This is a genomic window from Flavobacterium sp. 102 (genome assembly GCF_003634615.1).
Lineage (GTDB): Bacteria > Bacteroidota > Bacteroidia > Flavobacteriales > Flavobacteriaceae > Flavobacterium.
In genome coordinates this window covers 2,248,978-2,306,648 of sequence record NZ_RBKX01000001.1, presented here as the reverse complement: position 1 = coordinate 2,306,648, position 57,671 = coordinate 2,248,978, and the positions used below count along the sequence as shown (strand labels likewise).

46 protein-coding genes (2 of these 46 only partly in view) are annotated in these 57,671 nt (G+C 36.9%); 24 read left to right on the top strand and 22 right to left on the bottom strand.

All coding sequences use genetic code 11. From position 1 onward, the window contains the following. From C8C84_RS10005 to nhaA, 4 genes are all read left to right on the top strand, one after another. On the top strand, positions 1-4,775 hold the 3' portion of the coding sequence (locus tag C8C84_RS10005) for a gliding motility-associated C-terminal domain-containing protein (RefSeq protein WP_147406838.1). 6,973 nt of this gene lie to the left of the window's left edge; 4,775 of the gene's 11,748 nt are visible here — the last part of the coding sequence; its start codon lies beyond the left edge, outside the window; the stop codon is at positions 4,773-4,775. A gap of 50 nt (positions 4,776-4,825) precedes the next feature. Next, the gene (locus C8C84_RS10000) at positions 4,826-5,737 is read left to right on the top strand and encodes a type IX secretion system membrane protein PorP/SprF (RefSeq protein WP_121313510.1); all 912 of its coding nucleotides are present in this window, start codon (positions 4,826-4,828) and stop codon (positions 5,735-5,737) included. A 13-nt stretch (positions 5,738-5,750) separates the two neighbouring features. Further along, positions 5,751-7,697, top strand: coding sequence for an OmpA family protein (locus C8C84_RS09995; protein WP_121313509.1), 1,947 nt, complete (start codon positions 5,751-5,753; stop codon positions 7,695-7,697). A gap of 64 nt (positions 7,698-7,761) precedes the next feature. Further along, the gene (gene nhaA, locus C8C84_RS09990) at positions 7,762-8,910 is read left to right on the top strand and encodes a Na+/H+ antiporter NhaA (protein WP_121313508.1); all 1,149 of its coding nucleotides are present in this window, start codon (positions 7,762-7,764) and stop codon (positions 8,908-8,910) included. Here nhaA and corA read toward each other — a convergent pair. Then, the gene (gene corA, locus C8C84_RS09985; protein ID WP_121313507.1) at positions 8,907-9,977 is read right to left on the bottom strand and encodes a magnesium/cobalt transporter CorA; all 1,071 of its coding nucleotides are present in this window, start codon (positions 9,975-9,977) and stop codon (positions 8,907-8,909) included. The genes nhaA and corA overlap by 4 nt on opposite strands. Positions 9,978-10,045: 68 nt before the next feature. Between corA and hutI the strand changes: the two genes are divergently transcribed. Then, positions 10,046-11,284, top strand: a complete 1,239-nt coding sequence (hutI, locus tag C8C84_RS09980; RefSeq protein ID WP_121313506.1) for an imidazolonepropionase — start codon at positions 10,046-10,048, stop codon at positions 11,282-11,284. A gap of 49 nt (positions 11,285-11,333) precedes the next feature. On the opposite strand, the gene C8C84_RS09975 is transcribed toward hutI, so the two are convergent. Then, positions 11,334-12,218, bottom strand: a complete 885-nt coding sequence (locus C8C84_RS09975) for a hypothetical protein (protein WP_121313505.1) — start codon at positions 12,216-12,218, stop codon at positions 11,334-11,336. A gap of 107 nt (positions 12,219-12,325) precedes the next feature. Here C8C84_RS09975 and C8C84_RS09970 point away from each other — a divergent pair, with 107 nt between their 5' ends. Then, complete coding sequence (locus C8C84_RS09970) at positions 12,326-13,363, top strand: formimidoylglutamase (protein WP_121313504.1); 1,038 nt, start codon at positions 12,326-12,328, stop codon at positions 13,361-13,363. 122 nt (positions 13,364-13,485) lie between these two features. Further along, positions 13,486-14,742 carry a DEAD/DEAH box helicase gene (locus C8C84_RS09965; protein ID WP_121313503.1) on the top strand — a complete coding sequence of 419 codons (1,257 nt, stop codon included), beginning with the start codon at positions 13,486-13,488 and terminating at the stop codon, positions 14,740-14,742. Here C8C84_RS09965 and C8C84_RS09960 read toward each other — a convergent pair. The 5 genes from C8C84_RS09960 to holA all read right to left on the bottom strand — a co-directional run bounded on the left by C8C84_RS09960 (position 14,739) and on the right by holA (position 21,440). Next, the gene (locus tag C8C84_RS09960; protein ID WP_121313502.1) at positions 14,739-16,949 is read right to left on the bottom strand and encodes a response regulator; all 2,211 of its coding nucleotides are present in this window, start codon (positions 16,947-16,949) and stop codon (positions 14,739-14,741) included. The two genes, C8C84_RS09965 and C8C84_RS09960, sit on opposite strands and share 4 nt — an antisense overlap. Before the next feature lie 78 nt (positions 16,950-17,027). Beyond that, positions 17,028-18,722: an energy-dependent translational throttle protein EttA gene (gene ettA / locus C8C84_RS09955; protein WP_121313501.1), complete on the bottom strand. Its 1,695-nt coding sequence runs from the start codon at positions 18,720-18,722 to the stop codon at positions 17,028-17,030. 49 nt (positions 18,723-18,771) lie between these two features. Continuing rightward, positions 18,772-18,954 carry a CAL67264 family membrane protein gene (locus C8C84_RS09950; protein ID WP_121313500.1) on the bottom strand — a complete coding sequence of 61 codons (183 nt, stop codon included), beginning with the start codon at positions 18,952-18,954 and terminating at the stop codon, positions 18,772-18,774. Positions 18,955-19,106: 152 nt separating this feature from the next. Next, complete coding sequence (locus C8C84_RS09945) at positions 19,107-20,387, bottom strand: amidohydrolase family protein (protein ID WP_121313499.1); 1,281 nt, start codon at positions 20,385-20,387, stop codon at positions 19,107-19,109. A gap of 48 nt (positions 20,388-20,435) precedes the next feature. After that, positions 20,436-21,440, bottom strand: coding sequence for a DNA polymerase III subunit delta (gene holA / locus C8C84_RS09940; RefSeq protein WP_121313498.1), 1,005 nt, complete (start codon positions 21,438-21,440; stop codon positions 20,436-20,438). A 116-nt stretch (positions 21,441-21,556) separates the two neighbouring features. On the opposite strand from holA, the gene C8C84_RS09935 reads away from it, so the two are divergent. From C8C84_RS09935 to C8C84_RS09925, 3 genes are all read left to right on the top strand, one after another. Next, positions 21,557-22,000, top strand: coding sequence for a type I restriction enzyme HsdR N-terminal domain-containing protein (locus tag C8C84_RS09935; RefSeq protein ID WP_121313497.1), 444 nt, complete (start codon positions 21,557-21,559; stop codon positions 21,998-22,000). Positions 22,001-22,018: 18 nt separating this feature from the next. Next, entirely contained in the window at positions 22,019-23,014 is a 996-nt protein-coding gene (locus C8C84_RS09930) for a glycosyltransferase family 2 protein (protein ID WP_121313496.1), read from the top strand. 82 nt (positions 23,015-23,096) lie between these two features. Next, complete coding sequence (locus tag C8C84_RS09925; protein ID WP_121313495.1) at positions 23,097-23,933, top strand: OmpA family protein; 837 nt, start codon at positions 23,097-23,099, stop codon at positions 23,931-23,933. 96 nt (positions 23,934-24,029) lie between these two features. On the opposite strand, the gene C8C84_RS09920 is transcribed toward C8C84_RS09925, so the two are convergent. Beyond that, positions 24,030-24,650 (bottom strand): L-threonylcarbamoyladenylate synthase, encoded by a 621-nt coding sequence (locus C8C84_RS09920; protein ID WP_121313494.1) that lies wholly within the window; start codon positions 24,648-24,650, stop codon positions 24,030-24,032. A gap of 88 nt (positions 24,651-24,738) precedes the next feature. After that, the gene (locus C8C84_RS09915; RefSeq protein WP_121313493.1) at positions 24,739-27,069 is read right to left on the bottom strand and encodes an ATP-dependent helicase; all 2,331 of its coding nucleotides are present in this window, start codon (positions 27,067-27,069) and stop codon (positions 24,739-24,741) included. Positions 27,070-27,213: 144 nt separating this feature from the next. Between C8C84_RS09915 and C8C84_RS09910 the strand changes: the two genes are divergently transcribed. Beyond that, complete coding sequence (locus tag C8C84_RS09910; RefSeq protein WP_121313492.1) at positions 27,214-27,738, top strand: hypothetical protein; 525 nt, start codon at positions 27,214-27,216, stop codon at positions 27,736-27,738. 53 nt (positions 27,739-27,791) lie between these two features. Here C8C84_RS09910 and C8C84_RS09905 read toward each other — a convergent pair whose 3' ends face one another. The 5 genes from C8C84_RS09905 to C8C84_RS09885 form a co-directional block, all read right to left on the bottom strand. Next, complete coding sequence (locus C8C84_RS09905) at positions 27,792-29,567, bottom strand: carboxypeptidase-like regulatory domain-containing protein (protein WP_121313491.1); 1,776 nt, start codon at positions 29,565-29,567, stop codon at positions 27,792-27,794. 104 nt (positions 29,568-29,671) lie between these two features. After that, positions 29,672-31,657, bottom strand: a complete 1,986-nt coding sequence (locus C8C84_RS09900; RefSeq protein ID WP_121313490.1) for a cytochrome c biogenesis protein CcdA — start codon at positions 31,655-31,657, stop codon at positions 29,672-29,674. Next, entirely contained in the window at positions 31,657-32,967 is a 1,311-nt protein-coding gene (gene tilS, locus C8C84_RS09895; RefSeq protein WP_121313489.1) for a tRNA lysidine(34) synthetase TilS, read from the bottom strand. Before tilS ends, C8C84_RS09900 begins: the two co-directional genes overlap by 1 nt. A gap of 36 nt (positions 32,968-33,003) precedes the next feature. Further along, complete coding sequence (locus C8C84_RS09890) at positions 33,004-33,357, bottom strand: four helix bundle protein (protein ID WP_121313488.1); 354 nt, start codon at positions 33,355-33,357, stop codon at positions 33,004-33,006. Positions 33,358-33,401: 44 nt separating this feature from the next. After that, a complete protein-coding gene (locus tag C8C84_RS09885) occupies positions 33,402-34,688 on the bottom strand; it encodes an anthranilate synthase component I family protein (RefSeq protein WP_370453654.1) in 1,287 nt (428 codons plus the stop codon). A gap of 193 nt (positions 34,689-34,881) precedes the next feature. Between C8C84_RS09885 and C8C84_RS09880 the strand changes: the two genes are divergently transcribed. Then, positions 34,882-35,256, top strand: a complete 375-nt coding sequence (locus C8C84_RS09880; protein ID WP_121313486.1) for a DoxX family protein — start codon at positions 34,882-34,884, stop codon at positions 35,254-35,256. Between the two features lie 30 nt (positions 35,257-35,286). On the opposite strand, the gene C8C84_RS09875 is transcribed toward C8C84_RS09880, so the two are convergent. The 3 genes from C8C84_RS09875 to C8C84_RS09865 all read right to left on the bottom strand — a co-directional run bounded on the left by C8C84_RS09875 (position 35,287) and on the right by C8C84_RS09865 (position 36,586). Further along, the gene (locus C8C84_RS09875; RefSeq protein WP_121313485.1) at positions 35,287-35,544 is read right to left on the bottom strand and encodes a hypothetical protein; all 258 of its coding nucleotides are present in this window, start codon (positions 35,542-35,544) and stop codon (positions 35,287-35,289) included. Between the two features lie 91 nt (positions 35,545-35,635). Continuing rightward, positions 35,636-35,944: a co-chaperone YbbN gene (locus tag C8C84_RS09870; protein ID WP_121313484.1), complete on the bottom strand. Its 309-nt coding sequence runs from the start codon at positions 35,942-35,944 to the stop codon at positions 35,636-35,638. Between the two features lie 6 nt (positions 35,945-35,950). Next, the gene (locus C8C84_RS09865; RefSeq protein WP_121313483.1) at positions 35,951-36,586 is read right to left on the bottom strand and encodes a peroxiredoxin; all 636 of its coding nucleotides are present in this window, start codon (positions 36,584-36,586) and stop codon (positions 35,951-35,953) included. 216 nt (positions 36,587-36,802) lie between these two features. Here C8C84_RS09865 and C8C84_RS09860 point away from each other — a divergent pair, with 216 nt between their 5' ends. Continuing rightward, entirely contained in the window at positions 36,803-38,479 is a 1,677-nt protein-coding gene (locus tag C8C84_RS09860) for an amino acid permease (RefSeq protein ID WP_121315030.1), read from the top strand. Positions 38,480-38,521: 42 nt separating this feature from the next. Here the strand turns inward: C8C84_RS09860 and C8C84_RS09855 are convergent, their stop codons facing one another. Next, positions 38,522-39,043 carry a helix-turn-helix transcriptional regulator gene (locus C8C84_RS09855; protein WP_147406837.1) on the bottom strand — a complete coding sequence of 174 codons (522 nt, stop codon included), beginning with the start codon at positions 39,041-39,043 and terminating at the stop codon, positions 38,522-38,524. A gap of 427 nt (positions 39,044-39,470) precedes the next feature. Here C8C84_RS09855 and C8C84_RS09850 point away from each other — a divergent pair, with 427 nt between their 5' ends. Beyond that, positions 39,471-42,767 carry an amidohydrolase family protein gene (locus C8C84_RS09850; RefSeq protein ID WP_121315029.1) on the top strand — a complete coding sequence of 1,099 codons (3,297 nt, stop codon included), beginning with the start codon at positions 39,471-39,473 and terminating at the stop codon, positions 42,765-42,767. Positions 42,768-42,852: 85 nt separating this feature from the next. Here C8C84_RS09850 and C8C84_RS09845 read toward each other — a convergent pair whose 3' ends face one another. Then, complete coding sequence (locus C8C84_RS09845) at positions 42,853-43,236, bottom strand: MazG nucleotide pyrophosphohydrolase domain-containing protein (protein WP_121313481.1); 384 nt, start codon at positions 43,234-43,236, stop codon at positions 42,853-42,855. Positions 43,237-43,313: 77 nt separating this feature from the next. Here C8C84_RS09845 and C8C84_RS09840 point away from each other — a divergent pair, with 77 nt between their 5' ends. Further along, complete coding sequence (locus tag C8C84_RS09840; protein ID WP_121313480.1) at positions 43,314-43,502, top strand: hypothetical protein; 189 nt, start codon at positions 43,314-43,316, stop codon at positions 43,500-43,502. On the opposite strand, the gene C8C84_RS09835 is transcribed toward C8C84_RS09840, so the two are convergent. After that, the gene (locus C8C84_RS09835; protein WP_121313479.1) at positions 43,499-45,112 is read right to left on the bottom strand and encodes a class I SAM-dependent methyltransferase; all 1,614 of its coding nucleotides are present in this window, start codon (positions 45,110-45,112) and stop codon (positions 43,499-43,501) included. The two genes, C8C84_RS09840 and C8C84_RS09835, sit on opposite strands and share 4 nt — an antisense overlap. A gap of 94 nt (positions 45,113-45,206) precedes the next feature. Here C8C84_RS09835 and C8C84_RS09830 point away from each other — a divergent pair, with 94 nt between their 5' ends. Genes C8C84_RS09830 through C8C84_RS09815 form a run of 4 tightly spaced genes read left to right on the top strand, consistent with a single transcriptional unit; the run spans position 45,207 to position 47,824 of the window. Next, positions 45,207-46,313 carry a transcriptional regulator gene (locus C8C84_RS09830; RefSeq protein ID WP_121313478.1) on the top strand — a complete coding sequence of 369 codons (1,107 nt, stop codon included), beginning with the start codon at positions 45,207-45,209 and terminating at the stop codon, positions 46,311-46,313. 58 nt (positions 46,314-46,371) lie between these two features. Then, positions 46,372-46,914 (top strand): RNA polymerase sigma factor, encoded by a 543-nt coding sequence (locus C8C84_RS09825; protein ID WP_121313477.1) that lies wholly within the window; start codon positions 46,372-46,374, stop codon positions 46,912-46,914. Between the two features lie 30 nt (positions 46,915-46,944). Beyond that, a complete protein-coding gene (locus tag C8C84_RS09820; protein WP_121313476.1) occupies positions 46,945-47,358 on the top strand; it encodes a hypothetical protein in 414 nt (137 codons plus the stop codon). Between the two features lie 4 nt (positions 47,359-47,362). Then, positions 47,363-47,824, top strand: a complete 462-nt coding sequence (locus C8C84_RS09815; RefSeq protein WP_121313475.1) for a sensor of ECF-type sigma factor — start codon at positions 47,363-47,365, stop codon at positions 47,822-47,824. Between the two features lie 26 nt (positions 47,825-47,850). Here C8C84_RS09815 and C8C84_RS09810 read toward each other — a convergent pair whose 3' ends face one another. After that, positions 47,851-48,894, bottom strand: coding sequence for an oxidoreductase (locus C8C84_RS09810; protein WP_121313474.1), 1,044 nt, complete (start codon positions 48,892-48,894; stop codon positions 47,851-47,853). 135 nt (positions 48,895-49,029) lie between these two features. Here C8C84_RS09810 and C8C84_RS09805 point away from each other — a divergent pair, with 135 nt between their 5' ends. The 5 genes from C8C84_RS09805 to C8C84_RS09785 all read left to right on the top strand — a co-directional run bounded on the left by C8C84_RS09805 (position 49,030) and on the right by C8C84_RS09785 (position 57,318). Then, a complete protein-coding gene (locus C8C84_RS09805; protein WP_121313473.1) occupies positions 49,030-50,310 on the top strand; it encodes a hypothetical protein in 1,281 nt (426 codons plus the stop codon). A 130-nt stretch (positions 50,311-50,440) separates the two neighbouring features. Beyond that, positions 50,441-52,426, top strand: coding sequence for a KUP/HAK/KT family potassium transporter (locus C8C84_RS09800; protein ID WP_199717128.1), 1,986 nt, complete (start codon positions 50,441-50,443; stop codon positions 52,424-52,426). A 123-nt stretch (positions 52,427-52,549) separates the two neighbouring features. Beyond that, complete coding sequence (locus tag C8C84_RS09795) at positions 52,550-53,767, top strand: RsmB/NOP family class I SAM-dependent RNA methyltransferase (RefSeq protein WP_121313471.1); 1,218 nt, start codon at positions 52,550-52,552, stop codon at positions 53,765-53,767. Positions 53,768-53,775: 8 nt separating this feature from the next. Continuing rightward, positions 53,776-54,903: an endonuclease gene (locus C8C84_RS09790; RefSeq protein ID WP_121313470.1), complete on the top strand. Its 1,128-nt coding sequence runs from the start codon at positions 53,776-53,778 to the stop codon at positions 54,901-54,903. Between the two features lie 183 nt (positions 54,904-55,086). Continuing rightward, complete coding sequence (locus tag C8C84_RS09785) at positions 55,087-57,318, top strand: DUF349 domain-containing protein (protein WP_121313469.1); 2,232 nt, start codon at positions 55,087-55,089, stop codon at positions 57,316-57,318. A 30-nt stretch (positions 57,319-57,348) separates the two neighbouring features. Here C8C84_RS09785 and C8C84_RS09780 read toward each other — a convergent pair whose 3' ends face one another. Continuing rightward, positions 57,349-57,671, bottom strand: partial view of an aspartate carbamoyltransferase catalytic subunit gene (locus tag C8C84_RS09780; protein ID WP_121313468.1) — the 3' portion only. It continues 607 nt past the right edge of the window; the window shows 323 of its 930 coding nt (coding positions 608-930); its start codon lies off the right edge, out of view — the gene reads right to left on this strand; it ends in the stop codon at positions 57,349-57,351.

Here is a 57,671-nt window from a genome sequence, read left to right as displayed (position 1 = left end):
GGACTAATAATTTCAATGAAATTTCAGGTGATTGTTCAGCTGCGGTAACTGTTATATTTACTGCAACAGATGCTTGTGGTAATGATTCTACAACTTCAGCTACATTTACTGTAAGTGATACTCAAAATCCAATAGCACCTGAAGCGCCTGTTGCTGTAACTGTAGCTTGTGAGGATGAAATACCTGCAATAATTTCTTTAACTGCCACCGACAATTGTTCTGGAGTTATTACTGCTCAGGGTGTTGATAATGTTGCTCAAGGAGAATGTCCTAACTCGTTTACTGTAACCAGAACTTGGACTTTCACTGATGCTTGTGACAACACTTCATCGGTATCGCAAATTATTACTGTAAATGATACGGTTGCGCCTGTTGCTCCTGAAGCGCCTGCTGCTGTAACTGTAGCTTGTGCGGATGATATTCCTGCAATGATTTCATTAACTGCTACGGATAACTGTAACGATGCAATCACTGCTCAAGGGGTTGATACTGTTGCTCAAGGTGACTGTGCTAACTCGTTTACTGTAACCAGAACTTGGACTTTCACTGATGCTTGTGACAACACTTCATCGGTATCGCAAATTATAACTGTAAATGACACGGTTGCGCCTGTTGCTCCTGAAGCTCCGGCTGCTGTAACGTTAGCTTGTGCGGATGATATTCCTGCAATGATTTCATTAACTGCTACGGATAACTGTAACGATGCAATCACTGCTCAAGGGGTTGATACTGTTGCTCAAGGAGAATGTCCTAACTCGTTTACTGTAACCAGAACTTGGACTTTCACTGATGCTTGTGACAACACTTCATCGGTATCGCAAATTATTACTGTAAATGACACGGTTGCTCCTGTTGCTCCTGAAGCTCCGGCTGCTGTAACTGTAGCTTGTGCGGATGATATTCCTGCAATGATTTCATTAACTGCTACTGATAACTGTAACGATGCAATCACTGCTCAAGGTGTTGATGCTATAACTCAAGGTGACTGTGCTAACTCGTTTACTGTAACCAGAACTTGGACTTTCACTGATGCTTGTGACAATACTTCATCGGTATCGCAAATTATAACTGTAAATGACACGGTTGCGCCTGTTGCTCCTGAAGCTCCGGCTGCTTTAACGTTAGCTTGTGCGGATGATATTCCTGCAATGATTTCATTAACTGCTACGGATAACTGTAACGATGCAATCACTGCTCAAGGGGTTGATACTGTTGCTCAAGGAGAATGTCCTAACTCGTTCACTGTAACCAGAACTTGGACTTTCACTGATGCTTGTGACAATACTTCATCGGTATCGCAAATTATTACTGTAAATGATACGGTTGCGCCTGTTGCTCCTGAAGCGCCTGCTGCTGTAACTGTAGCTTGTGCGGATGATATTCCTGTAATGATTTCATTAACTGCTACGGATAACTGTAACGATGCAATCACTGCTCAAGGGGTTGATACTGTTGCTCAAGGAGAATGTCCTAACTCGTTCACTGTAACCAGAACTTGGACTTTCACTGATGCTTGTGACAATACTTCATCGGTATCGCAAATTATTACTGTAAATGATACGGTTGCGCCTGTTGCTCCTGAAGCGCCTGCTGCTGTAACTGTAGCTTGTGCGGATGATATTCCTGTAATGATTTCATTAACTGCTACTGATAACTGTAACGATGCAATCACTGCTCAAGGTGTTGATGCTATAACTCAAGGTGACTGTGCTAACTCGTTTACTGTAACCAGAACTTGGACTTTCACTGATGCTTGTGACAATACTTCATCGGTATCGCAAATTATAACTGTAAATGACACGGTTGCGCCTGTTGCTCCTGAAGCTCCGGCTGCTTTAACGTTAGCTTGTGCGGATGATATTCCTGCAATGATTTCATTAACTGCTACGGATAACTGTAACGATGCAATCACTGCTCAAGGGGTTGATACTGTTGCTCAAGGAGAATGTCCTAACTCGTTCACTGTAACCAGAACTTGGACTTTCACTGATGCTTGTGACAATACTTCATCGGTATCGCAAATTATTACTGTAAATGATACGGTTGCGCCTGTTGCTCCTGAAGCGCCTGCTGCTGTAACTGTAGCTTGTGCGGATGATATTCCTGTAATGATTTCATTAACTGCTACGGATAACTGTAACGATGCAATCACTGCTCAAGGGGTTGATACTGTTGCTCAAGGAGAATGTCCTAACTCGTTCACTGTAACCAGAACTTGGACTTTCACTGATGCTTGTGACAATACTTCATCGGTATCGCAAATTATTACTGTAAATGATACGGTTGCGCCTGTTGCTCCTGAAGCGCCTGCTGCTGTAACTGTAGCTTGTGCGGATGATATTCCTGTAATGATTTCATTAACTGCTACGGATAACTGTAACGATGCAATCACTGCTCAAGGGGTTGATACTGTTGCTCAAGGAGAATGTCCTAACTCGTTTACTGTAACCAGAACTTGGACTTTCACTGATGCTTGTGACAACACTTCATCGGTATCGCAAATTATTACTGTAAATGACACGGTTGCGCCTGTTGCTCCTGAAGCTCCGGCTGCTGTAACTGTAGCTTGTGCGGATGATATTCCTGTAATGATTTCATTAACTGCTACGGATAACTGTAACGATGCAATCACTGCTCAAGGGGTTGATACTGTTGCTCAAGGAGAATGTCCTAACTCGTTCACTGTAACCAGAACTTGGACTTTCACTGATGCTTGTGACAATACTTCATCGGTATCGCAAATTATTACTGTAAATGATACGGTTGCGCCTGTTGCTCCTGAAGCGCCTGCTGCTGTAACTGTAGCTTGTGCGGATGATATTCCTGTAATGATTTCATTAACTGCTACGGATAACTGTAACGATGCAATCACTGCTCAAGGGGTTGATACTGTTGCTCAAGGAGAATGTCCTAACTCGTTTACTGTAACCAGAACTTGGACTTTCACTGATGCTTGTGAGAACACTTCATCGGTATCGCAAATTATTACTGTAAATGACACGGTTGCGCCTGTTGCGCCTGAAGCTCCGGCTGCTGTAACTGTAGCTTGTGCGGATGATATTCCTGTAATGATTTCATTAACTGCTACTGATAACTGTAACGATGCAATCACTGCTCAAGGTGTTGATGCTATAACTCAAGGTGACTGTGCTAACTCGTTTACTGTAACCAGAACTTGGACTTTCACTGATGCTTGTGAGAACACTTCATCGGTATCTCAAGTGATTACTGTAAATGATACTGTTGCGCCTGTTGCTCCTGAAGCGCCTGCTGCTGTAACTGTAACTTGTACCGAGGATATTCCTGCAATGATTTCGCTTACAGCTACTGATAACTGTAATGATGCAATCACTGTTCAAGGGGTTGATACTGTTGCTCAAGGTGACTGTGCTAACTCGTTTACTGTAACCAGAACTTGGACTTTCACTGATGCTTGTGACAACACTTCATCGGTATCGCAAATTATTACTGTAAATGATACTGTTGCGCCTGTAACTCCTGAAGCTCCGGCTGCTATAACAGTAACTTGTGCGAATGATGTTCCTGCAATGATTACACTTACTGCTACTGATAATTGTGATGTTGCTATCACTGTTCAAGGGGTTGATACAATCACTCAAGGTGACTGTGCTAACTCATTCATGGTAACCAGAACTTGGACTTTCACTGATGCTTGTGACAACACTTCATCAGTATCACAAATTATAACTGTAAATGATACTGTTGATCCTACTTTTGTTGATTTAGCTCCGGCAGACACCACTGCTTCTTGTGACAACATTCCTAGTCCGGCGGTATTGACTGCTATTGATAACTGTAGTGCTGCTACTGTAACTATGAGTCAGACAACTATTCAAGGAAACTGTCCTTCTAACTACCAATTAGTGAGAACATGGACTGCAACGGATGCTTGTGGAAATACAGCTACTGCTGTTCAGACTATAACTGTTTCTGATACTGTTGGTCCTGTATCAAACACTCCATTACTCGTAAAAGCAGATGCTACGTGTGACAATATCCCGGCACCTCAAAATATAGTATTTACTGATAATTGTTCTGAAGTTGGAACACCAGTATTTACTGAAACACAATCAGAGGTTGTTAATGGAGTGTACACCATAACCAGAACATGGGTTGTATCTGATGCTTGTGGTAACTTATCACAAACTTATACTCAAAACGTATATGTATCTCAAATTGCTGAAGTTATCACACTTCCGTCTGTACAATTAAGTAATGGTGATGATGTAAATACATCTTTAAACTCATTATTACCTCAAGGTGTTGAAGGAGGAACTTGGACAAATGTGGATAATGTTGGTGGTTTTGATTCTATCAATAATACATTTAATCCATTGGGAATTGAACCTGGTGAATATCTGTTCAGTTATTCAATAAATGACGGTCCGTGTCCAACAAGATATGAAGTACTAATAATTATTGGAGGTGTTGGACCTTGTGAAGCTATAATCATTCACAATGCCTTTACTCCAAATGGTGACTCATTCAATCAATTTTTTAACATAGAAAATATTGAAGACATCGCTTGTTATCCGACAAATAATGTTCAAATTTACAACCGTTGGGGAGTTTTAGTTTATGAAACAAAAAACTATGACAATAATACCCGAAGATTTGAAGGTATCTCTGAAGGTAGAACTACTATCAGCAGATCTGAAGAATTACCTACCGGAACTTATTTTTATATCATTGAATGGAAAACAAGTGAAGGAAATAGTGTAACTAAAGACGGATATTTATACTTAACCAGATAAACCTACTAACTCCTGAGGGCGTAAAAACCCTCAGGATAAATTAACAAAATATGAAAACAAAAATTTTAATTTTCGCTTTGATGTTAACGTGTTATACTGGTTTTGCTCAGCAAGACGCACAGTATACCCAATACATGTATAACACGATCAATATCAATCCCGCTTATGCTGGATCGAGAGGAGTTATGAGTATTTTCGGATTACATCGTACCCAATGGGTAGGATTAGACGGAGCGCCAACAACTAACGCTTTTTCTATTAATACTCCAATTAACAATAGTAATTTAGGTGTTGGTTTATCGGTGGTAAGTGATAAAATCGGTCCTACCAGAGACAATACAATTTCAGCTGATTTATCTTATTCTATACAAACGTCTGAAACTTACAAATTGTCCTTTGGTATCAAAGCCAGTGGTAATTTATTTAACCTAGACGTAAATGATTTAAATCCAGCTGATGCAGGCGATCCAAATCTTCAAAATTTCAGCAATGAATTTTCTCCGAATTTCGGTGCCGGTGTATATTTACACTCTGATAAATTGTACTTTGGTCTTTCGGTACCTAACTTTTTACAAGACTCAAAATACAATGACAACGAAGTAGCTGTATTTCAAGAGAGAATGAATTTTTATGCTATTGGAGGTTATGTATTCGATATTTCTCCTTCGGTTAAATTTAAACCAGCATTCTTGACGAAATTAGTCACCGGTTCACCGCTTCAGGTTGATGCTTCTGCTAACTTCTTATTCTTTGATAAGTTAATGCTTGGCGCAGCTTACCGTTGGGATGCAGCAATAAGTGCTTTAGCCGGATTTCAAGTAACTGATGGTTTATTCATCGGTTACAGTTACGATAGAGAAACTACTCAATTGAAAAACTATAACTCTGGTTCTCATGAGGTATTCCTTCGTTTTGAGTTGTTCAATAGAGTTAGTAAATTGGTATCACCTAGATTCTTCTAATAACACAACGATTATGAAAAATAAAATTATATATTTAGTACTATTAACTTTCGCTACTGTGAACACTTATTCACAAGTTGGTAAAACAGAAGTAAAAGGTAATAAGGAGTATGATAAATACGCCTACATTGATGCCATTAAGACTTACGAACGCATTTATGAAAAAGGATATAAATCTCCTGATATGTTACTTAAAATTGGTAACGCCTACTATTTCAATGCTGATTTAGAAAAAGCAAACAAATGGTATAGCGAGCTATACGCAACCAATCCTGATCAAGAAGCGGAATTTTATTATCGCTATGCACAAGCTTTAAGAGCAGTTAAAGACTATCCGAAAGCAGATGCTATGATGGCTAAATTCAATGATAAAAGTGGTAATACACTTAGAGGTCAGAAGTTTGCTAAAGGCAGAGATTATTTAGCAGAAATCAAAAAGAATTCAGGTCGCTATAAAATTGAAGATGCCGGAATCAACTCTAAGTATTCTGATTATGGACCTGCTTACATGGGCACAAAGGTAATTTTTACCTCTGCTCGTGATACCGGAAATTTCTCTAAAAGAATCCACACTTGGACCGGGCAGTACTTTACTAATCTATACAGTTCCGCTTTAGGGGAAGACGGTGGATTAACCGGAGTAGATAAATTTGGTAAAAAAATCAACACCAAATACCATGAAGATACTCCAGCTTTTACCAAAGACGGAAAAACAGTTTATTTCACCAGAAATAACTACTTAGACGGAAGAGGTTTTGATGCTAATAAAGTAACTTTATTAAAAATTTATAAAGCCAACCTTGACGATGAAGGAAAATGGATAAACATTACGCCGTTAAATTTCAACAGCGATAGTTATCAGGCGGCGCATCCTACCCTATCTCCGGATGAAAAAACGTTATACTTTGCTTCAGATATGCCGGGAACTTTCGGACAATCAGATCTTTTTAGAGTAAAAATCAACGAAGATGGAAGTTTGGGAACTCCCGAAAATCTAGGTAAATCAATCAATACCGAAGGTAGAGAAACTTATCCTTTTATTTCCGATGACAATGAATTGTACTTTGCTTCTGATGGCCAACCGGGATTGGGTGGTTTAGATGTATTTGTAACCAGAGTTCCTAAAGACGGTAGCTTAGACTTTAAAGACGCTTTAAACATTGGTGAAGAAGGAAACAGTTCTAAAGATGATTTCGGATTTATTATCAACTCTAAAACAAAACAAGGTTTCGTGAGTTCCAATAGAGATGGCGGACAAGGAAGTGATGATATCTACAAATTTGTAGAAACTCGTCCTATTTTCTGTGACCAAATTCTATTTGGAGTCATTACTGATGAAGATACTAAAGCGGTATTACCAAATACCAAATTGATTCTTATGGATGAAAAATTCAATAAGCTAAAAGAAACCGTTTCTGATGCTGAAGGTAAATATGAATTCTTAGACGTTGAATGTGGTACTAAATACTATGTAAACGCTTCGCTTGAAGATTATGAAACCAAAGAAGTGCCGGTTATCATCGGTTCTGACTCAGGAAAAACAGAGTTAAACATCGAGCTTAAAACCAAAACTTGTCGCGTTAAAATTGGTGACGACTTAGCGGATTGTTTCAAAATTAACATTATCTATTTCGACTTAGACAAATGGAATATCCGTCCGGATGCTGCAGTTGATTTAGCTAAATTATTAGATGTATTGAACCAAAATCCATCTATGAAAATCAATATTCGTTCACATACCGATAGCCGTGCTTCTCATCCTTATAACAAAAAATTATCTGACAGAAGAGCAAAATCTACCAAAGATTGGTTAATCAAAAATGGCATTGCTGCTGATCGTTTAACTTCTGAAGGTCTGGGTGAAACAGAATTGGTTAACAAATGCGCTGATGATGTGAAATGTACAGAAGAAGAGCATCAGCTAAACAGAAGAAGTGAATTTATCATCACAAGTTTATAATTCCTTTAACTTTATAAATATTTTAAAGCACCCTTTTTCGGGTGCTTTTTTTTATATTTGAAACATGAAAATTACCAAACTATTCAACGACTTCTTTGACAGTGAAAAAGCAGGCGGATTTATGCTTATAGGCTGTACCCTACTTTCTTTATTATTAACCAATTCCATTTGGAGTGAAGAATACCTGAGTATTTGGCATATGCAAATTGGAAGTCATTCCTTTGAGCATTGGATTAATGACGGTCTAATGACCATTTTCTTTTTGCTGATTGGGTTAGAATTGGAAAGAGAAATTTATGCCGGTGAACTCTCTAATCTCAAAAACGCCTTACTTCCAATATTCGCAGCAATAGGCGGAATGATCGTTCCAGCCGGATTGTATTTATTCTTAAACTATGGAACCGATACCCAATCGGGAGCCGGAATTCCAATGGCGACAGATATTGCTTTTGCGTTGGGGATTTTGTCGTTATTAGGAAAAAAAGTACCGATTTCACTAAAAATATTTTTAACTGCATTGGCCGTTATCGATGATTTAGGTGCCATTTTAATCATCGCCATTTTCTACACCAAAGATTTAGTTTGGAGCAATTTACTAATCTCTTTAGGTATTTTTGCAATCTTACTAGTAATGAACAGACTGAAAGTACGCAACCTTATTCCCTATTTACTCTTAGGTGTGGTGATGTGGTATTTTATGTTGAATTCAGGTGTGCATGCTACCATTACCGGAGTTTTATTGGCTTTTGCTATTCCTTTTGGAAACGGAAACAAAAAATCAACTTCCTATATTTTACAACATTTTCTGCATAAACCTGTAGCCTTTTTAATCTTACCCTTGTTCGCTTTAGCCAATACTGCAATTATCTTAAATTCCGATTGGCACTATGCTTTAAGCCATAATTATACCTTGGGCATTGCGCTAGGATTAATTGTTGGAAAACCGGTTGGTATATGGTTGTTTAGCTTTTTGGCGGTAAAATTAAAGTTTAGCCAACTTCCTGAAGACTTGAATTGGAAATCTATTTTTGGAGTTAGCTTTCTGGGCGGAATTGGTTTCACCATGTCCATTTTTATTACACTACTCGCCTTTTCCGACGGTGAACACATTGACAATTCCAAAATCATGATTCTGGTTTCGTCTTTAATTGCAGGAATAATTGGATTGGTCTATCTCAAAATAAATCTCAAAAAACAAAAATCAAAACACTAATACCATTTCTTCTTTTTGAAATAATAAATCATTCCCAGTAACAAAAAGAACATGAATCCAACTATATAGAAATAACCGTATTTCCAATGCAGTTCCGGCATGTTATCGAAGTTCATTCCGTAAACACCGACAATAAAGGTCAAAGGCATAAAGAACACCGAAACCACAGTTAAAGTTTTCATCACTTGGTTCAGCTTTTGATTTTGGGTCGAAAAGTAAAAACTGGAAGCACTTTCCAGTGAAGTCAAATCGTATTCAATTTGTTCCAAAAGCTCTAAACACTTTTGATGCAACCTTGAAAAGAAACTGTAATTTTCAGTCTCAATCGCATTGAAAACATTATCATCTTTCATGCTTTTGATTGAATACAACGAATCACGCAGCGGAATAATAGACCGTTTCAGAAAATTAAAATTATCGCGATGCTTTTCAATTTGTTCCAAAATCTCGGGATTAGTACTGGTTTTTGAAATGTCTATCAACGCTTCTACTCTGTCTTCCTCATTTTCAATTGTAATGTAGAAGTTTTCCATAATAGCATCTAATAACAAATACAGAAGATAATCTGCTTTTTTATCTCTAACAATACCCGAATGGGTTCTGATACGTTCGCGAATGTGAGTAAAAAAATCGCTTCGCTTTTCCTGAAACGAAACCAAAACACCATTCTTCAACAAAAAACTAACTTGCTCTACACTAATGTTGTCACTATTTTCAACAGGCAACATCGATTTGATATTGAAAAACAAAATGTCATGATATTCATCAAGTTTGGTTCGCTTGGTTGTATTCAAAATATCACCTAACATGAAATTATCCACATTCAGAAAGTCACCAACCGATTTGATAACGTCTGTATTATTCAATCCGTGAATATTAAGCCAGTTCACTTTTGACAATTCGATACATTTCCCCAATTGGCTTTGGGTAAATTCTTTATATTCCGTCAAGTCATCCGTATCATAAACAAACAACTGCATTTCGGTCTTGGTTTCCTTATGAACTCCGGTATAATCCAAAAATGTTGGCTGAACTTTTTTCCCCTTTTTATATTTTATTTTTCTCACGAATTCTAAATTTGTTTAAAATTAAGCATATTTATTTTTTTCAAAGTATTTTTACCAAAAATCATTGTATGCAAACGCTAATCATCAACATCAAAGAATTATTGCAAATTAGAGAAACTAACATCGATAAAGTTTCCGGTAGCGAAATGTCCATTTTGCCTTCGATTAAAGAGGCGTTTCTTTTGATAGAAAATGATACGATTGCGGCTTTTGGGTCAATGAACGATTGTCCCAAAATCAATGCTGATAAAACAATTGATGCGACAGGCAAAATTGTGTTACCAAGTTGGTGTGACAGTCATACCCATATTGTGTACGCCGGAAATCGAGAACAAGAATTCGTAGACAGAATCAACGGCCTGACTTATGAAGAAATTGCCAATCGCGGTGGCGGCATTTTGAATTCGGCCAAAAAACTGAACGAAACATCAGAAGGCGACATTTATAACCAATCCAAAAAACGTTTAGAAGAAGTCATCCAGCAAGGAACAGGCGCGGTCGAAATCAAATCGGGTTACGGTTTGACAGTTGAAGGTGAATTGAAAATGCTTCGTGTCATTAAGAAATTGGCACAAAACTATCCGATTGCTATCAAAGCTACTTTTCTTGGTGCGCACGCTTTTCCATTAGAATACAAAGAAAATCATTCGGCTTATATCGATTTGCTCCTCAACGAAATGTTACCCAAAATTGCTGAAGAAAAACTAGCCGATTACATCGATGCCTTTTTGGAAACGGGTTATTTCTCCGTCGAAGAAACGGAAAGAATTATGGAAGCCGGAAAAAAATTCGGGTTGCGTTCAAAAATACATGTGAACCAATTCACCGCCATCAATGGCATTGCCGCTTGCGTAAAGCATAACGCACTTTCGGTAGATCATCTCGAAATTGTAACTGATGAAGACATTGAAGCTTTAAAAGGCACAGAAACGATAGCCGTTGCTTTACCGAGCTGTTCCTATTTCATCAGTATTCCTTATACTCCTGCAAGAAAAATGATTTCGGCAGGTTTGCCTTTGGCTTTAGCTTCCGATTTTAATCCGGGAACAACACCTTCGGGGAATATGAATTTTGTAGTTGCAACGGCATGTATCAAAATGAAAATGACTCCGGAAGAAGCTATTAATGCAGCAACTATCAATGGTGCTTACGCTATGGGATTGTCATCAACTCATGGAAGTATTACCGTTGGTAAATCGGCCAATTTGATTATCACAAAACCACTTAATTCGTATTATGAATTGCCGTATGCCTTTGGCAGCAATCTAATTGAACAAGTCATCCTCAACGGAAAAGTAATGGTATAAAAAAAGTCCCGATTACTCAGGACTTTCATTTCTATTAATTAATTATCGTTTATCTTAAAGAGAAACTGCTTTTTGAAACCAATTCACCTTTGTCAAATACATTTACAAAGTAAGTCCCTTTAGCAAAATCTTTACCCGGTAATTGCTCTTTTACATCTACCGTTTTGTTTTCGTATTTCACAGTAGTTGTGAAACTGTATGTCAAAGAAACTTCACCAAACGAAATCGTTGCTTTATCTCCTAAAACATTGTTTTTAGCATCAATCACCTGAACATAGTAAACTTTATCTCCTGATTTAGCAATTTTGTTCTCAGCGATGGTAAAGGCAACTTGCAACAAGTCAGCTCTGCTGGCTTTATCTGTTTCAATTTGTTTTCCTGAACTTCTTTGTTTGTAAGCCGCTGTTTTCAAATTAGTAACAGTCAATTTTGAACCTTTTTCAACCGTTTTTGCTAATTCTTCATTTTGTCCTACCAATACTTGATTGTATTTTTTAGAATCTTCCAAAATAACTTTCGTACTGTCTAAATCAGTTGTCAATTCTTGGTTTTGAGCTTTCAAAACTTCTACTTCTTGCATCAGATTCTTCATCTTTTGCTCCATTTGTTTGAATTGGTCTCTGTACTTTCTCAAAGAAGCATTATCACCTTTGGCAGATTTTAATTCGGTCATTAGTTTAACCACTTTATCTCTTTCAGCAATTAATTCATCAGACATAGAAGTGTTTTCAGCTATAGCAGTATCATAAGTAGCTTTTAGTTCAGCCAAATCTTTTAAAACATCTTCTTTTTCAGATTTTGTTTCAACGACTGTTGTTTCCAATGCCTTCGCATCTGAAGTCAATTTGAAAATATAAACCAAACTGCCCACTAATAATATAGCTAAGATTGCTACGATTGCCTTAAGTTTTGAATTACCGTTTTGATTTTCCATAAATTGTAGTTTTAATTTTAACAAAAGTAATAATATAAAGTAATAATAATTATTATAGTAACGTTAAATAAGCAATTAAATTATATTTTTGAGCAAATATTCTTCAAATGGAAAGATTGATTCCTTTCACAATTACCGATTTGGCTAAGGTTACCAACCACAGAAGTGGCGAAGTAAAATTTGGCGAAAAAATGCTGACTATTCCAAAAGGTGAGAATTATGTCGACTTTTTAAAAAGATGCGAAGCCAAATACGTTTTGTTGGGAATTCCCGAAGATGTTGGCGTTCGTGCCAATTTTGGTCGTCCCGGAGCGGCTTCGGCTTGGCAAAGCGCGATTAGCAGTATTGCTAACATTCAGCACAATCGTTTTTGCAAAGGAAGCCAAATTGTAGTATTGGGCAAACTAGATGCATCAGCAGAAATGGAAGAAGCTAAAGATCTTGACTTTCATATAACCGCCGATAGAAAATTACTAAGTACACTCGTTGAAAGAATTGATAAAGAAGTGGTGCATCTTGTAACTACCATTATCAAATGTGGTAAAACGCCAATTATCATTGGTGGCGGACACAACAATGCTTACGGAAATATTAAAGGAACTGCATTAGGATTGGGCAAACCCATCAATGCTATCAATTTTGATGCCCATTCCGATTTCAGAATTTTAGAAGGAAGACACAGCGGCAACGGCTTTTCTTATGCGTATGAAGAAGGCTTTTTGAAGAAATACTTCATCTTTGGTTTGCACGAAAATTACACTTCAAAAAACGTGATTGATATTTTAAAAAAAATGGAAGACCGCGTGAACTACAATACTTATGACGAGATCAAAGTACGCCAACTAAAAAACTTCCAACAAGAGTTAAACACGGCGTATGATTTCATCAAAAACGATGCTTACGGCATTGAAATTGATTTAGACTCTTTACCCAATATTGCCAGTAGCGCTATGACCATGAGCGGTTTTTCGATTGAAGAATTACGCCAATTTGTTTCTTTCTTTGGAAAAAACAAAAATGCGAGTTATATCCATATTTGCGAAGGTGCACCAGATTTGGGCGAAGAAAAAAACAACCATCTTATCGGGAAATTGATTGGTTATTTGGTAACTGATTTTATTAAGTCGAGAAAAGAACTTATTTGAGTTAATGAATTATAAATTATGAGTTATGAATTCAGAAAACAACTCCTAACTCATAACTCATAACTCATAACTTATAAAATGCTATCTTTGCGGCGGTTTACACTTAATCGTAATCCTAATTTATGTTATTCGAAGATTTATCATTATCCAATAGTATCCAAAGAGCAGTCTTTGAAGAAGGATATACAAGCCCTACGCCTATTCAAGAAAAAGCAATTCCTTTTATTTTAGCGGGAAAAGATTTGGTAGGTTGTGCCCAAACCGGCACAGGGAAAACAGCTGCTTTTGCGATTCCAATTATACACAACCTACACAGAATGGTAGGTTCGTCCAAAAAAACAAAACAAATTCGTTGCCTGGTTGTGACGCCAACACGTGAATTAGCCGTACAAATCGGCGAAAGTTTTGATACTTATGGAAAATACACCAATTTGAGACAACTAACCATTTTTGGTGGTGTTTCTCAAGTACCGCAAGTGGACCAATTGAAAAAAGGCGTTGATATTTTAATTGCTACTCCGGGAAGATTATTGGACTTACACAAACAAGGTTTTATTGATTTTGATCATTTGCATTATTTGGTTTTAGATGAATCCGATTTAATGTTGGACATGGGCTTTATCAATGATGTTAGAAAGATTGTGAAATTAGTTCCAACCAACAGACAAACTTTATTGTTTTCGGCAACGATGCCCATGGCGATTCGTGAATTGGCGGATACTTTTTTAAACAAACCCGAATATGTTTCGGTGACTCCTGTTTCTTCTACGGCGGAAATTATTGAGCAGCAGATTTATTATGTTGACAAATCAGACAAACGTGGTTTACTTTACCATTTGATACGCAATGAAAATTTGAGCAATGTGCTGGTTTTTGTTCGTACCAAACACGGCGCTGACAATGTGGTTAAGGCTTTAAAGAAGCACGGCGTAAATGCTGAGGCAATACACGGAGACAAATCGCAAACCGCTCGTCAAAGGGTTTTGGACAATTTTAAAAACAAAGAAATTACCGTTTTGGTCGCTACTGATATTGCGGCTCGTGGTATTGATATTGAAAGTTTACCGTATGTAATCAACTTTGATTTGCCAAACATTCCGGAAACTTACGTTCACCGAATTGGTAGAACCGGTCGTGCCGGAAATGGCGGAATCTCAATCTCATTCTGCGGAAAAGACGAAGAACCGTATTGGAAAGATATTTTGAAATTGATTAAAGTCAATGTTAAAACCATAAAAGACCATCCGTTTCCATGGAAAGATGAAGAACCAAATCCGGATGCGAAACCTGATTTACGAAATAAAAAGAAACCCGAAGGAACCAATAATAATTCCAGAAAATCGGAAGCTTCTAAGAAAAATAAAAAGCGTTGGTATTAATCAACGCTTTCTTTTTCTCTACTCTTAATGTTATTGGAAATCACCTGGAACAACTTTGAAGGTTCAAATGGTTTGACCATAATATCATTCATTCCGGCTGAAATAGCTTCTTCGGTAACTTCTTGTTTATCGAAAGCTGTCAAAGCTATTACCGGTATAGTAATCCCTTTTTCTCTGATTTTTCGAGTCGTTTCAAAGCCATTAATCAAAGGCATATTGATATCCATCAAAATTAAATCGAATCTTTCTCGTTCCAATGCCACTATTGCCGCGTAACCATCATCCACGATAGTACAACTCATATTACTATTTTGGATAATTTTTTTGGTTACCATCTGGTTGATTTTATTGTCTTCTACAACCAAAATATTATACAAATGCGTATCAGACAAATCAACTTCTATGTTGTTGATAATCTCTCTTGATTTTTCTTCGTCATAGACTAAGCCAATGGTAAAGAAAAAAGTAGTCCCAACATTTTCCTCGCTTTCCAAATGAATTTCACTATCAAAAAGTTGCACCAATCGAGAAACAATTGACAATCCTAGTCCGGTGCCTTGGTAATCTTCTTCTTTGCGTTCTATTTGGACAAACTTATCAAAGATTTTGTCTTGGTGTTCTTTGGCAATTCCGATTCCGGTATCCTTAACTTTGAATTCGATAAAATACTTTTTATCAACCACTTCCTTTAAATCAGCAATAAGTGTAACTTCTCCGTTTTTAGTAAATTTCAAAGCGTTGCTTAGCAGATTCATGATGATTTGAGAAAGTCGAAGTTTATCACCAATTAAAAACTCAGGAATAGCGGTGTCAATTTCAACGCTTAACTTATTATTATTTTTATCCGCTATATATTCCACTGAATTTTTAATGGTTGTAATTTCATCTGTGAGATTGAAAATCAAACTTTCTAAAACCACTCTTTTCTCTTCAATTTTATTAATTTGAAGAATGTCATTCACCAACGATAATAAATATTTGGCAGAAAATTTTAGCGATTTAAGATGTGGACTATTGGCCAATTCCTTATGTTCGTCGGTAATAATATTGGTAATACCAATGACGCCATACAACGGTGTTCTCAATTCATGAGTAATTGTTGATACAAATTGTGATTTGAGTTGGGAAGCTTCTTCGGCTTTTTCTTTGGCAGATTTTAAAGCTTCATTGGCTTGAGTTAATTCTAAATTGGCTTGCTCTCTAAGCTTAATATTTTTATACAAAGTCAATAACAGCAATAATAAAATGATAAGAATTACAATAAAAAGAATAACGATAAGCTTAGAGTCTTTCAGCGTTTTCTGTTGTTGCTCATTTTCTTTTTCAATTTTCCCAAGATGAATCTTGTATTCCTGTAATTCAATTTGAGCAGCAGCCTTTTTCAGGTTGTCCAATTTATCTTTGGAATAGACTATATTATTGAGTGAATTTAGTTTCGTTTGATACAACTGAACATTGGCATCGTCTTTATAAAGTTTATAGTGGCGAACCAGATTTTCGTAAATATTAATCAAAAAAGCGTCGAATTTATTTTTTTCTGCTATGGATTTCGCTGTAAAAAAATGTTGTTCTCCTCTTTCCTTTTCATTGTTATTACTGGCATAAATCCCTAGTAGCAAATGCAATGACATTTTGGCTTCTTCATTGTCTTTACTAAGAATTTGTGCCTTAATGCTATTAATTTGCTCATTTCCTAAATCATATTTTTTAATAGCAAAATAAGCGCTGGCTAAATTTAGTTTGGTGTACTCAATTTGATCTGTATCTTTAATTTTAACAGCATAATAAAGTGATTTTTTGTAGTAATTAATACCTTTGTTAACATCAATATTACTGAAGTAATACACACTTCCTAAATTACCGTAAATCCAATTGAAGAGCTTATCGTTGTTCAGTTTCTTGGCATACACTAAAGCTTTATTGTAGAACTCAATAGCTTTCGCAGTTTCTGAACATTCATTAAAGATAGCACCAATGGTATTGTAGGATTGTGCAATTAACAAATCATCATTAATTGCAAAGGCCTTAACCAAAGCTAGTTTTGAAAATTCGAGTGCTTTGTCATAATTCGCATCACTAAAATCAACAACCGCTTGATTGAGGTGTTTTTTTATTACTTCTTTCTCCGCATTATTATCATGCGAATAAACGTTGGTTAAAGTAAGAAGTAAAAATAAAAGTAAACTATTGAGTTTAATCTTATTCATTGGGTTAGTTAGAAGAGTCAAATATAAAGTTTTTTTCAAAAAAAAATCCTGATTGCTCAGGATTTTCTAGGTTTATCGTTAATTTCTAATCAACTTTCTATATTTGATTCGTTTTGGTGTAACATCAGTACCTAAACGCTTCTTTTTGTTCTCTTCATATTCTGAGAAACCACCTTCAAAATAATATACTTCTGAATCTCCTTCAAAAGCTAAGATGTGTGTACAAATTCTGTCCAAGAACCATCTGTCGTGACTGATTACTACAGCGCAACCGGCAAAATTCTCCAAACCTTCTTCCAGCGCCCGAAGCGTATTGATGTCCAAATCATTCGTTGGCTCATCTAATAGCAACACGTTTCCCTCTTCTTTTAAGGTCATGGCCAAATGCAAACGGTTACGTTCACCACCTGATAAGGCGGCTACTTTCTTATTTTGATCGCTTCCGCCAAAGTTGAAACGAGATAAATAAGCTCTCGAATTTACTTGTCTTCCGCCCATCATGATTAATTCTTGTCCGTCACAGAAGTTTTCCCAAATTGATTTATTCACATCAATATTCGAATGCGCTTGATCAACGTAAGCTATCTTAACGGTATCGCCGACTAAAAACTCTCCTGAATCCACTTTTTCTTCGCCCATAATCATACGGAAGATAGTTGATTTACCGGCACCATTTGGCCCAATAATTCCAACAATTCCGGCTTGTGGCAAAGTAAAGTTCAAATTATCGTATAATAATTTGTCTCCAAAAGCTTTGGCTACACCTTTCGCTTCAATCACGTTGGTTCCTAACCTCGGACCATTTGGAATGTAGATTTCTAATTTCTCGTCGAGTTCTTTTTGGTCTTCGTTTAAAAGTTTGTCATAGTTCTGCAAACGCGCTTTTTGTTTGGTCTGACGACCTTTAGCACCTTGACGAACCCAATCCAACTCACGCTCAAGTGTTTTTCTGCGTTTGGAAGCTACTTTTTCTTCTTGTTCCATACGTTTAGATTTTTGATCTAACCAAGAAGAATAGTTTCCTTTCCAAGGAATACCTTCACCTCTATCCAGTTCCAAAATCCAGCCGGCTACATTATCTAAGAAATACCTGTCGTGCGTTACTGCGATTACAGTTCCGGCATATTGTGCTAAATGTTGCTCTAACCAAAGAACGCTTTCTGCATCCAAGTGGTTGGTTGGCTCATCTAATAATAACACGTCAGGTTGTTGCAATAATAAACGACATAAAGCCACACGGCGTTTCTCCCCGCCTGATAAATGTTTGATTGGTGTATCACTTTCAGGAGTGCGTAACGCATCCATAGCAACTTCTAATTTGTTGTCGATTTCCCAAGCACCGGCAGCGTCAATTTTGTCCTGAAGATCCGCTTGTCTGTCCATCAGTTTTTGCATCTTATCGGCATCTTCATACACTTCCGGCAAACCAAACATATCGTTGATTTTGTTGAATTCGTCTAAGATTGCCATCGTTTCAGCTACGCCTTCGCGAACGACTTCGATAACGGTTTTGGTATCGTCTAATTGTGGTTCTTGCTCTAAATAACCTACGGTATAACCCGGTTGAAAGACAACATCCCCTTGGTAGTTTTTATCTACTCCGGCAATGATTTTTAACAACGAAGATTTTCCCGAACCATTAAGACCTAGAATACCGATTTTGGCACCATAGAAAAAACTCAAATAGATGTTTTTTAATACTTGTTTATCACTTCCTTGATATGATTTACTCAAACGTTGCATTGAGAAAATCACTTTCTTATCATCTGACATATTTTTATTAATTAGATTGTTAGAATATTAGATTTTTGGATTATTAGATTTATACTCTTCCTTTGAGTGAACTGAATACCCAAGCATTGGCTAAAAAACCAACACCTACAGCCCCAAATCCCCAACCGGCTGTATCATCATAACGAAATGCGCCTAAAGCAATTAGTAACAATCCCATAATTATCATTATAAAAGTGGCCCAGCCTAAGACTGTATTTTTATTCATTGCCATATCTGTGGTGTTTATTTTTAGGAGAGCAAATTTAGTGAAAAGTTATGAATTATCAGTTAAAAGGGATTAGGGAAAAGGGATAAGAAAAGTAAACCGCAAAATTACTTTATAATAGCAAATCATGCTTTTCCCTTATCCCTTTTTCCTTTTGACTAATTACCTTTGTAAATTACACCTTCTTTCATTACAAAAATCACCTTCAACACCGTATTGACATCTTGTGTTGGGTCAAGTTCAGTTGCAATAATATCGGCTAGAAAACCCGGTTCTATACTACCGATTTGCTTGTCCATATCCAATAAAAATGCATTGGTAATCGTTGCCGATTGAATGGCTTTCATTATTGGCATTCCGGCTTCAACCATGTAAATAAATTCTTTGGCATTTAGCCCGTGTTCAAAAACACCTGCATCGGTACCAAAAGCGATGGGCACGCCTCTTTTATATGCCTTACCAAAGGTTGCTTGGATTTTTGGTCCAATGGCTAAAGCTTTAGGAACTATAATAGCCGGATAATAATCAGCTTTCAAAGCATTTTCAGCTACTGTTTTTCCTGCTGTTATAGTTGGTACTAAATAGGCGTTGTTTTTTATCATTAAATCCATAGTGACTTCGCTCATTTCCGTACCATGCTCTATAGTTTTTACACCGGCTCTTACTGCACGTTGCATTCCTTCATCACCATGGGCATGAGCCGCTACTTTCATATTATAGTCTTTGGCTGTACTGACTATTGCAGCAATTTCTTCTTCAGTAAATTGCGGATTCGAACCGCTCTTGGCCATACTTAAAACACCTCCTGTAGCTGTAATTTTAATCCAATCGGCACCATTTTTATAACGTTGACGAACGGCTTGCTTGGCATCTTCAACACTATTCACCACACCTTCTTTTGGACCGGGATTGCCCATCAAATCTTTTCGGTAGCCACTGGTTGGATCAGCATGTCCACCGGTTGAAGCCAAAGATTTTTCGGCAGTAAATACTCTTGGCCCAACTATTTTACCGCTTCTGATTGCATTTCTCAAAGACACATTGACACCGCTTCCGCCTAAATCCCTAACCGTTGTGAATCCAGCCATTAGTGTAATTTTAGCAAGCACTTCAGCATTGTAAGCTACATCGGCCTCATTAAGAGTGAATTCTTCCAAATAAGCCGTTGGACTGGTTTCGCTTTCTAAATGCACATGCATATCAATCCATCCCGGCATTACCGTTTTACTTTTCAAATCGATAACTTTTATAGTTGAATCTGTTGTATTCAAAAAACCATCATCAATACTTTTAATACTTTTTCCTGAAACGACAATCGTTTTATTCGTTAACACCTTACCGTTTCGAGTATCGATAAGTTTGCCACAATGGATATAAGTTTCTTGGGAAAATAAAATGGGAGTAATTAAAAATGACGCAAAGAGTAATAATTTTTTCATCAGAATAATATTAGACTGATAAAGATAGTAATTTTTAAAAGATGCAATCTACCTGAATATACTGGTGAGCATTTCTTTATACAAATCAGCATCCTCAAGATTGGCAGCGCCAACGCCTTTTCCCTTGACATCAATATCGCGTAAAGTAGCCACAATGCCGCTTACTTTTCGCATAGGATAATTCTTGGCAGCACCAATGTAATCATTAACAAAATAGGGATTGACTTTCAATATTTTTGCTACATTAGAAGGTGATTTATCTTTTAAACCGTGGTATTGTAATAAAGAAGAGAAAAAAGAAAACACCTGAGCATTTACAACAACCATAGGATTATCCTTTTGGTTTTGGGCAAAATAATGGGCTATCTGATACGCTTTTAATTGATTACCTTCCCCAATAGCTTTTCGAAATTCGAATACATTGAAATCTTTGCTAAAGCCAATATTTTCTTCAATATGATGTGGTGTAATCGCACTGCCTTTTGGCAAAATAATTTCAAGCTTGGTTAATTCATTAGCAATTCTGCTTAAATCATTGCCTAAAAACGCGACCAACATCGCATTCGCTTTGGGTTCAATGGTATAACCTTTACCTTGTAAAACACGTGTAATCCATTGACCTACTTGGTTTTCATACATTTTTTTGCTCTCATAAACTAAGCCGTGTTTGTCTAAAGTCTTGGTGATTTTTTTGCGTTTGTCGAGAGTTTTGTATTTATAAGCCATTACCAAAACCGTCGTAGGTTGTGGATTTTCAGCATAAGATTCTAGTTTGTCAATGGTTTTGGCCAAATCTTGTGCTTCCTTTACAATCACGACTTGACGTTCCGCCATCATCGGATAGCGTTTGGCATTGGAAACAATATCATCAATGGTTGTATCACGACCGTATAATACCATTTGGTTAAAGCCTTTCTCCTCTTCGGTTAAAAGATTGTGCTCCAAATATTCGGTAATTCTATCGATATAATAAGGCTCTTCTCCCATCAAAAAATAGATAGGTTTTACTTTTCCGGCTTTTATATCGTTGATAATTTTTAGTACTTCGTCCATTGTGTTATTTTGATAAAAGATGACCAACAGATAATTGACGGATAGATAAAAGACTGTTTGGCTAGTCTATCGTCTTTGGTCTCTTTGTCTATTGTCTAAATTTATATATTTGCTATATGCAAAACCTCAACTTTCCTGCTTATTCGTTTCGCTTCAAAAATAGTGAAAATAAAGTGTCCATTTTTGATGATATCAGGAAAAAGTTTATCATCCTCACACCCGAAGAATGGGTTCGCCAGCACACCGTTCAGTTTTTATTACAAGAGAAAAATTATCCGAAATCATACCTCAACGTTGAAAAATTAATCAAAATCAATGATATAAACAAACGCTATGATATAGTTGTTTTTCAACCTAATGGTGAAATTTTTTTACTAATTGAATGCAAAGCACCAGAGGTTAACATCACTCAAAATACCTTTGATCAAATTGCGCGTTACAACCTCAAACTCAATGCAAAATACTTGATGGTAACCAACGGACTAAATCATTACTTTTGTCAAATGGACTTTGAGAAAGAGCAATATGTTTTTTTGAAAGAGTTGCCTGATTTTAAATAAGAGACGAATAGACCAGAGATGAAAGACAAAAGAATAGCTGTAGTCATATTGAACTGGAATGGAGCCCAATTGCTGGAGCAATTCTTGCCTTCAATAGTAGCTTTTTCTAATGAAGCCAAAATATATGTCGCCGACAATGCTTCAACTGATAATTCAATTGAAGTGATTAAAACACAATTTCCTCAAGTTTCTATCATTCAAAACGAAGATAATTTTGGCTTTGCCAATGGCTATAATGTGGCTTTAGAACAAGTAGAAGAAGACTATTATGCCTTAGTCAATTCAGATATCGAAGTCACTGAAAATTGGCTCGCTCCTATTTTAACTATCTTTGATAATGAACCTAATACCGGCATCATTCAGCCTAAAATTTTAGATTACAAAAACAAAGCATATTTTGAATATGCGGGAGCTGCCGGAGGTTTTGTAGACCAATTTGGTTATCCTTATTGCCGTGGTCGTATTTTTGAAACCATCGAAAAAGACAACGGTCAATACGATGACGAAAGAGACATTTTTTGGGCTAGCGGTGCATGTTTGTTTATTCGAAAAGACATTTACCGAACCTTAAACGGTTTTGACGGTGATTTCTTTGCGCATCAGGAAGAAATTGATTTGTGTTGGCGCGCTTTCAATTTGGGTTTTAAAGCCAAATACACTTCGAAGTCTGTGGTTTATCATGTTGGTGGCGCGACTTTAAACGAAAGCAATCCGAGAAAAACATTCTTGAACTTCAGAAACTCCTTAATGATGTTGACCAAAAATTTACCTCAAAACAAACTGTTTTCCATCATTTTCACCCGGCTTTGTTTGGATGGTTTGGCCGGAATCCAATTTATTTTAAAAGGAAAATTTATTCATTGTTGGGCCATCATCAAAGCACATTTTGAATTTTATCATTTGATAAACAGAAACTTAAAAAAGCGCAGTAAAACAAATTCCGAAAACTACTATCAAACCAAGAGTATTGTTTACAAGTATTTTATCAAGAGCGGCACCGTTTTTGAGAAATGATTTTAACAAGAGTTTATCATTCCCTAAAACTCTTCACATTTAAAATAATCGTATTTTTGTTAAAATTTTAATCAAAACACCTATGAAAAAAGTAATTTTTGCCCTTTCATTAGCTGCCTTAACGTTGACTTCGTGTGGAACTAAGAAAAAAATTGCTGCACTAGAAGCACAAAATAAGGAATGTCAAGACTTATTAAATTCAACAACCGTTAAATTGAACATGTGTCTTTCTGAAAAAGACGCTTTGTCAAAACAAAATGATTATCTGAAACAAAACAACTCAGATTTAATCAATAATTCAAAAGAGTTGACCATGTTGACTTCAAAAGGTGCACAAAACCTAGAGAAATCGCTTGAAAGTTTAAGAGAAAAAGACCTTAAAATTACCCGTTTACAAGACGCATTGACCAGAAAAGACAGCGTTACCTTGGCATTGGTTACCAGCTTGAAAAGTTCGGTAGGTATTTCTGATCCGGATATTGAAGTAAACGTAGAAAAAGGAGTGGTTTTCATTTCTATCGCAGACAAATTATTATTCAAAAGCGGAAGCTATGTAGTAAGCGACAGAGCTAAAGAAGTCTTAGCCAAAGTAGCTAAAGTAATCAATGACAAGCCAACGTTCGAATGTATGGTTGAAGGTCACACCGATAACGTTCCGTTTACAGGAAATGCCGTTTTGCTTGACAACTGGGATTTGAGTGTGAAACGTTCAACCGCCATCATCAGAGTTTTAACTAAAGAATTGGGTGTAAAACCTTCTCAGTTAATTGCTGCCGGTCGTGGAGAATACATTCCGTTGGTAGACAATACTTCGGCTGACAATCGTTCTAAAAACAGAAGAACGCGTATTGTAGTACTTCCTAAAATTGATGAGTTCTATGATATGATTGAGAAAGAAATGAAGAATCAGAAAAAATAGTGTTCCGTATTCAGTGAACAGTGTTCAGATAAAAAAACGTCCCGAGAAATCGAGACGTTTTTTATTTATAGGGTTACTGAAAACTGAGACTGAATACTAAAAGATATCAGGATTACCTTTGCCTTCACGAAGTACAACCGGTTCATATCCTGACAAATCAATTATGGTAGAACCAACGTTATCTCCATAACCACCATCAATAACCATATCTACTCTGTTTTGCCATTTCTCAAAAATCAGTTCCGGATCAGTAGAATATTCTAATACTTCATCATCATCATGAATCGAGGTCGAAACAATTGGATTGCCCAGCATTTTTACAATCTCTAAAGCGATATTATTGTCGGGAACACGAATACCAACAGTTTTCTTTTTTCGAAATTCTCTGGGTAAATCATTATTTCCCGGTAAAATAAAGGTATAAGGTCCGGGAAGTGCTCTTTTAAGGATTTTAAAAGTCGAAGTATCAATCTGCTTTACATAATCTGATAAATTGCTTAAATCACTGCAAACGAAAGAGAAATTGGCTTTCTCCAATTTAATCCCTTTTATTTTGGCAATGCGTTCCAAAGCTTTTGTATTGGTAATATCACAACCCAAACCATAAACGGTATCAGTTGGATAAATCACTAAACCTCCATTGCGCAAAACCTCAACCACTTTTTTGATAGCGGCTTCGTTGGGTTTGTCTTCGTAAATTTTAATGAATTCGGCCATTTTTTTATGCTTTAAGCCTTAAGCTTTATGCTATAGGCATTAAATTATTTACACTAATTGCTTATGGCTTATTGCCTAAAGCTTACTGCTATCCAATCACATCTAGTTTCGCAAACCGCAGCAACAACTTCTTAATGCCGCCCACTTCAAACTTGATTTCCGCTTTTCTGTCGGCACCAATACCTTCTAAGTTTACAATTTCACCTTTACCAAAACGTTCGTGCATTACTTTGTTGCCAATGGTCAATTTGCTGTCGAATAAATTGGGATTGCTTGGTGCATTGCTTGATACAGGTTTCAATTTACGAATATTTACTGAAGAAGAAGTTTCTTCTCCATAAGTTTTTGGTGGCGTTCCGGTTACCGGTTTTGCCAAACGCAATTTCGATTTATCTATATCGCCAAAAATATCCAAATCAATCGTTGGTTTGTAACGATAACCGCCGGTTTCCATCGGATTGATGTATTCTATATATTCATCTTTGATTTCTTCAATAAAACGCGAAGGTTCGGCATCGGTAAGTTTTCCCCAACGGTAACGCGATTGGGCATAAGTCAGATACGCTTGATGTTCGGCACGCGTTAACGCTACATAAAACAAACGGCGTTCTTCTTCGAGTTCGCTGCGTGTATTCATACTCATTGCGCTTGGAAATAAATCCTCTTCCATGCCTACGACAAATACATACGGAAACTCCAAACCTTTTGCCAAGTGAATCGTCATCAAAGCTACTCGGTCGTCATCGCCGGTGTCATTGTCTAAATCAGTAGCCAAAGCTACATCTTCTAAAAATTCAGATAAAGCACCACGAGCGCCGTCAATTTCTCTTTGCCCTTCGATAAAATCTTTGATACCGCCCATTAAAGTTTCGATGTTTTCGATACGAGCAATTCCTTCCGGTGTAGCGTCTTTTTTGAGTTCTTGCACCAAACCGGTTTTTTTGGCCACATGTTCGGTCAACACAAAAGCGTCTTGCTGTTCGTTAATCACTTGAAAACTTTTAATCATCGTGACAAAGTCCTCAATTTTTTGTTTGGTTCCTGAATTGAGTTTTAAATCAATTTTATCAATGTGTTCCATCACTTCAAATATGGAACGTTTGTAATGATTGGCAGCTACAGTCAGTTTTTCTACAGTCGTATCACCAATACCTCTTGCCGGATAATTGATAACGCGTACCAAAGCTTCTTCGTCTTTCGGATTGATAACCAATCTCAAATAACACAAGACGTCTTTGATTTCTTTTCTTTGGTAGAAAGACAAACCGCCATAAATTCGGTACGGAATATCGCGCTTGCGCAACGCATCTTCCATCGCTCGAGATTGGGCATTGGTTCTGTATAAAATGGCAAACTGTCCGTTCATCATTTGGTTGCGCATTTTTTGCTCGAAGATTTCTCCTGCTACAAAACGGCCTTCTTCACCATCAGTGATACTTCGATGGACTTTTATTTTGGGACCAAAATCGTTCGCTGTCCAAACAATTTTATCCAACTTGGTTTTATTCTTATCAATAATCGAATTGGCGGCTTCCACAATGTTCTTGGTCGAACGATAATTTTGCTCCAAACGATAGGTTTGCACGTTCTCATAATCCTTTTGGAAGTTGAGAATGTTATTGATATTGGCACCACGAAACGCATAAATACTTTGGGCATCATCGCCAACGACACAAATATTCTGAAATCTATCTGATAATGCACGAACAATCAAATACTGCGAATGGTTGGTATCTTGATACTCATCGACCAAAATGTAACGGAATCTGTCTTGGTATTTGGCCAAAACATCCGGAAATCGATTTAAGAGTTCATTGGTTTTTAACAACAAATCATCAAAATCCATCGCGCCACTTTTGTAACAACGCTCTACATATTGTTGATAAATCTCACCCATGCGTGGCTTTTTGCTCATGGCATCGGCTTCCATTAATTCGGGATTGTTGAAATAAGCTTTTACAGTTATCAGCGAATTTTTATAGGAAGAAATTCTACTGTAAACTTGTTTGGGTTTGTAGATGTCTTTGTCCAGTTGGTTTTCCTTGATAATCGCCGAAATCAATCGAACACTATCTTGTGTATCATAAATCGTAAAGTTCGACGGATAACCTAACTTCTCCGCTTCTATTCGCAAAATCTTAGCAAATACCGAGTGAAAAGTTCCCATCCAAAGATTCTTAGCTTCATTGGTTCCCACAATATCCGAAATACGCTTTTTCATTTCGCGTGCGGCTTTGTTGGTAAACGTTAATGCCAAAATATTAAACGCATCGACACCCAAACTCATCAGATACGAAATACGAACGGTCAACACACGCGTTTTTCCAGAACCGGCGCCGGCAATGATAATCATTGGTCCATCCTTTTGGAAAACCGGAGCTTGTTGGGCTTCGTTGAGTTGGGAAATGTATTGTTGCATTTTAAGAAACTAAGTTGCTAAGGTTCTGAGGCACTAAGGTAAAAAATTGTAATGGACAAATTTAGCGTTACTAAACCTGAATTGCAATAAAGATTTAAGGGTATTTCTATTATATTTGTCAACAATTTTTAGTCGATATAACTTATGAATGCAGATAAAATTTTAGAATTGATGATGTACGCCATTCCATCCCTAATTACGGGCGGTGTGGCTTATTATTTATTTAACAGTTATTTCAAAGACCAACAGCATACGCGTCGTTGGTTAGCCCAAAAAGAGAATCAGAAACAAGCTTTGCCTTTGCGTTTGCAAGCTTATGAGCGAATGGCTTTGTTTTTAGAACGCATCAATCCGGCGAAGTTGTTGATTAGAGTTGCGCCGATGAATGATGATAAAGCCGCTTATCAAAATTTGTTGATACACCATATCGAACAAGAATTTGAGCACAATTTAACCCAACAAATTTACATTACCGATGAATGTTGGACCATGGTCATGACCGCCAAAAATACCATCATTCAAAACATCAGAAAAACAACCGCTGATACTTCGGTTACAGATGCAGACAAATTAAGAGAAAAAATACTGAGTAACTTGCTTCAAGATGAAGTCGCTACCAATGTAGCCTTGGCGTTTCTGAAAAGTGAAGTCAGTCAAGTTTTAGGATAACAAAAAAAGCCTTCTCAATTGAGAAGGCTTTTTTTATAGACTAATATTTTTCATTAGTTATCTCTTATTACGTGGGCAACCCCGGTTATAGTGTGTGTTACACCTGCGACTTGACTATCTTGATAGGTTCCGCTAAAAGTCAAATCAATATATTGACCAATAGGGCCTGCCTGATTGAGATTGAATTGAACGGTGTTTGTAGTACCAGAACCAATGTACCCAACGCCATTTCCTTCTATTGAAAACTGAGCTGTTGTATACACACCTGGAATATCGGTATTCCCCCAAATGTATAAACTTCCGTTACCATTGGAAGCGTTAAGATATAAACCATTAGGATTTGTGATATTGCCTTCAGATCCACCGTTTACTTGCTGGATTAAAAAAACCGAAGTACCACCATCAATTTGATAAGAAATAAATTCATCCACTGCGGTACAAGCCTGAAGATTACCAATGTTAGTGATTGGCGCCGTAAAATTATAAGCAATAGAATCTGTTACTTGCAAGTTATCCATATCAAATCCTTTCAAGGTAAATTGTGTATTACTTGGACAATAAATTTCATTGAAACTAAAAGCGCCATTGGTCACCGGCGATACTGAATATCCTCCTGCTCTGCTTAATATTACATAACCATTAGTTACATTGGTATTATTACATTTCAATAAATTACCTACTACCGTTGAACTCAAATTAGTAGGCGAATTGTTAATAACAATATTCGGTAAAGTAGTATTGGCAGTAAATGGACCGATGGAAGTGGTGTAAATAATATTACTAGAATTACAACTGAAATAATCCGGATAAACATTTAAAACTAAAGTTTGATTCGCAGGAATTAATCCTGAAACTTGACCATCAATATCTGTATAACCCATTACCGGCCATGTATTGCCATTGGCAATTAATCCAACGCCAACATTTGAAATTCCGTTGCCATTGCCATCAACTAAAGTGAGTGTTAAAGTAACTGTTGGAAATTGGGCATCACAATTCCACCAAGAGAAATGAGATACTTCGCCGACGTATTTGTTGCCGACTTTTGTGGCTTCACCGTCTTGTTTCCAATAACCTTTTGTTTCATCAAAATGCCATAACGGAATGGTATTCGGCGCAATTGCAATTTGACTGTCATCGATTCGTAAAGTAATTTCAGCCGTGTGACCTTCTTTAATGTTTAATTTTTGTCCGGCACTGCCACGCAATTCTACATTAATCATTCCAAAAGTTTCTAAAATGGCTTGCTCATTGGTTTCGGTTTGTGCGTATAACATACCCGGCATCAACTTACTGATGTTTTCATCAGAGGGTGTTAAATGAAACATCGATACGCTAACCGGACCATTGTAATCTGCACCGTTTTCGTCTTGAAAAGCACCATCAAATACCACTTTGGTTCCCGAATATATAGACACTTCGCTAGTCTGTCCTGATTGGATAGTTTCGAGAGGCGCAAAGGGCAACAACATAATTTTCACATTGTTTTTACCGCTTGTAGGAACCATAGAACGTGAACCGTCAAGGTAGCCGGTTTTTTTAGCGGTGATGTAAGCAAAACGCTGATAGACCTCAGCACCATTGATTATGAAAACACCGTTAACATCGGTCTGTGTCGTTGAAGAACCAATTTTGATGGTTACGCCTTGTATTGGATTATTATCACTATCGACTACTTGTCCTATAAAATCTCGATTGACTGAGTTGCCAAAGTTTTGAGTGAAAGTCTCATCATTCGGACTTGAATTGTTGTTATCATCATTAGACTCACAACTTGAAAACACCACTACAAAAAGCAGTAAACACAGTAGGGAATGGATTTTTTTCATAAAGGATAGGTTTTGTTTACAATGAAGATATAAAAAATCTAGTTTGGTTGCGTCAGAAAAATAAGGAAATAAAAAAATCCTGATTTTCATCAGGATTCATTATACTATTTAAATTTAGAAACACCATCTTTAAGCCAAGCCAGATATTCGTTGATATTTGGAGTATAACTAATCGGATTGTTTAAGTTTTGTTCTTCTAAATCGATTAAAACATAGAGCGGCTGCGTGTTGGTTTTATATTTAGTTATCATAAAATCAGTCCATTTGTCACCAACAGTTACAATTTCTGAACCGGTTGATTTAGAGATGAACTGCTCATTTTTAGGCAAATCGATATTTTCATCTACATACAAAGAAATTAACACTACGTCATTTTTCAAAATATTCAACACCTTTTCGTCTGACCAGACATTGATTTCCATCTTACGACAATTGACGCAAGCATGACCTGTAAAATCAATCATGACAGGTTTATTGACTTCTTTGGCGTAGGCCAACCCTTTTTCATAATCGGTAAAGGTAATTATGTCGTGTTCTCCTAATTTGGCGCCATCGGGTAAAGTTTCTTTTGAGGTTGATGTGTTACCAAAAAATCCTCGCGGACTTTCGCTATACGTTTGTGGTGGCGGAAAAGCACTAATTAATTTTAACGGTGCGCCAAACAATCCCGGAATCATATAAACGGTAAATGCTAAAACCAATAACCCTAAAGACAATCTTCCTACCGAAATGTGTGATAACGGACTGTCATGTGGCGTGGTAATTTTACCTAACAAATACAAAGCCCAAACGCCAAATACGGCAATCCAAATGGCCAAGAAAACTTCTCTTTCTAATAAATGCAATTGTAATACTAAATCCGCATTGGATAAAAATTTAAAGGCTAAAGCCAATTCTAAAAAACCTAGTGAAACTTTAACGGTATTCAACCAACCACCTGATTTTGGCAATGAATTTAACCAACTCGGGAACATCGCAAACAACATAAACGGCAAGGCTAATGCCGACGAAAAACCAAGCATTCCGACAATTGGCGCAATGCCACCTTTGGACGCTGATTCTACCAATAGCGTTCCAACAATTGGTCCGGTACAAGAAAAGGAAACGATAGCTAAGGCCAAAGCCATGAATAATATCCCGATAATACCACCTCTATCAGCTTGTTTATCCACCTTATTGGCCCAAGAATTCGGCAACATGATTTCAAAAGCACCTAAAAATGACGCCGCAAAAACCACTAACAATAAAAAGAAAAACAAGTTAAACCAAGGATTCGTAGACAAAGCATTCAAAGCATCGGCACCAAAAATAGCCGTTATCGCTAATCCTAAAACCACATAAATGGCGATAATGGAAAGTCCATATAAAATGGCGTTGCGTTTGCCTTGCCCGGGATTTTTACTTTGCTTGGTAAAAAAGCTCACCGTCATTGGAATCATTGGAAAAACACATGGTGTTAATAAAGCCGCAAATCCGCCTAAAAAGGCCAAGAAAAAAATCGTCAACAAACCTCTATCTTCTTCTTTTTTTGGTTCAGCCACTTTTGCCACAGCAGTTGGTTTATCGGCTTCTTTTACTGCTTGAACTGTATCAGCTTTTATAGTGTCAACTGTAACAACCACTTTCGGATTGGTTATGGAAATCTTTGGTAATGGAAATGTAAAAGTATTATCCTGATTGATACAAACCTCTTTACACACTTGGTAATCAATCGTGGCTCTTATAGTCTTCAGATTCGGATTGGTTATCTTTACTTTTTGGGTAAAAGTTACGTTCTTTTCAAAATAATATTCGTCAACTTCAAAAACATCGTTGTATTGCTTTTTATAGGGACTTTCTTTGACTTTGCCCACCAACTCATAGTTTCCTTTAACTTCTTTGAATTTGAATTCGGCCGCTAATGGTCCGTTTTCAGGCGTAAATTGAGAATAAACATGCCAGTTGTCTTCGATTTTTCCTTCCATCACCAAATTGAATTCGGTGTCGCTGATTTTTTCGACTTTAGTCGTCCACTTTACCGGATTAACGATTTGGGCATTTATATTGGCGAAAGCCAAAAAACTGAAAAGAAAAAATAGTGCTTTCTTCATTAGTTGGTGTAATTGATTTTTAAAATTTTAGTTGTTGTTGCTGTTACCTTGAACCGTTCATCTTGTCTTTTCCCTACTATCCAAACAATTTTATCATCGGAACAGAGTAGCCAAACATTGCTTTTTTCCAATAAAGAGAACTTTTCATCTTTGAAATACTTGCTCAATTTCTTTTTCCCGGTCATCCCAAAAGGTTGAAAAAAATCACCTTCTTGCCAACGGCGAATGGTCAAAGGAAACTGCAACAAATCTTCATCGACAAAGATAGTATTAGTTGATTGAAGTGAAATGTCACTTACGTTACAAAAGTCAAGTTTTAAGGGAATTTTAACTTCGGATTGTTCTTTCTGCACCCAAAACACTTCATCACTTACAATATTTTGTTTTGGAAATAACAATAAGGAATCTCTGTTTTTCAATAGTATATGGGTTTCGGACAAGACTTGCTTTCCGGATTGTGTATTGATTAACTCATAAACCGAAGTCCAATCGGCAAAGCCAAAAGGTTGCAACCAATCGAACAAATAGGCTTTGTAATTTCGGTATTTGAGCAACTTGAGTAAGTCGATAACCGTATGATGTTCTTCTTCACTGACAACTTTTTGGTACAAATTCTTAGCTGCGTCTTGTGCCAAAGATTGACTTTGTTTCAAATGACTAATCGTATTTTCAAAAGACGACAGCAAACTCGGGTTCAGTTCTTTCAGTATCGGAATCACGTCGTGACGCAATTTGTTTCGCAAATATTTATCCGAAGCATTGCTGCTGTCTTCACGCCAAGCGATTTGATTTTCTTTGGCGAAAGCTTCAATTTCCTTTCTGGAAAAGGCTAATAAAGGTCGAACAATCTTATCATTTTGTTCCGGAATGCCGGTCAAACCGTCTAAACCTGAACCACGCGTAAAGTTGATTAAAAAGGTTTCCAAACTGTCATCGAGATGATGTGCTGTTAGGATATAATCGAAATTATGGTTGGCCAAAAGCGTATAAAACCACTCATAACGAAGGTTTCGCGCGACAACTTGAATCGAAAGTTTATTTTGTTCGGCAAAAGCCTTGGTGTCGAATCTTTGAATGAATATTGGAAATTGTAATTTTTCTATTTGATTTTTGACGAAGTTTTCATCCTCATCGCTTTCTTCGCCACGCAATTGAAAATTACAATGCGCTACCGCAAAATCAAGTTTAGATTGATGACAAAGATTTACCAAAACCATGCTATCAATGCCGCCGCTAGTGGCTAATAGCAATTTCTTCCCATTAAGAAACGGAAGATTCGTATTGATGTGGTTTTGGAATTGCTCAAACATATTTTAAGTCAAAAGGGATTAGGGAAAAGGGATAAGTTATTCCTCTAGCTTTTTAATTAACGAATTTAACATTTTTTCGCCTTCAATTGATAGCTCTTTAATTTCTTCTAAATCATCAGCTTTTATAAAATCTAAATTAACTGCAATTTCCAACTGAGTTTGATTTTCAAATAATGAACCTCGGGCAATTTGTAAAAATCTCGAATAATCTTTTCTATAATTCCTTCCATAACCTTCCGCAATATTGGAAGGAATCGAAATAGCACTTCTTTTTATTTGAGAGGTCAATCCGTATTTTTCATTTTCAGGTAACTGAAGAACTAATTTATAAATCAGCGTTACCAAACTCATTGATTTTTGCCAAACAATCAAATCTCTATAACTTGTCATATCTCTACATTTAAAACTTTTAACTTATCCCTTTTCGCTAATCCCTAATATTTCAACACTTCGAACATGGCTTTCGCTTTCAACAAACACTCTTCATATTCTAACTCAGGAATAGCTTGTGACGTAATAGCGCTTCCAACAGAAAAAGACAAATACTCGTTTTGGGTATTGTATAAAATACTTCGAATGACAACATTGAAATCGAAATCATTGTTTGGTGTAAAATAACCAACGGCGCCGCTGTACAAACCTCGTTTGGTATCTTCCAAATCTTCAATGATTTTCATAGCGGAAATTTTGGGTGCGCCGGTCATGCTTCCCATAGGGAAAGTTGTTCGCAGAATTTCTACAGGCGAAATCGAATCCTCCACGGTCGAAACTACTGTTGAAATCATTTGATGGACTTGCTCAAAAGAATAAATCCCGCAAAGTTCTTCTACTTCAACAGAACCTTTAGTAGCCGTATGCGACAAATCGTTTCGGACTAAATCGACAATCATGATATTTTCCGATCGTTCCTTTGGATTTTCGGCTAAATCGGTTTTTGCTTTTTGGTCTGAAACTTCGTCGGTATAACGCTTGGCCGTACCTTTTATCGGCTGGGAAATAACTTTGTTTCTTTCTTTTCTCAAATAGCGTTCAGGCGAAGCGCAAAGCAAATACTGATGGTTGTTTTTAAAATAAGCAGCAAATGGCGGTTTTGAAATACTGTTGAGTTTTTGGTAAATTTCTAAAGGGTTAATTTTGGCTTTTTCGGCATAAAACTCCATGCAAAAATTCGCTTCATAAATATCACCGCGGTGAATGTGGTTGAGAATTTCAGTGACTTTGACGAGGTAGTTTTCCTTTGAAATCCGCTGTTCTATTTTGGGTTGCCGGTTGTCGGTTGTCGGTTGTCTGTAAGTCTCGATTTCTTCTAAATCAGAATCTATTTCATCATCACACATTCGCAGATAATGAATCTCCAATTGATCTCCTTTGAGCAAAAATAATTTCTTAGGTTGGAAGAAAAACAAATCGGGAAAATCTAAACCGTCAAAATTGTTAGATTCTAAGACTTCAGTATCATTTTTCAGGTCATAAGACAAATAGCCGAAAAGCCAATCTTTGGTTTGTTGTTGGTACTGTTTTAAATCTTCAAAAGCATTGTGATAGTCTGTTTTTATGGATGTAAAAGCATCAAGAGCTACAACACAGTCATAACTAGAATACTTTTGTTGATAGGCATTGGAATCCAAAAAAACTACTTGACTGAATTGTTGCGACCAAGCCAATAATTGGTTTTTGAAAGTATCGGTTGGGACATTTTTTTTAGAAATTATGGTTCTCAAGGAGTGCTTTTTAAAGAAATCAAAATTACAACAAAAAATAATGTTTCGTTTATAAAAACCGGCAATCTGAGTAACTTCAAAAAACTCAGACAAAACCAACGTAAAACATCTGATAATGAAATAAGTAGCTTTCATAAAAATCTTTACTTTTTTTGTTTAACTTTGATAGAACAATCAATTAAATTCAATCATCATGAAAATCGCTACCATTATTATTCGAATCCTTATTGGATTATTTTTACTGTTTGCCTCAATTAGTTTCTTCCTGAAATTAGCTCCCGAAACAGAAGCCACCGGAAATTTCAAAGCATTTAATACCGGTTTAGTGGCTTCTACCTATTTAATCCCTTTGGCCAAAGCGGTTGAATTGTTATGTGGCATTTCGTATGTTATAGGTCGGTATGTTACCTTAGCCAATATTGTTATTTTACCGGTAACCTTGAATATTTTACTAATCAATTATTTTATGTCACCGGAAACTTTATGGATTGCGGCCTTACTTTTCTTAGGCAATCTATTTTTAATTTATCGCTATTGGAACAATTACAAATCAGTTTTCACACCATAAAAAAACGTCCCGATTATCGGGACGTTTTTGTTATTTATCAATGGAGCCTAAGACGCGTTTCATAAAATCATTGAGGGCTTCTTTTTTGTCTTTGCCGTCTTTGACCATTTTATGCACTTCAAGCGCACCATACATATTGGAGATTAATTCGCCAATCACATCCAATTCTTCATCTTTCAATGAAGGAACTTCGGTTAAGGCTTCTAATACTTCAATAGTTTCTATCAAATAATCTTGATCATTGTCCTCTATAAATTGAGTCAAATGTTTGATAACAGGTAGTTTCATTTTTTTTAGATTGTTAGATTATTAGACATCTTAGATTATTAGACATCTTAGATGGTCAACCTCTAAATTGTCTAAGTCAGTCTAAAATCTATTATACAATTTCGGTTACTAATTCGGCTAAAACTTCCGCTTTATTGGTTTGTGTTTGGTTGACCAATTTACCATTTACGAAAGTGGCAAAGGTTGGCAAGTTAGACACATTAGCTAATTTTCTGGATTCAGGAGAATTCTCTGCATCGACCAAAACAAAAGTCATTCCTTCATTTTGTGAAGCCAATAGTTTGAATTTTGGTTTCATGATACGACAGTTCCCACACCAAGAAGCCGAATATTGAACCACTACTTTCTCATTGGTGTCGACCAAATTTTGCAAAGTATCTTCGTTTAATTCGATTAACATGGCTTATTAGTTTTGTGCTAAATAAGCAGCAGTGCTTAATCTATCAGCGTTCATTGCTTCTTTACCTTCTTCCCAGTTGGCCGGACAAACTTCACCTTTAGTTTGTACGTGCGTGTAAGCATCGATCAATCTCAAATACTCATTTACGTTTCTTCCTAATGGCATATCATTTACACTTTCGTGGAAAATTTTACCGGTTTCGTCAATTAAATAAGTCGCTCTGAAAGTCACGTTGGAACCTTCTAAAATTTCGTCATTCAATTCTGCGTCATAAACCCATTCAGCATCTAAAATATCTAAAGCAGCCGATAAATTTCTGGTTGTATCAGCAATTAAAGGATAAGTTACACCTTCAATTCCACCGTTGTTTTTTGGTGTATTCAACCAAGCGAAGTGCACTTCATTGGTATCACAAGAAGCACCGATTACGATAGTGTTTCTGCTCTCAAAATCACTCAAAGCATTTTGAAAAGCGTGTAATTCTGTTGGACAAACGAAAGTAAAATCTTTTGGGTACCAAAATAAAAGTACTTTCTTGTTGTTTTTTGTAGCTTCTTCAAGCACATTGATTCTTAAATTGTCTCCCATGTGAGAGATGGCATCTACTGTAATACTTGGGAATTTTTTTCCTACTAATGACATAATGTGTATGGTTTAAATGTTATTTTTTCGTGGTGCAAAAGTACTTCGTTAATTGGTTTAAAAAAAGCACCTTCTAATTGTATTTTCCTATTGGATTATAGTTTTTGGCTTTGACCAAATCTTAACCAAACTTATTTAAAAAATAAGATTAAAAACATGATTTTTGTTATCTTATCTTATATTTGTTTTTTTGTTAACATAACCAACCAGAAAACCATGTTATTATCCAATCTGTTCCGAAAAAAATCAACTTCTGTAATTCTTAAAGAAGGTGGTGACGGAGAGCATTCCGGCTTAAATAGAGTACTCACTGTAAAAGATTTAACGTTCTTCGGAATAGCAGCCATCATTGGTGGCGGAACATTTAGCGCTATAGGAAACGCTTGTTTTTCAGGCGGTCCGGGTGTTGTTTTTCTTTACATCATTTGTGCTATCGCTTGTGGTTTTACTGCCATGTGTTATGCCGAATTTGCTTCTCGCGTTCCGGTTTCGGGTAGTGCTTATACTTATGCTTATGTTTCCTTTGGGGAATTATTTGCTTGGATAATCGGTTGGGCTTTGATTATGGAATATTCCATTGGGAACATCTATATAGCGTTTTCTTGGAGTGGTTATTTTACCAATTTACTCGAAAGTTTTCACCTTCATTTACCAGAATGGTTGACCATCAACTACAAATCGGCACACGCTGCTTTTGAGGCTAGCAAAACCGGAGAAGGATTGAATGCTTGGAATAACGCACCTATTATTGGCGGATTAAGAATCATCTTTGATTTACCGGCTGTTCTGATTAATGTTTTAATTACTTATTTGGTTTACAAAGGCACTAAAGAATCCAGAAACTTTAGTAACATAATGGTTTACATCAAATTAGCGATTATTGTTTTAGTGATTATTGTTGGAGCTACCTATGTTGATATAGACAATTGGACACCATTTATGCCGAATGGTTTTGGCGGTGTAATGGCCGGCGTTTCTGCTGTTTTCTTTGCTTATATAGGATTTGATGCGGTGTCAACTTTAGCGGAAGAAAGCAAAAACCCGCAACGCGATTTACCTCGCGGTATGATTTATTCTTTAGTGATTTGTACTATTGTCTATATTATTTTAGCTTTAGTTTTAACCGGAATGGTGAAATACGACTTACTTGGCGTAAGCGATCCATTGGCTGAAATCTTTGCTTTAAAAGGGGTAAAATGGATGTTGTTCATAGTGTCTATTGCAGCTGTCGTAGCGATGACCAGTGTATTACTGGTATTCCAAATGGGACAACCGCGTATTTGGATGACGATGAGTCGTGACGGATTAATGCCAAAGAAATTTGCCGAAATTCATCCCAAACATAAAACACCCGGATTTGCTACTATAGTAACCGGATTAGTCGTTGGAATTCCGATATTCTTCACAGATGAAAACTTTGTATTAGATTTTACCAGTATCGGAACTTTATTCGCTTTCGTCTTAGTTTGTGGTGGTGTACTGATGTTGTCTCCGCAAAGCGAAGCCGAATTAGCCGAACGTGCGACTAAAGGCAAATTCCGAATTCCGTATATCAATTCTAAGTACCTATTTCCATTAATCTGTTTGGGTGCTTTTGGAGCGGTTCAATACTTCTTGCCTACTTTCTTCCCAAGTACTTTTAGTTATTCTGACAACTTTTTTGCTAAAAATGCCCCAATGGTTGTCTTTGTAATATTGTGTGTCGTTATGGCGGTATTGGCATTCCTTAAAAATTTGTCTCTAATTCCGTTACTCGGACTTATCTCTTGTTGTTATTTACTAACAGGAATGGCAGTTTCGAACTGGCAATGGTTCGGGATTTGGTTGCTTATCGGACTGGTCTTTTATTTTATTTATGGGTATAAGAATAGTAAGTTGAATAAGAAAGCATAAGTAAAAAGAGATAAGGAAACTGAATTATTTAACCTCTTGTCGTCATTGTTCTTCTTTTAAAGCCTTCAACAACATTTCATGTTCGAGTTGCAGTGTAGCCTGTTTGATTTTGTGTTGCAGAATAAGAAGCTGACTGCTATTTTCTAATTGCTTAATCGCTTTAGCTTCCATCACTTTGAGTAAGTCATTGTTCTTATGGTCATTATTGGATAAATAGGAAACCAAAAGCAACTTCCTTACACTTTTTTCCTGTTTTTGTTCCAAAATAACTGTTTGTCTGGCAGCAAGCAATTGTTGGAATTCGTTTTCCTGCAACTGGCGTTGTATTGACGCTTTCATTAGTGAGTCTTGTTTGGTTATATGAAGCATTTGATTTTGGGACTTGGCTGAAGGCGTTTTGACATAAGTCAGTATTTCCGTCAGTAGCAACTTGCTTGATAGCGGCAAATCTCTTTTTCCTGATTCATACATAGACCATTGACTGCGACTGATTTTTAATAACATAGCCATGTCATTGTGGGTAACGCCTAGTATCTTACTGATGCCTGATTTTTTTTTCATCATTGCAATTTTGTGTGACCATTTTTACCTACACAAAAATTTTGCCACAGTTTTTGTGACCATTTGATTTAATTTTAATTTTCTGTCACAGATTTGTGACTATTTTATTTTAAATAAAAAATTTGCCACAACCCTTAACATCTTCCTCTAAGTAAAAAAACCATGAAGACAGCGTAAAATTAGCTATTAGTGGGGATTGTTTTATGCTGTGAGATTTGGTAAATTTGGTTAAAATTGAGAATATAAGTTCGCAAGAGTAAATTATTATTTGTATTCATATGTAGCATTGTTAGAAACTCCAATTCTTAAAATTGTAAAAGCTCAATGTCCGCATGCAATTCCAAATCACAAAACTTATCCCTTTTCCCTTTTAACTTATCCCTCTTTTTTTGCTACTTTTATCAACACTATAACATTCAAACTTTTTACAATGTATAAAAAACTCTCTTTTTTACTCGTTGCCCTAACTTTCAATATTACCAACGCTCAAGAAACAGCAAAAACAGATAAAGAAACACCCAAATGGGATGTTGCCAAACCCGGTGACAGTTTTAACTATAAAACCCAAAACTTCACTACTTCCGAAGGCACGTGGATGAACTTAGATGTCAGCCCTGACGGAACGACTATTGTTTTCGATATGCTAGGTGATATTTATAGCCTACCAATTTCAGGTGGCAAAGCCAAAGTGTTGCGCTCCGGAATTCCTTTCGAAATCCAACCGCGTTTTAGTCCGGACGGAAAAAAAATTGCTTTTACCAGCGATGCCGGTGGCGGCGATAACCTTTGGGTGATGAATGCCGATGGTACCAATGCCCAACAGGTTTCTAAAGAAGATTTCCGATTAATGAGCAATCCGGCTTGGATGCCTGACGGGAATTATATTGTGGGCAGAAAGAATTTTACTTCACAACGCTCTGCCGGTGCCGGAGAAATGTGGCAATACCATATCAGTGGCGGAAGCGGTGTACAATTAACCAAACGCAAAAATGACCAACAAGACGTAAACGAACCCAATATTTCAAGAGATGGAAAGTACTTATACTTCAGCGAAGACATGTATCCCGGCGGTTTTTTCCAATACAACAAAGATCCGCACAATGAAATCTATGTCATCAAACGTTACGAATTTGAAACCGGAAAACTCGAAACCATCACCGGCGGACCGGGTGGCGCAGCTCGTCCGCAAGTGTCTCCTGACGGAAAAAAATTGGCTTATATCAAAAGAGTCGGAACGAGTACGGTTTTATATTTACACGATTTAGAAACAGGTGAAGAATGGCCGGTTTTTGACAAACTCGACAAAGACCAACAAACCGCTTGGGCATTGTTTGGGGTTTATCCTAACTTTAACTGGTTACCAAATAATGAAGATATCGTGATTTGGTTTGGCGGAAAAATCAATAAAATCAACACCAAAACATCAACCGCTACTAATATTCCGTTTACAGCAGATGTAGCTATTGACGTGGCAGACCGCCTGCATTTCAATACGCTGATTTCAGACAATGATTTTACCGTAAAAATGATACGCGATGCGGTAACTTCGCCTGATGGAAAGACCATGGCCTTTAGAGCTTTGGGGTACATTTGGACAAAAACATTACCCAACGGAACGCCAAAACGATTAACCAACGGCGCCGACTTTGAAGCCGAACCAACTTTCACTGCAGACAGCAAAAATGTTATTTATGTGACTTGGAATGATACCGAATTGGGTAGCATTCGAAAAGTAGGTTTAGATGGGAAAAATTCGGTGAAGTTAAGCTCGGAGAAAGGCATTTTCAGAACACCTTCCCTATCGCCTGACGGAAAAACTATTGTTTACAGAAAAGAAGCGGGCAACCTCGACCAAGGAATGGCTTTTTCTAAAAAATCGGGAATTTATACCATTAGCGTCACAGGTGGAACAACTAAATTTATTACCGAAAACGGTCAGTATCCTTTATTTACGAAAGATGGGAATCGTATTTTTTACCAAACCGGCGGTGTATTTTTTGGTAGTTTGACCAAAGAATTGAAAAGCGTGGATTTGACCGGAAATGACGAAAGAACACACATCAAATCAAAATATGCTAATCGTTTGGTTCCGAGTCCGGATAACCAATGGATTGCTTTTATGCATTTGCACAAAGCCTATGTGGCACCTTTAAACATGAACGGTCAAGAAATTGATTTGGACAATAAATCCACTGTTGTTCCTGTTTCAGAATTGACGAAAGATGCGGGAATCAATTTGCATTGGGCCACCAACAGTCAAAAAATAATGTGGACCTTAGGCGACAGTTATTTTGTAAACGAATTAAAAGACCGATTTACTTTCTTGCCTGGTTCGCCTGAAAAAGTGGAGAAACCAACGGATAACGCAATCAAAATTGGTTTAACTTCTAAAGTAGACAAACCAAAAGGTAAAATTGCCTTAACCAATGCTCGAATCATTACGATGGATGGCGATAAAGTAATTGAAAAAGGTACGATAATCATTAACCAAAACCGTATAGAATCCGTAGGAAATGCTAATGACGTTTCCGTTCCTGCCGATGCTCGTGTATATGACTTAAGCGGAAAAACCTTAATGCCCGGAATGGTCGATGCACACGCACACGTTGGCGCTTTCAGATACGGATTGACAACCCAACAAAACTGGCAGTTTTATGCTAATTTGGCTTTTGGTGTAACGACTTCTCATGATCCATCATCGAATACAGAGTCGATATTTACACTTTCAGAAATGGTAAAAAGTGGTGCGATGGTTGGTCCTCGAATTTACTCCACCGGTTTTATCCTTTATGGTGCTGATGGCGATTTTAAAGCCTTAGTCAATAATCTTGATGATGCTCGTTCGTCTATCAAACGCACGAAAGCTTTTGGTGCGTTATCTGTAAAAAGTTACAACCAACCGCGTCGTGACCAACGCCAACAAGTGTTGCAAGCGGCTCGTGAAGAAGGGATTAACGTAGTTCCTGAAGGCGGTTCTAATTTCTTTCACAACATGACGATGGTGATTGACGGACATACCGGCGTGGAGCACAATATTCCGGTAACACCGGTCTATAAAGATGTTTTGGAACTATGGGGCAAAAGTAGTGTTGGTTATACGCCTACGCTGATTGTCAACTATGGCGGATTGAATGCTGAATATTATTGGTACCAAAAAACCAATGTGTATGAAAACAAAAAACTATTGCAATTTACGCCAAGAAGTATCATTGATTCACGCTCTCGTTTCCGCACGATGGCGCCGGATGAAGAATATGAAAACGACCATATCCTAACTTCAAAAACAGCTAAAAAACTAGCGGATAGCGGTGTAAAAGTAAATATGGGCGCTCACGGACAATTACAAGGTTTAGGCGCACATTGGGAATTGTGGAGCATTAACCAAGGTGGCATGAGCAATCTGGAAACTTTGAAAACCGCTACCATCAATGCGGCCAATTATATCGGTGCCGGAAAAGACATTGGTTCCATTGAAAACGGCAAATTGGCGGATATTCTAGTCTTAGACAAAAATCCTTTAGACGATATTCAAAACTCGGCTACGTTACGTTATACGATCGCCAACGGCAGAATGTACAATTCAGAAACGATGAACGAAGAAGGCAACGAACCCAAAACCCGCAAAGCGTTCTATTGGGAAAACAACAAATACAACGCCGCTTTCCCTTGGCACGAAGAAACCGAAAGTTTTATGGAACATCATTGTTGTGATGCGGTTCATAATTAACTATAAATCCTTAAATAAAAAAACCATTTGCTAAAGCGAATGGTTTTTTTTATGAAATAAATTTTACATCGAATAATTTAAAAAACTACCTCAATATTTCCTCAAAACTCGGTTTGAAATAATTCGGACCTTTCATCACTTTGCCGTCTTCACGATAAATTGGTTTACCATCTTCTCCTAATTTGCTCATATTACTGCGTTGGATTTCGTCAAAGACCTCTTCTATTTTGTGTTGCAGGCCGTGTTCTAAAATGGTTCCGCACAAAATGTAAAGCATATCGCCTAAAGCATCCGCAATTTCAGTTAAATCATTATTTTGAACCGCTTCGAGGTATTCTTCGTTTTCTTCTTTCATCAAATTGAAGCGCAACATGTTCTTTTGTTCGCCCAAATGGCCTTTCATTTCGTGGCTTACACCCAATCCGAAGGCGGTATGAAATTCTTTTACTGCGTTGATTTGTTTTTGCATTTTTAACTAAATTAATTGATACTGCAAGTTATAACATTACAATACATTTGAGTATTTTTGTTGAAAATTTGAAATAAATGTTCACAACTGGTCAATGGATTTTCGCCGCTCTGTTTTTTGTTGCTTTTGTAATCGCCGCTTTTTATGCTTATGGCAAAGACAAAGCATTACACAGCAAGGTCTATAAAGGAAGTTATAAAATCCTCATCGCATTTTTACTTTTTATCGCTATGTTGTTTGTGATAAAAATGTTTATGAAACATTAAGCAATTTTTCCTTTAAAAAGATTCACACTAACCGTTGCCAAATCAGAATTCGGGAATCGGGTAAATACTTTATCATCCGAAAACAATCCGGCTTCAGCTGCAATTTTGTGCAAAACGTCAATCTCTACAATATATTGATCTGAAAAACCATGTGTCGCATCGTAAGCCGTTGCGGCAGTTCTTCCGATATTTTCTGCAGTCAATTCAGGCGGAATCGTATGTAATTCGATTATTAGTAAACCAAACTTATGCACAAACGGCGACCATTTTAATAAGTGTTCCAATAAATTATCTTCGACATCATTATTACTGATTCTTTTTCCTCGATGGGCAAACGCTCCGGTTGATGTGCTAACTCGGTTAGGTGTTTTGCTTTTTGGCTCTTCCCAAATGCGGTTATGATCGAGAAAAGTTCTCACGTTGAGCAATTCTTTTAAATCGATGTTGTAATCTTCTGTTAAAGTATCGGCTAATAATTGTGGGCGACCAATATCACCCCAAATCACTTTAGCCCAAATATCGGCTTTGATTAAATTGGCACGAGTGACTTTCAAAGCGGCTTCATTATAATCGACACCAACCAAAAACAGCGGATGGTCATCGAGCATTTTGCCTCTTTTCGTTTGGCGTTCAATCACATCAAAAATATGTTCCAAAAAAGCGCCGTTGCCACAACCCATATCAAGAATGCCTTGAGGTTGCTCAGCTATCGGTCGGTTGAATAATTCGATGATGATTTCGTCTACAATTTTAAAATATTCAGCATGCGCACCGCCACTTCCCCAAACATTCATTTCACGATCAACATGCAACTCAGCTTCGTGTTCGCCTACATTTCGCAAAATCGAAGCGTTCCCAAAAAGCAGTTCGTCCATTTTGCGCAACGTCGGAATATAAGAAACCGTTACACCATAAGCTGCGGCTCTTTTGGCATAAAACAAACCTGTTTCAGTGAATTGGTAGTGATCGCCTTTTTTGATAAACCAATCCAAATGCGTTAGAAAATCTAAAATTACTGCAAAACATTCCGGCTTCTTGTGAAACTCTTCCGGACGGAAAGAGGTTTCCATGAAATACTTATGAAACATTCCGGTCATGCCAAGCATTACGATGGTTGGCCCAACCAAATTCCCTTCGATATGATATAAAACTTGCTCTTGAATGGAACGCACTTTTTCATCTTCTGACAATTTTATGCCAAAGTTCGTCTTGTATTTTTGGAACAAATCATTGAGCATTTCAAACGGTTCTACTTCAAATTTTCGCGGATGAAAATGTTCTGTAAATTGCAGTAACTCGAAAACACCTTCATAATTGGAAACCAATAAAAAAGCCAGTTCGCTATTATCGTTTACACTAAAAATGATTTCATTATTTTGATTGTCAAAACTTTGACTTAACCAACCTTGTGAAACCAATACGCGAAGTGCAACATTCAAATAACCATCATTGGCGTTGAATTTTTGTACCAACTCTTCCAATAAAACTTTTTGCTCCTGCAAAATATAATCCAGTACTCCTTTTTTATAAAGTGAATAGGCAACCGGAACTGTTGTAATACCGTCTAAATGCCTGAATAAAATGCCTCGAAGTTCGCTTTTGGTTTTCATAAATGATGCTTTGATTACTAACAAATATACTCAATCTGTAAATATCAAAAGTTAAATGTTTTATCTTAACTTTGTGTCACCTAAAAATCGACTGATGAGAATTCTAAAATATATATTCCTACTAGTATTATTAGCTTTTGTAGGCGTTACCGTTTATGTAGCAACGCAAAAAGGCGATTTTGAAGTATCCAAAAGTATGGTCATTCACAGTCCGAAAAGTATTGTTTTTGATTATGTCAATGATTATAAAAATTGGGAAACCTTTGGTTCTTGGATGACCAAAAATCATGACATTACTTTTAACTATCCTGCCAAAACCATGGGCGCAGGTGCTAATTTTTCTTGGCAAAAAGACGGCGATGAAGGTTTTATCAAAACTTATTTTGTTAAGGAAAATGACAGTTTGGTCCAAAAAGGGAATTTCAACGGTACGACTGCAACCATTCACATGAAATTTAAAGACACTGTCGGTGGTACCAAAGTAACCATTCACAGTAAAGGTAAAATGGATTTGTTGACCAAAATCAATACGTTTTTCGATGGCGGAATGTCTAATATTTTGACCGATGCTTTTGAAAAGAGTTTGAGAAATCTCGACAAGACTTTGGATTACGAAATGAAAACCTATTCCATCAAAGTCAATGGCATTGTACAACGTAGTTCAGGTTTTTGCCTAAAGCAAACCGTTTCCTGTAAAATTAAAAGCCTATCAAAAAACATCAAAATCATTATGCCGAAAATGGTACATTTCTTTAAGAAGAACCAATTGGCGATGGCCGGAAAACCTTTTGTACAATATGAACGCTATGATGTGGCAAATGATATCGTAACTTTTTCTGTTTGTGTACCAACCACAAAACAAGTATTTGTGACTTCGGGAAGCGATGTCACTTCGGGCGAAATTGTACCGTTTACTTGTTTGAAAACGACTTTGACCGGAGATTATTCGCATACACAAGAAGCTTGGACAAAAGCCAGAAAGCACATTGCAGACAATGGCTTCCAAGAAAACTTCGCCGGAAAATATACGGAGGTTTACACCAAAACTATTGACGACATCAAACAACCGTCGAAATGGGTAACAGAAATTCACATTCCGGTATTTCCGAAAACTCCGGTGGCGGAACCGACTTTTGTTTTGCCCACAACTCCGGCTGCAGAACCAGCAGAAACAACAACTAGTCCGACAGAAACACCATAATTTTCGGGTTGGATTAAACCTTTTCGATTATCTTTATTCCAACAGTTAAATTATTGCTTTGCAAGAAGAAAAGGATTTTATTCGGGAATTATTAGATCCTAAAACGCAGAATGTTGCGTTTCAAAAACTCTTGCGGGATTACCAAAGGCCTTTGTACAGTCATATTCGCAACATTGTATTAAACCATGATGATGCCGATGATGTGTTGCAAAATACTTTTGTCAAAGTTTTTCAGCATCTCAAAAATTTCAAAGGCGATAGTAAATTGTTCTCTTGGATGTACCGAATTGCAACCAACGAAGCAATTACTTTCATCAATCTAAAGGCCAAACGCAACGGAACAACCAGCGAAGCCATGCAAACCAAAATAGTCGAAAATTTAAAAGCTGATGATTATTTTGATGGAAATGAAATCCAGATCAAGCTTCAAAAAGCCATCATTTTGTTGCCCGAAAAGCAGCAATTGGTTTTTAAAATGAGGTATTACGAAGAAATAAAATACGAAGAAATGTCGGAGATTTTAGGTACGTCGGTTGGTGCTTTGAAAGCATCTTACCATCATGCTGTGAAAAAAATTGAAGATTTTATGAATACCAATTAAACCTTATCCTCTTAACTTTGTCAAACGATTATGAAACCATTTAAACTCGATAACGAACCTAAAATCACCTCAGGATTTACTACGCCTGAAGGTTACTTCGATTCGTTTAACGCTAAAATACTAAGACAACTTCCATCTGAAAAACCGAAAGTGATTTCAATTTTTAGCAGAAAAAAAACTTGGTATTATGCTGCTGCGGCAGTTGTAGTAATGATGTTGTCCATACCTGTTTTTAATACTTTCAAAACTTCACCTGAAGAAATTGATGCCATTGCTTTAGAAGATTACCTTAACAATCATACAACGATATCTAATGATGAAATTGCGAATTTTTTGGACAAAGAAGATTTAGATAAAATGAAGCTAGAGTTAAATCTTCAAGATGAAGCTATGGAAGAAATACTATTAAACAACGCCGATTTAGAACAATACCTTATAGACTAAAGATATGAAAATCAACAAAATACTTATCGCAATACTTATGCTTTTTTCGATAAACTCCTTTGCTCAAGGCGGTCGTTTATTGAAAGAAAAGAAAGAACAAATTAAATCCATGAAAGTGGCTTACATCACCAATGAATTGTCTTTAACACCGGATGAAGCAGCTAAGTTCTGGCCATTATATAACGCTTTTGAAGAAAAGCAACACGAAATCAGAAAGCAAAAACTAAAAGGCTATATGGATCGAATTGATGATGAATCATTTGACAATTTATCTGAAAAAGAAGCTTCAACACTCTTGGGACAAATGGAAAGCACTGAAGAGGAATTGCATCAAGCAAAGAAAAAATTTGTAGCGAGTTTGAAAGGCGTAATTTCCTCCGTGAAAATTTTGAAACTCAAAAAAGCAGAAGAAGGTTTTAATCGGAAATTATTACAACAATACCGCGACAAAAGACCTAGAAGATAAAAGCAAAGAGAGTCAAAATGGCTCTCTTATTTTTTGAACTCAATTTTGATAATTTTGTTCTTTCCGGCTGCAAAAGCAGTGTCTTCATCCGAAAATCTTATTGTGTATAAAGTTGCATCAGTTGAGAATTGTTTCCAACTATTTCCGCTATCGGCAGAATAATACAAACCACTTGCGCCTACTGAAACTATTCCTTTACCATTTGATTTTGGTACAAATTGCACACAAGAAGTATACCCAAAACCCATGTTTTCCCCTATCAAACTCCAAGTTTTTCCACCATCTGTGGTGATTGCTTTGTTTTGAAAGTTTTGGGTTGGTTTTTCATAATTGCCCCCGGCGATAAATCCAATCTTTTCATCATAGAAATCAGCGGTGAAAATTCCGGTCATAGATTCTCCTTGAACGATAGGTGTTTCATACACTTGCCAAGTTTTCCCTTTATTAGGAGAATGGAAAACCCTGGATTTCTTTCCGCCGGAAACTATCCAAACGTTATTCCCTTTTAGAACAATATTGGTGTTACTGGCTGCGAATGCTGCTTCACCATCTACTATTAAAGGCAAGTTTTCACAATCTGTTTTCCTCCAAGTATTGCCACCATCACGAGTGATAATAACCGACAAACAATCAGCCGTTGGATTACCTATAGCAATACCTTCATTTTCATTCCAAAATTGCATACTGTCGTAGAAAACTCTTTCGTTTTTTTCCTGATAAACAAGCGTTTTATCCATTAAATTCTTTGAAAACTTGTACAATTTGGCCGGATTTCCGATAGACAAAGCAAAGAAATATTTACCATTAGTCGCCAAACTTCTGTATTCATATTGCAAAGTGTCGGTAACAATTGTTTTATCAATTTCTCCTTCTCTTTTAGGCGTTTGAACATAACCAATTCTACTTTTATCACCGGAGAAATATACTTTATCCTCAATAATTGTTATCGCCCTGATACTAATTTTATCATTCAAAATAGTATCGATAGTAACCGATTGAAACGTTTGTGAATTTACTTTGGAAAGTATAAAAAGAAAAAAAAATAACGATATACAAAATGACTTTTTCATAGTAAACACTAGGATTTTAAACGAATATACAAATTTTAAGCCAGTTAATAATTAGTTAAAAAAACTTCAAGAATTTCTATGGCACAGTAATTGGATATTGGCTTTCAAAACTATTCCATATTAAAACATTATATTATGAAAACTAAAATTATAACCTTGTCCGTTTTGTCTTTGTTGAGCATCACTGCGGTTTTTGCGCAAGACAGAACTACGGTTTCAGCCTATAATTCTGAAATCAGTGATAATCTTGATTTAAAAGCGGTAGCTTCTATTTTTGGAGATTCCAGAGATTTAGCCGATTTTGAAAGAAGATTAAATGACCCAAAAATTCAAATTTCCAATTTGGATTTAAACGAAGACAATCAAGTTGATTATTTGCGTGTCATTGAAACGGCTGAAGGCAACGCCCACTTAATTGTAATTCAATCGGTTTTAGGTCGAGATACTTTTCAAGATGTAGCTACAGTTGAAGTTCAACGTGACCGAGATAATCGTGTTCAAGTACAAGTAGTTGGGGACGTATATATGTATGGCCCAAATTATATTTACGAACCGGTTTATTCTTATACACCTGTAATCTATACCTCTTTTTGGGTTGGTAATTACAGACCTTATTATTCTTCATGGTATTGGGGCTATTATCCAAGTTACTATTATGCTTGGACTCCGTTTCCAATATTCAGATACAGAAGTAATATTGGTATCCATATCAACTTACACCACCACTATAATTACGTAAATAACAGAAGATGTCAAGTGGCTTATAATAGTTATTACAGAGGCGGAAGAAGAGGAAATGGTTATGAAGTACGCTATCCAAATCGTTCTTTCCAAGTTAGAAATACCGGTTATACCAACCGTCGTGAATTAGACCAAAACAGAAACACCAGAACTGTTGGCAATAGAGAATTGGCTAATAACAATACACGAAACAACGCTAATACAGGAGTTTCACCAAGAGAAAATGCTAATACAAGGAGTGAATCTCCCAGAACGGTTAGGACGCAAGAAGCTTCGCCTAGAGTAAATTCAAATCAAAGAAATGAATCTCCAAGAGTCGTAACTTCTAATGGCAACACTAGAAGCAATGAGTCGCCAAGAACGGTTAGAATACAAGAAGCTTCACCGAGAGTAAATTCAAATCAAAGAAGTGAGTCTCCAAGAGCGGTAAGTTCAAATGGTAGCAGCAGAAGTTCCGAATCACCAAGAGCAGTGACTTCAAACGGAAATAACAGGAGTTATGAATCGCCTAGAAGCAGTGCTCCAAGAGAAATGTCAAGCCAAAGAGCTAATTCCGGTAGCCAAAGACAAATGTCGAGCCCGAGAGGAAACTCAGGCGGACAAAGAGAAATGTCTGGTCAAAGAAGCAATTCACAAAGAAGTGACAGCGGTTCAAAAGGAAACAGAAGAAGTTAAGTTTTATATATAGTTTTGTTGTTGAAAAAAGACATCGTTTAGGCGATGTCTTTTGTTTTTAAAAATAATTGGGTATTCCTCAATCAGGTAATTCAAAAAAATATAAATTTGCAGTCTTTAACTTTTCATTATGAGTTCGCATAATAGTAGTCTTCATAGCAAATTATCCGTTGGCGGATTATTAGTAGCATTAGGAATAATTTATGGAGACATCGGTACTTCGCCGCTCTATGTAATGAAAGCTATCCTTGGCGTTCATGAAATTTCAAGAGACATTGTTCTCGGTGGAATATCTTGTGTATTTTGGACGCTAACACTACAAACCACCATTAAATACGTAATCATAACCCTAAGTGCCGATAACCATGGTGAAGGTGGGATTTTTGCTTTGTTTGCGTTGGTTAAGAGAACCAAAATTAAATGGCTTATTGTTCCGGCGATTATTGGTGGTAGTGCGCTATTGGCTGACGGTATCATTACGCCGCCAATTTCTGTTTCGGCTGCAGTAGAAGGTATCAATACTTTTTATGAAATGGAAACCCAAACCATTCAAATTATTGTAATTTGTATTTTGTTTGTGTTGTTTACCATACAACAATTTGGTTCCAAATTAGTAGGGAAGTTTTTTGCCCCAATGATGCTGATTTGGTTTTCGATGTTGGGCATTTTAGGAGCATTACAAATCATGAATGACTTTTCTGTTTTCAATGCAATAAACCCTTATTATGCTTATGAATTACTTCAAATTCATCCTGAAGGCTTTTTTGTTTTGGGAGCTGTATTCCTTTGTACTACAGGAGCTGAGGCATTGTATTCGGATATGGGACATTGCGGACGAAAAAACATTCGCATCAGTTGGATTTTTGTAAAAACTATGTTATTGCTGAATTATTTTGGCCAAGGTGCCTATTTAATTAGCCATGAAGGCCAAACATTAGAACAATTAGGCGGAAAAGACGGAAATCCATTTTATCTCATTATGGCTGATTGGTTCCAACCTATCGGGGTAGTAATTGCGACACTAGCTGCAGTTATTGCTTCTCAAGCTTTAATCAGTGGTTCATTTACCTTAATTAATGAAGCCATGAGATTGAATTTCTGGCCAAAAGTAAAAATCAAATATCCTACGGAATTAAAAGGACAATTGTACATTCCTTCCATCAATTGGTTATTGCTTTTAGGTTGTATTGGCATCGTTTGGTACTTTGAAAAATCAAGCGCAATGGAACATGCCTATGGTCTAGCTATCGTACTTTGCATGATCATGACCACCATTTTATTGAATTTTTATTTAATTATGAAAAGGGTAAAATGGTACATCATTGGTGCCATTATTACAGCTTATCTCATAATTGAATTCAGTTTCTTGGCCGCCATTCTTCCAAAATTCATCCATGGTGGATTTGTAACCTTAATAATTGCTTCTGCTTTAATTGGTGTTATGGCGACTTGGTATTTGGCAAAACAAATTAGTAAAAACTACACTAAAATCGTTAAAATTGAAAACTACAAAAAGGTTTTAGCTGAATTGAGTGTTGATCTTTCGATTCCAAAATATGCTACGCATTTGGTTTACATGACCAATTCGAACCGAAGTGATGAAATTGAAGAAAAAGTGATGTACTCCATACTTCAAAAACGTCCTAAAAGAGCCGATTTGTATTGGTTTATTCACGTTAATATCTTAAGCGAACCCTACAAAAAAGAATACAAAGTTACCGAAATTATCAAAGATGACATCTACAGAATTGATTTCTACCTTGGTTTCCGTGAACCAACTAAGATTAATTTAATGTTCAAACAGGTTATCAAAGAAATGGTGGTACGTGGCGAAGTAGATATCACCAGTAGATATGAATCTTTGAACAAAAACAACATCATAGGTGATTTCAAGTTTGTGCTTTCTGAAAAATTCTTATCCAACGACAGCGATTTAACTTTCTTCGAAAAAATAGTTATGAATACCTATTTCCTTATGAAAAAACTCAGTTTGTCTGAAGAAAAAGGATTTGGTTTAGACAGTAGTTCGGTGAAAATTGAACAATTCCCACTGGTAATTCATGCGCCGGAAAAAATTGAAATGCGCAGAATTGAAAGAGATTGCCCTGAATTGTAGCCAATACTATTAGACGCATCACCTACTTGTTGTATTTTAACAAACGTATTCCTTTTTAAACCTGTTAATTTTAACATTACATAACAAAAAAGGAATATCTTTGCACGCTTATTTTTTTACAACATGCGATTACATCGAAATTTAGTTTATACCACGATTGACTCTTTAAATGCCATTTTCAACGAAGGGGAATATGCCGATAAAGTGGTGGCTCGTGCCTTAAAAAAAGACAAACGTTGGGGAAGTTCCGACCGTAAATTTGTGGCCGAAACCATCTACGAAATCGTACGTTGGAAAAGACTCTACATGGAAATTGCCGACGTAAAAGAACCTTTTGACCGTGACCAATTATGGCGATTATTTGCCGTTTGGGCGGTTTTACGCGGTTACCCAATTCCCGATTGGAGACAATTAGAAGGTACGCCGGAACGCAAAATTAAAGGTCGCTTTGACGAGTTATCCAAAATCAGAAAAATGCGCGAATCTATTCCGGATTGGATGGATGAACTCGGTGTAAAAGAATTAGGCGAAGACATTTGGACCAAAGAAATTGCAGCTCAAAACAAGCAAGCCCAAGTTATACTTAGGGTAAATACTCTAAAAACAACCAAAGAAAAACTTCGGGCCATTTTAATGGATTTAAACATCGAAACGGAATTCCTAAAAGACCAACCCGATGCTTTAGTCCTAAAAGAAAGAGCCAACGTATTTTTAACGGATGCTTTCAAAGAAGGTTTCTTCGAAGTACAAGACGCTTCTTCGCAATTGGTCGCTGCTTTCCTTGACGTACAACCGGGAATGAGAGTTGTTGATACTTGTGCCGGCGCTGGCGGAAAAACACTGCACATGGCTTCTTTAATGCAAAACAAAGGGCAATTAATTGCCATGGACTTGTATGAAAGTAAACTCAAGCAATTAAAATTAAGAGCCAAAAGAAACGGCGCTTTCAATATAGAATACCGAATTATCGATTCGACTAAAGTGATTAAAAAACTTCACGAGAAAGCAGACAGAGTTTTGATTGACGCACCTTGTAGTGGATTGGGTGTTTTAAAAAGAAATCCTGATGCCAAATGGAAGCTCCAACCTGAATTCATCGATAACATCAGAAAAGTACAAGCTGAAGTTTTAGAAAATTATTCTAAAATTGTGAAACCCGGCGGCAAATTGGTTTATGCTACTTGCTCAGTCCTACCGTCTGAAAATCAGGAACAAATTAAACATTTCTTAACTACCGAGATTGGGAAATCATTTACCTTTGTAAAAGATACTAAGATTTTGGCACAAGAAACCGGATTCGATGGTTTTTACATGGCCTTATTAGAACGAAAAGAAATATAAAAAAACAAATGAAGAAAATCTTTACCCTTTTATTTTTTAGTCTTACACTTGTTGGTTTTGCGCAACAAACCCAATCGGTTAATGCCATTCCACCGGGATATTACAATACGGCTACCGGAACAGGTTACACGCTTAAAACGCAATTGTTCAATATCATCAATGGCCACAACGACAGAACTTACTCGGGTTTATATACAACCTATTTAACTTCTGACATTGATATGTATTATGAGAACAATGATACAATGTTAGACATGTATACTGAAAACCCAACCGGAAGCGAATGTGAGTTTGTGTACGGTGGCGGTTTACAAGACGATGGTACATTAGGAAATAATGAATGTGAACGTTATAACAGAGAGCACTTGGTACCGCAATCCTATTTTGGAAACGGTGTTACCCCAATGTATTCTGACGCCCATTTTGTTATTCCTTCGGATAAACACGTGAATGCTCAAAGAGGTGATTTTCCGTTTGGAAGAGTTAACAATGCGACCAATACCTATTCTAATGGCTCTAAAAGAGGCTTGAATCTAAACTCAGGTTATTCTGCCGGATTTACTTCAACAGTATTTGAACCAATAGACGAATTCAAAGGTGATATTGCCAGAATGTTACTTTACTTTGTTACAAGATATGAAGACCAATTGGCTAGTTTTTATTCAACTTCCAATTCATTATCTAAGGTTATGTTTGATGGTTCAACCGGACAATCATTCTCGCCAACATTCCTAAACATTTTATTGACATGGAATCAGCAAGATCCTGTAAGCCAAAGAGAAATCGACAGAAACAATGCTATCTATGTTCGTCAAAGCAACAGAAATCCATACATTGACAACAACACTTATGTGACTACCGTTTGGGGATTGCCTTTGGGAACTTCCACATTTGAAAGCTTAAATGCCGTTTCCCTTTATCCGAATCCATCAAACAATGGCATTGTAACTATTTCAACTGAAATTGCGCTTGATGATATTGAAATCATCACCATTAACGGTCAAATTTTACAACAAATTAAAAGACCAACTTTAGAAAACAATACCTATACCATCGGTAATTTGCCTAAAGGTTTTTACTTCATAAAACTGTCAAGCAACAATGATTCAGTGACCAAAAAAGTTTTAGTCAACTAAATTCAAAAATAAATTATAGAGAGAAACGCTGTTGTATTCAACAGCGTTTTTTTTTGTTCTAGGCTTTGCCTACTAAAAATAATCAACACAATAAAGCATAGAAAAAGCCGATTTTCTTTGAACTTTAACGCATCTTTACTATCTTTCGCCCTCATAATGTGTAACCCTTAAACATTTATACAAATGTTAGAAGAAAAGAATGATAACCTGCAAGATGCAGATGGAAATGTAGTAAACGAATCACCGGAAGTGACCACTACTGAAAATCAGGAAACTACAGCTCAAGATGAAAGTCCGGAGTTGGAAGTTAGCAGTAATACTGTTGAAGCTGAAACAACTGAGGAAATCCAAGCAGAAGAAGCTGAAGCGGTGCAAACTGTTGAAGCCGGAAGTGATATTACTGAGGAAGTGACAGAAGAAACTGCGACTGAAGCTGCGGTTTTAACCGAAGAACTTACTGAAGACGAAATTGAAGTTGCCGCTGAAAAAGAAGCATTGGTTGAAGAAACTGTAGAAGTGGTTTCAGAAGAAACTCCAAATACTGTTGTTGAATTGACTGCTGAAGAAGTAGCCGATGACTCGAGCGTAAGCGAACAGGCGGTGCAAACTGCTAGTGATGTTGCCATGAATGCTATTCAGGAAGTGAATGCTGAAGAAGGTGAAGACGAATCGTTAAAAGAACGTCACGATATTCCAATGCTGGATTATGAAACTTTATCCATGGAGCAATTGGTGGATGAATTGGGTAATCTAGTCGTAGTAGAAAAAGTGATGTCGGTTAAAGACCATGTGGAAGAATTGAAAAAATCTTTCTTGTCAAAATACCACCATTTTATAGAAGAGAAAAAAGACGAATTCCACGCTGAAAATCCGGATACTACAGAAGATTTCCATTATCATTTTCCTTTAAAAGTTAAATTTGACCAATTGTACTCGCAATACCGAGACAAGAAAAATACGCATTTTAAAAGTTTACAAAACAACCTACAAGCCAATTTAGAAAACAGAATGGCCATTGTAGAGGAACTTAAAAACTTAATCCACAGTCAGGAAAGTATCCCGGTAACGTTGAAGAAATTTAACGACATCCGCGATCGTTGGAAAGTAGCCGGAGCTATTCCGAAAGACAAGTACAACCACGTTTGGAACAATTACCACTTTCACTTGGAGAATTTCTATGACATTCTGCACTTAGACCGTGAGGCACGTGACTTAGATTTCAAACACAATTTAGAACAAAAACTAAAAATCATAGCGCGTGTAGAAGAATTGGTTCACGAAGAAGACATCAACAAAGCCTTCCGTGAACTACAAGATTTACACCGCATTTGGAAAGAAGATATCGGTCCGGTTTCTCGCGAGCAACGTGAGGAAATTTGGAATCGCTTTAGTGAATTGACCAAACAAATGCACGACAAACGCGAAAGTTTATACGAAAAACTACGCGAAGGTGAAACGGCCAATTTAGAGAAGAAGAAAGAAATCATCGCACAAATTGAAGTGTTGGCGCAAGAAAAAGTAAACTCTCATGCGGCTTGGTTAGGCCAAATTGAAAAAGTAGAAGCTTTGAGAAATCAATTCTTCGCGGCCGGAAAAGTGCCTTCTGAAGTCAATGAAGACACTTGGACCGCTTTCAAAAATGCAGTAAGAAGTTTTAATGTATTGAAAAACTCTTTCTACAAAGACATTAAAAAAGACCAAAACGATAACCTTTCTAAAAAACAAGCGTTAGTGGCCAAAGCCAATGAGCTAAAAGAAAGTACTGATTTTGCTGCAACAACGCCATTAATGAAACAAATTCAGGAAGAGTGGAAAACCATTGGTCATGTACCGAGAAAGTTCTCGGACAAACTTTGGACAGAATTCAGAGCCGCTTGTAATGAGTATTTCGAGAAATTGAAAGAGCAGAAATCTGAGGTGAATGAAGAAGAAGTAGAAGCTTTTGAAAAGAAAAAAGCCTACCTAGAAACCTTGAGAGCTTTTGAATTGGTTGGGGAACACAAAACCGATTTAGATGCCATCAAAGCACATATCGAAACATGGAAAAGCTTTGGAAAAGTACCTTTTGCCCGTCGTCATATTGAAGGGAAATTCAACAAAATCCTGGATGCTTTATTCGAGAAATTAAGCTTGAGCAAAAAAGACAACGAAATGGCGCGTTATGCCAACAAGTTAGACCATTTAGCCAATTCAGACACTCGTAAACTGGACAACGAAAAAGTATTCATGATGCGTAAAATTGACGAAGTACAAGGAGAAATTTTCCAGTTGGAGAATAACATCCAATTCTTTGCCAAAGCGAAAGCAGATAATCCGATGGTGAAAGAAGTAATGAAAAACATCGACTTCAAAAAAGAAGAGTTGGCCACGTTGAAAGACAAGTTGAAACAACTTAGAAATTTGAAAATAGAATAACAAAAAAGCCTCGAAATATCGAGGCTTTTTTTATTGCTGTATTTTAGAAGCTAAGAGATAAATCACTGCCATTCTTATGGCAACGCCATTCTCCACTTGCTCCAAGATAACCGATTGATGAGAATCGGCTACATCCGAAGTGATTTCAACACCACGGTTGATTGGTCCGGGATGCATGATGATGATTTCTTTCTGGAGTGAATCCAATAATGCTTTGTCTAATCCGTATTGCTGTGCGTATTCTCTGGTCGATGGGAAATAATTCACATCCATTCTTTCATTTTGCACGCGAAGCATGTTGGCTACATCACACCATTCTAAAGCTTTTCTTAAGTTGGGTTCAACGGTTACGC

Coding starts and splice junctions, on each gene's coding strand:
- C8C84_RS09920 (WP_121313494.1), bottom strand. CDS start 24,650: ATGGCCGAATTCATTAAAATTTACGAAGACAAACCCAACGAAGCCGCT.
- C8C84_RS10000 (WP_121313510.1), top strand. CDS start 4,826: ATGAAAACAAAAATTTTAATTTTCGCTTTGATGTTAACGTGTTATACT.
- C8C84_RS09875 (WP_121313485.1), bottom strand. CDS start 35,544: ATGAAACTACCTGTTATCAAACATTTGACTCAATTTATAGAGGACAAT.
- C8C84_RS09870 (WP_121313484.1), bottom strand. CDS start 35,944: ATGTTAATCGAATTAAACGAAGATACTTTGCAAAATTTGGTCGACACC.
- tilS (WP_121313489.1), bottom strand. CDS start 32,967: ATGTTTGAGCAATTCCAAAACCACATCAATACGAATCTTCCGTTTCTT.
- C8C84_RS09815 (WP_121313475.1), top strand. CDS start 47,363: ATGAAAATCAACAAAATACTTATCGCAATACTTATGCTTTTTTCGATA.
- C8C84_RS09810 (WP_121313474.1), bottom strand. CDS start 48,894: ATGAAAAAGTCATTTTGTATATCGTTATTTTTTTTTCTTTTTATACTT.
- C8C84_RS09970 (WP_121313504.1), top strand. CDS start 12,326: ATGGAAAGATTGATTCCTTTCACAATTACCGATTTGGCTAAGGTTACC.
- C8C84_RS09960 (WP_121313502.1), bottom strand. CDS start 16,949: ATGAATAAGATTAAACTCAATAGTTTACTTTTATTTTTACTTCTTACT.
- C8C84_RS09945 (WP_121313499.1), bottom strand. CDS start 20,387: ATGAAAAAATTATTACTCTTTGCGTCATTTTTAATTACTCCCATTTTA.
- C8C84_RS09890 (WP_121313488.1), bottom strand. CDS start 33,357: ATGACAAGTTATAGAGATTTGATTGTTTGGCAAAAATCAATGAGTTTG.
- C8C84_RS09995 (WP_121313509.1), top strand. CDS start 5,751: ATGAAAAATAAAATTATATATTTAGTACTATTAACTTTCGCTACTGTG.
- C8C84_RS09935 (WP_121313497.1), top strand. CDS start 21,557: ATGCAAAACCTCAACTTTCCTGCTTATTCGTTTCGCTTCAAAAATAGT.
- C8C84_RS09860 (WP_121315030.1), top strand. CDS start 36,803: ATGTTATTATCCAATCTGTTCCGAAAAAAATCAACTTCTGTAATTCTT.
- C8C84_RS09905 (WP_121313491.1), bottom strand. CDS start 29,567: ATGAAAAAAATCCATTCCCTACTGTGTTTACTGCTTTTTGTAGTGGTG.
- C8C84_RS09950 (WP_121313500.1), bottom strand. CDS start 18,954: ATGGCAATGAATAAAAATACAGTCTTAGGCTGGGCCACTTTTATAATG.
- C8C84_RS09965 (WP_121313503.1), top strand. CDS start 13,486: ATGTTATTCGAAGATTTATCATTATCCAATAGTATCCAAAGAGCAGTC.
- C8C84_RS09925 (WP_121313495.1), top strand. CDS start 23,097: ATGAAAAAAGTAATTTTTGCCCTTTCATTAGCTGCCTTAACGTTGACT.
- C8C84_RS09785 (WP_121313469.1), top strand. CDS start 55,087: ATGTTAGAAGAAAAGAATGATAACCTGCAAGATGCAGATGGAAATGTA.
- holA (WP_121313498.1), bottom strand. CDS start 21,440: ATGGACGAAGTACTAAAAATTATCAACGATATAAAAGCCGGAAAAGTA.
- C8C84_RS09910 (WP_121313492.1), top strand. CDS start 27,214: ATGAATGCAGATAAAATTTTAGAATTGATGATGTACGCCATTCCATCC.
- C8C84_RS09835 (WP_121313479.1), bottom strand. CDS start 45,112: ATGAAAACCAAAAGCGAACTTCGAGGCATTTTATTCAGGCATTTAGAC.
- hutI (WP_121313506.1), top strand. CDS start 10,046: ATGCAAACGCTAATCATCAACATCAAAGAATTATTGCAAATTAGAGAA.
- C8C84_RS09865 (WP_121313483.1), bottom strand. CDS start 36,586: ATGTCATTAGTAGGAAAAAAATTCCCAAGTATTACAGTAGATGCCATC.
- C8C84_RS09855 (WP_147406837.1), bottom strand. CDS start 39,043: ATGATGAAAAAAAAATCAGGCATCAGTAAGATACTAGGCGTTACCCAC.
- C8C84_RS09795 (WP_121313471.1), top strand. CDS start 52,550: ATGCGATTACATCGAAATTTAGTTTATACCACGATTGACTCTTTAAAT.
- C8C84_RS09975 (WP_121313505.1), bottom strand. CDS start 12,218: ATGGAAAATCAAAACGGTAATTCAAAACTTAAGGCAATCGTAGCAATC.
- C8C84_RS09880 (WP_121313486.1), top strand. CDS start 34,882: ATGAAAATCGCTACCATTATTATTCGAATCCTTATTGGATTATTTTTA.
- C8C84_RS09840 (WP_121313480.1), top strand. CDS start 43,314: ATGTTCACAACTGGTCAATGGATTTTCGCCGCTCTGTTTTTTGTTGCT.
- C8C84_RS09790 (WP_121313470.1), top strand. CDS start 53,776: ATGAAGAAAATCTTTACCCTTTTATTTTTTAGTCTTACACTTGTTGGT.
- C8C84_RS09820 (WP_121313476.1), top strand. CDS start 46,945: ATGAAACCATTTAAACTCGATAACGAACCTAAAATCACCTCAGGATTT.
- C8C84_RS09850 (WP_121315029.1), top strand. CDS start 39,471: ATGTATAAAAAACTCTCTTTTTTACTCGTTGCCCTAACTTTCAATATT.
- C8C84_RS09800 (WP_199717128.1), top strand. CDS start 50,441: ATGAGTTCGCATAATAGTAGTCTTCATAGCAAATTATCCGTTGGCGGA.
- ettA (WP_121313501.1), bottom strand. CDS start 18,722: ATGTCAGATGATAAGAAAGTGATTTTCTCAATGCAACGTTTGAGTAAA.
- C8C84_RS09845 (WP_121313481.1), bottom strand. CDS start 43,236: ATGCAAAAACAAATCAACGCAGTAAAAGAATTTCATACCGCCTTCGGA.
- C8C84_RS09805 (WP_121313473.1), top strand. CDS start 49,030: ATGAAAACTAAAATTATAACCTTGTCCGTTTTGTCTTTGTTGAGCATC.
- nhaA (WP_121313508.1), top strand. CDS start 7,762: ATGAAAATTACCAAACTATTCAACGACTTCTTTGACAGTGAAAAAGCA.
- C8C84_RS09915 (WP_121313493.1), bottom strand. CDS start 27,069: ATGCAACAATACATTTCCCAACTCAACGAAGCCCAACAAGCTCCGGTT.
- C8C84_RS09930 (WP_121313496.1), top strand. CDS start 22,019: ATGAAAGACAAAAGAATAGCTGTAGTCATATTGAACTGGAATGGAGCC.
- C8C84_RS09830 (WP_121313478.1), top strand. CDS start 45,207: ATGAGAATTCTAAAATATATATTCCTACTAGTATTATTAGCTTTTGTA.
- C8C84_RS09900 (WP_121313490.1), bottom strand. CDS start 31,657: ATGAAGAAAGCACTATTTTTTCTTTTCAGTTTTTTGGCTTTCGCCAAT.